The sequence below is a fragment of the Sphingomonas sp. SRI_018 genome, assembly GCF_057586275.1.
In genome coordinates this window covers 2,254,106-2,308,026 of sequence record NZ_JBYCZO010000001.1, presented here as the reverse complement: position 1 = coordinate 2,308,026, position 53,921 = coordinate 2,254,106, and the positions used below count along the sequence as shown (strand labels likewise).

Annotated in this window: 62 protein-coding genes (1 of these 62 cut by a window edge); 38 read left to right on the top strand and 24 right to left on the bottom strand. The window is 68.5% G+C overall.

The window, feature by feature from the left end; genetic code table 11:
* Positions 1-38: 38 nt before the first annotated feature.
* Positions 39-488 (top strand): winged helix-turn-helix transcriptional regulator, encoded by a 450-nt coding sequence (locus tag AC2YHA_RS10755; RefSeq protein WP_487401495.1) that lies wholly within the window; start codon positions 39-41, stop codon positions 486-488.
* Between the two features lie 90 nt (positions 489-578).
* On the opposite strand, the gene AC2YHA_RS10750 is transcribed toward AC2YHA_RS10755, so the two are convergent.
* Positions 579-980, bottom strand: coding sequence for an EVE domain-containing protein (locus AC2YHA_RS10750; protein WP_487401494.1), 402 nt, complete (start codon positions 978-980; stop codon positions 579-581).
* Between the two features lie 144 nt (positions 981-1,124).
* Between AC2YHA_RS10750 and AC2YHA_RS10745 the strand changes: the two genes are divergently transcribed.
* The gene (locus AC2YHA_RS10745; protein WP_233785402.1) at positions 1,125-1,493 is read left to right on the top strand and encodes a hypothetical protein; all 369 of its coding nucleotides are present in this window, start codon (positions 1,125-1,127) and stop codon (positions 1,491-1,493) included.
* Positions 1,494-1,584: 91 nt separating this feature from the next.
* On the top strand, positions 1,585-1,833 hold the full coding sequence (locus AC2YHA_RS10740; RefSeq protein WP_233785403.1) for a DUF3297 family protein: 249 nt from the start codon (positions 1,585-1,587) through the stop codon (positions 1,831-1,833).
* A gap of 74 nt (positions 1,834-1,907) precedes the next feature.
* On the opposite strand, the gene AC2YHA_RS10735 is transcribed toward AC2YHA_RS10740, so the two are convergent.
* From AC2YHA_RS10735 to AC2YHA_RS10715, 5 genes are read right to left on the bottom strand one after another with little or no spacing between them, the layout of a single operon-like run.
* Positions 1,908-3,074, bottom strand: a complete 1,167-nt coding sequence (locus tag AC2YHA_RS10735) for a Gfo/Idh/MocA family protein (protein ID WP_487401493.1) — start codon at positions 3,072-3,074, stop codon at positions 1,908-1,910.
* A gap of 36 nt (positions 3,075-3,110) precedes the next feature.
* Complete coding sequence (locus AC2YHA_RS10730; RefSeq protein WP_487401492.1) at positions 3,111-4,373, bottom strand: Gfo/Idh/MocA family protein; 1,263 nt, start codon at positions 4,371-4,373, stop codon at positions 3,111-3,113.
* A complete protein-coding gene (locus AC2YHA_RS10725) occupies positions 4,370-5,221 on the bottom strand; it encodes an FAD:protein FMN transferase (protein ID WP_487401491.1) in 852 nt (283 codons plus the stop codon). Before AC2YHA_RS10725 ends, AC2YHA_RS10730 begins: the two co-directional genes overlap by 4 nt.
* 19 nt (positions 5,222-5,240) lie before the next feature.
* Positions 5,241-6,554 carry a Gfo/Idh/MocA family protein gene (locus AC2YHA_RS10720; RefSeq protein ID WP_487401490.1) on the bottom strand — a complete coding sequence of 438 codons (1,314 nt, stop codon included), beginning with the start codon at positions 6,552-6,554 and terminating at the stop codon, positions 5,241-5,243.
* Positions 6,555-6,556: 2 nt separating this feature from the next.
* Positions 6,557-7,855, bottom strand: coding sequence for a 3-keto-disaccharide hydrolase (locus AC2YHA_RS10715; protein WP_487401489.1), 1,299 nt, complete (start codon positions 7,853-7,855; stop codon positions 6,557-6,559).
* 352 nt (positions 7,856-8,207) lie between these two features.
* Here AC2YHA_RS10715 and AC2YHA_RS10710 point away from each other — a divergent pair, with 352 nt between their 5' ends.
* The 5 genes from AC2YHA_RS10710 to AC2YHA_RS10690 all read left to right on the top strand — a co-directional run bounded on the left by AC2YHA_RS10710 (position 8,208) and on the right by AC2YHA_RS10690 (position 15,672).
* Positions 8,208-8,954 (top strand): FadR/GntR family transcriptional regulator, encoded by a 747-nt coding sequence (locus tag AC2YHA_RS10710; RefSeq protein ID WP_233785409.1) that lies wholly within the window; start codon positions 8,208-8,210, stop codon positions 8,952-8,954.
* 304 nt (positions 8,955-9,258) lie between these two features.
* Positions 9,259-12,246: a TonB-dependent receptor gene (locus tag AC2YHA_RS10705; protein ID WP_487401488.1), complete on the top strand. Its 2,988-nt coding sequence runs from the start codon at positions 9,259-9,261 to the stop codon at positions 12,244-12,246.
* Positions 12,247-12,428: 182 nt separating this feature from the next.
* Positions 12,429-13,613 (top strand): mannonate dehydratase, encoded by a 1,185-nt coding sequence (gene uxuA, locus AC2YHA_RS10700; protein WP_487401487.1) that lies wholly within the window; start codon positions 12,429-12,431, stop codon positions 13,611-13,613.
* A 2-nt stretch (positions 13,614-13,615) separates the two neighbouring features.
* Positions 13,616-14,926, top strand: coding sequence for an MFS transporter (locus AC2YHA_RS10695; RefSeq protein ID WP_487401486.1), 1,311 nt, complete (start codon positions 13,616-13,618; stop codon positions 14,924-14,926).
* A gap of 47 nt (positions 14,927-14,973) precedes the next feature.
* Positions 14,974-15,672, top strand: coding sequence for a phosphatase PAP2 family protein (locus AC2YHA_RS10690; RefSeq protein ID WP_487401485.1), 699 nt, complete (start codon positions 14,974-14,976; stop codon positions 15,670-15,672).
* Positions 15,673-15,888: 216 nt separating this feature from the next.
* Here AC2YHA_RS10690 and galE read toward each other — a convergent pair whose 3' ends face one another.
* Entirely contained in the window at positions 15,889-16,878 is a 990-nt protein-coding gene (gene galE / locus AC2YHA_RS10685; protein WP_233785414.1) for a UDP-glucose 4-epimerase GalE, read from the bottom strand.
* Between the two features lie 107 nt (positions 16,879-16,985).
* Here galE and AC2YHA_RS10680 point away from each other — a divergent pair, with 107 nt between their 5' ends.
* Positions 16,986-17,414 (top strand): GFA family protein, encoded by a 429-nt coding sequence (locus AC2YHA_RS10680; protein WP_233785415.1) that lies wholly within the window; start codon positions 16,986-16,988, stop codon positions 17,412-17,414.
* A 16-nt stretch (positions 17,415-17,430) separates the two neighbouring features.
* On the top strand, positions 17,431-17,976 hold the full coding sequence (gene msrA, locus AC2YHA_RS10675) for a peptide-methionine (S)-S-oxide reductase MsrA (RefSeq protein ID WP_487401484.1): 546 nt from the start codon (positions 17,431-17,433) through the stop codon (positions 17,974-17,976).
* Positions 17,977-18,070: 94 nt separating this feature from the next.
* Here the strand turns inward: msrA and aqpZ are convergent, their stop codons facing one another.
* Together aqpZ and AC2YHA_RS10665 are read right to left on the bottom strand one after the other, a co-directional pair.
* Positions 18,071-18,811, bottom strand: coding sequence for an aquaporin Z (gene aqpZ / locus AC2YHA_RS10670; RefSeq protein ID WP_487401483.1), 741 nt, complete (start codon positions 18,809-18,811; stop codon positions 18,071-18,073).
* 44 nt (positions 18,812-18,855) lie between these two features.
* Entirely contained in the window at positions 18,856-19,830 is a 975-nt protein-coding gene (locus AC2YHA_RS10665) for an L-threonylcarbamoyladenylate synthase (RefSeq protein WP_487401482.1), read from the bottom strand.
* A gap of 47 nt (positions 19,831-19,877) precedes the next feature.
* Here AC2YHA_RS10665 and AC2YHA_RS10660 point away from each other — a divergent pair, with 47 nt between their 5' ends.
* Positions 19,878-21,575 carry an acyl-CoA dehydrogenase family protein gene (locus AC2YHA_RS10660; protein ID WP_487401481.1) on the top strand — a complete coding sequence of 566 codons (1,698 nt, stop codon included), beginning with the start codon at positions 19,878-19,880 and terminating at the stop codon, positions 21,573-21,575.
* A gap of 175 nt (positions 21,576-21,750) precedes the next feature.
* On the opposite strand, the gene AC2YHA_RS10655 is transcribed toward AC2YHA_RS10660, so the two are convergent.
* The 7 genes from AC2YHA_RS10655 to AC2YHA_RS10625 all read right to left on the bottom strand — a co-directional run bounded on the left by AC2YHA_RS10655 (position 21,751) and on the right by AC2YHA_RS10625 (position 27,457).
* Positions 21,751-22,179: a VOC family protein gene (locus AC2YHA_RS10655; protein ID WP_487401480.1), complete on the bottom strand. Its 429-nt coding sequence runs from the start codon at positions 22,177-22,179 to the stop codon at positions 21,751-21,753.
* A gap of 24 nt (positions 22,180-22,203) precedes the next feature.
* Positions 22,204-23,235: an L-glyceraldehyde 3-phosphate reductase gene (gene mgrA, locus AC2YHA_RS10650; RefSeq protein WP_487401479.1), complete on the bottom strand. Its 1,032-nt coding sequence runs from the start codon at positions 23,233-23,235 to the stop codon at positions 22,204-22,206.
* Positions 23,235-23,924: a 2,3-diphosphoglycerate-dependent phosphoglycerate mutase gene (gene gpmA / locus AC2YHA_RS10645; RefSeq protein ID WP_487401478.1), complete on the bottom strand. Its 690-nt coding sequence runs from the start codon at positions 23,922-23,924 to the stop codon at positions 23,235-23,237. The genes mgrA and gpmA overlap by 1 nt, the downstream gene beginning before the upstream one ends.
* 151 nt (positions 23,925-24,075) lie before the next feature.
* Positions 24,076-25,197: a M14 family metallopeptidase gene (locus AC2YHA_RS10640; RefSeq protein WP_487401477.1), complete on the bottom strand. Its 1,122-nt coding sequence runs from the start codon at positions 25,195-25,197 to the stop codon at positions 24,076-24,078.
* Complete coding sequence (locus tag AC2YHA_RS10635; protein ID WP_487401476.1) at positions 25,194-25,799, bottom strand: DUF4136 domain-containing protein; 606 nt, start codon at positions 25,797-25,799, stop codon at positions 25,194-25,196. Before AC2YHA_RS10635 ends, AC2YHA_RS10640 begins: the two co-directional genes overlap by 4 nt.
* On the bottom strand, positions 25,796-26,350 hold the full coding sequence (locus AC2YHA_RS10630) for a DUF4136 domain-containing protein (RefSeq protein WP_487401475.1): 555 nt from the start codon (positions 26,348-26,350) through the stop codon (positions 25,796-25,798). Before AC2YHA_RS10630 ends, AC2YHA_RS10635 begins: the two co-directional genes overlap by 4 nt.
* Before the next feature lie 75 nt (positions 26,351-26,425).
* Positions 26,426-27,457 carry a D-cysteine desulfhydrase family protein gene (locus AC2YHA_RS10625; RefSeq protein ID WP_487401474.1) on the bottom strand — a complete coding sequence of 344 codons (1,032 nt, stop codon included), beginning with the start codon at positions 27,455-27,457 and terminating at the stop codon, positions 26,426-26,428.
* Between the two features lie 151 nt (positions 27,458-27,608).
* On the opposite strand from AC2YHA_RS10625, the gene ykgO reads away from it, so the two are divergent.
* From ykgO to AC2YHA_RS10605, 4 genes are read left to right on the top strand one after another with little or no spacing between them, the layout of a single operon-like run.
* On the top strand, positions 27,609-27,734 hold the full coding sequence (ykgO, locus tag AC2YHA_RS10620) for a type B 50S ribosomal protein L36 (protein WP_055755695.1): 126 nt from the start codon (positions 27,609-27,611) through the stop codon (positions 27,732-27,734).
* Between the two features lie 3 nt (positions 27,735-27,737).
* Entirely contained in the window at positions 27,738-28,355 is a 618-nt protein-coding gene (locus tag AC2YHA_RS10615; RefSeq protein ID WP_487401473.1) for an HAD family hydrolase, read from the top strand.
* Between the two features lie 40 nt (positions 28,356-28,395).
* A complete protein-coding gene (locus AC2YHA_RS10610) occupies positions 28,396-28,698 on the top strand; it encodes a type II toxin-antitoxin system Phd/YefM family antitoxin (protein WP_233785428.1) in 303 nt (100 codons plus the stop codon).
* A complete protein-coding gene (locus AC2YHA_RS10605; RefSeq protein WP_487401472.1) occupies positions 28,695-29,090 on the top strand; it encodes a type II toxin-antitoxin system VapC family toxin in 396 nt (131 codons plus the stop codon). Before AC2YHA_RS10610 ends, AC2YHA_RS10605 begins: the two co-directional genes overlap by 4 nt.
* Here the strand turns inward: AC2YHA_RS10605 and pyk are convergent.
* Complete coding sequence (pyk, locus tag AC2YHA_RS10600; RefSeq protein WP_487401471.1) at positions 29,066-30,535, bottom strand: pyruvate kinase; 1,470 nt, start codon at positions 30,533-30,535, stop codon at positions 29,066-29,068. The genes AC2YHA_RS10605 and pyk overlap by 25 nt on opposite strands.
* A gap of 69 nt (positions 30,536-30,604) precedes the next feature.
* On the opposite strand from pyk, the gene AC2YHA_RS10595 reads away from it, so the two are divergent.
* The 16 genes from AC2YHA_RS10595 (at position 30,605) to AC2YHA_RS10520 (ending at position 41,543) form a co-directional block, all read left to right on the top strand.
* On the top strand, positions 30,605-30,961 hold the full coding sequence (locus AC2YHA_RS10595) for a DUF1244 domain-containing protein (RefSeq protein ID WP_487401470.1): 357 nt from the start codon (positions 30,605-30,607) through the stop codon (positions 30,959-30,961).
* 53 nt (positions 30,962-31,014) lie between these two features.
* Positions 31,015-31,254, top strand: coding sequence for a DUF2312 domain-containing protein (locus AC2YHA_RS10590; protein WP_233785432.1), 240 nt, complete (start codon positions 31,015-31,017; stop codon positions 31,252-31,254).
* A 28-nt stretch (positions 31,255-31,282) separates the two neighbouring features.
* The gene (locus tag AC2YHA_RS10585) at positions 31,283-32,026 is read left to right on the top strand and encodes a YebC/PmpR family DNA-binding transcriptional regulator (RefSeq protein WP_436813010.1); all 744 of its coding nucleotides are present in this window, start codon (positions 31,283-31,285) and stop codon (positions 32,024-32,026) included.
* Between the two features lie 151 nt (positions 32,027-32,177).
* Positions 32,178-32,663, top strand: coding sequence for a crossover junction endodeoxyribonuclease RuvC (gene ruvC, locus AC2YHA_RS10580; protein ID WP_233785434.1), 486 nt, complete (start codon positions 32,178-32,180; stop codon positions 32,661-32,663).
* Positions 32,664-32,834: 171 nt separating this feature from the next.
* Positions 32,835-33,431 carry a Holliday junction branch migration protein RuvA gene (gene ruvA / locus AC2YHA_RS10575; protein WP_487401469.1) on the top strand — a complete coding sequence of 199 codons (597 nt, stop codon included), beginning with the start codon at positions 32,835-32,837 and terminating at the stop codon, positions 33,429-33,431.
* A gap of 74 nt (positions 33,432-33,505) precedes the next feature.
* Positions 33,506-34,066: an RcnB family protein gene (locus tag AC2YHA_RS10570; protein WP_233785436.1), complete on the top strand. Its 561-nt coding sequence runs from the start codon at positions 33,506-33,508 to the stop codon at positions 34,064-34,066.
* Positions 34,067-34,144: 78 nt separating this feature from the next.
* Positions 34,145-35,167 carry a Holliday junction branch migration DNA helicase RuvB gene (ruvB, locus tag AC2YHA_RS10565; RefSeq protein ID WP_487401468.1) on the top strand — a complete coding sequence of 341 codons (1,023 nt, stop codon included), beginning with the start codon at positions 34,145-34,147 and terminating at the stop codon, positions 35,165-35,167.
* Positions 35,168-35,218: 51 nt separating this feature from the next.
* Positions 35,219-35,677, top strand: a complete 459-nt coding sequence (gene ybgC, locus AC2YHA_RS10560; RefSeq protein WP_487401467.1) for a tol-pal system-associated acyl-CoA thioesterase — start codon at positions 35,219-35,221, stop codon at positions 35,675-35,677.
* Positions 35,678-35,681: 4 nt separating this feature from the next.
* Positions 35,682-36,374 (top strand): protein TolQ, encoded by a 693-nt coding sequence (gene tolQ / locus AC2YHA_RS10555; RefSeq protein WP_487401466.1) that lies wholly within the window; start codon positions 35,682-35,684, stop codon positions 36,372-36,374.
* Positions 36,375-36,528: 154 nt separating this feature from the next.
* Positions 36,529-36,966: a protein TolR gene (gene tolR / locus AC2YHA_RS10550; protein ID WP_487401465.1), complete on the top strand. Its 438-nt coding sequence runs from the start codon at positions 36,529-36,531 to the stop codon at positions 36,964-36,966.
* Between the two features lies 1 nt (position 36,967).
* Positions 36,968-37,834, top strand: coding sequence for a cell envelope biogenesis protein TolA (locus tag AC2YHA_RS10545; protein ID WP_487401464.1), 867 nt, complete (start codon positions 36,968-36,970; stop codon positions 37,832-37,834).
* Between the two features lie 160 nt (positions 37,835-37,994).
* Positions 37,995-39,284, top strand: coding sequence for a Tol-Pal system beta propeller repeat protein TolB (tolB, locus tag AC2YHA_RS10540; protein ID WP_487401463.1), 1,290 nt, complete (start codon positions 37,995-37,997; stop codon positions 39,282-39,284).
* A gap of 68 nt (positions 39,285-39,352) precedes the next feature.
* Positions 39,353-39,874, top strand: coding sequence for a peptidoglycan-associated lipoprotein Pal (gene pal, locus AC2YHA_RS10535; protein ID WP_233785442.1), 522 nt, complete (start codon positions 39,353-39,355; stop codon positions 39,872-39,874).
* A 202-nt stretch (positions 39,875-40,076) separates the two neighbouring features.
* Positions 40,077-40,973, top strand: a complete 897-nt coding sequence (locus AC2YHA_RS10530) for an SPFH domain-containing protein (RefSeq protein WP_487401462.1) — start codon at positions 40,077-40,079, stop codon at positions 40,971-40,973.
* 8 nt (positions 40,974-40,981) lie between these two features.
* Positions 40,982-41,194 (top strand): type II toxin-antitoxin system antitoxin, encoded by a 213-nt coding sequence (locus AC2YHA_RS10525; RefSeq protein ID WP_487401461.1) that lies wholly within the window; start codon positions 40,982-40,984, stop codon positions 41,192-41,194.
* Between the two features lie 85 nt (positions 41,195-41,279).
* Positions 41,280-41,543 (top strand): hypothetical protein, encoded by a 264-nt coding sequence (locus AC2YHA_RS10520; RefSeq protein ID WP_233785445.1) that lies wholly within the window; start codon positions 41,280-41,282, stop codon positions 41,541-41,543.
* 130 nt (positions 41,544-41,673) lie between these two features.
* Here AC2YHA_RS10520 and AC2YHA_RS10515 read toward each other — a convergent pair whose 3' ends face one another.
* The 3 genes from AC2YHA_RS10515 to AC2YHA_RS10505 are packed head-to-tail and all read right to left on the bottom strand — an operon-like array spanning position 41,674 to position 44,662.
* Positions 41,674-42,531: a S1/P1 nuclease gene (locus tag AC2YHA_RS10515; RefSeq protein ID WP_487401460.1), complete on the bottom strand. Its 858-nt coding sequence runs from the start codon at positions 42,529-42,531 to the stop codon at positions 41,674-41,676.
* A 39-nt stretch (positions 42,532-42,570) separates the two neighbouring features.
* A complete protein-coding gene (locus tag AC2YHA_RS10510; RefSeq protein ID WP_487401459.1) occupies positions 42,571-43,500 on the bottom strand; it encodes an isoaspartyl peptidase/L-asparaginase family protein in 930 nt (309 codons plus the stop codon).
* Positions 43,427-44,662, bottom strand: coding sequence for an acyltransferase family protein (locus AC2YHA_RS10505; RefSeq protein ID WP_487401458.1), 1,236 nt, complete (start codon positions 44,660-44,662; stop codon positions 43,427-43,429). The genes AC2YHA_RS10510 and AC2YHA_RS10505 overlap by 74 nt, the downstream gene beginning before the upstream one ends.
* Positions 44,663-44,753: 91 nt before the next feature.
* On the opposite strand from AC2YHA_RS10505, the gene AC2YHA_RS10500 reads away from it, so the two are divergent.
* Entirely contained in the window at positions 44,754-45,581 is an 828-nt protein-coding gene (locus AC2YHA_RS10500; RefSeq protein WP_487401457.1) for a LytTR family DNA-binding domain-containing protein, read from the top strand.
* On the opposite strand, the gene AC2YHA_RS10495 is transcribed toward AC2YHA_RS10500, so the two are convergent.
* The gene (locus tag AC2YHA_RS10495; RefSeq protein WP_487401456.1) at positions 45,531-46,727 is read right to left on the bottom strand and encodes an acyltransferase family protein; all 1,197 of its coding nucleotides are present in this window, start codon (positions 46,725-46,727) and stop codon (positions 45,531-45,533) included. The two genes, AC2YHA_RS10500 and AC2YHA_RS10495, sit on opposite strands and share 51 nt — an antisense overlap.
* Before the next feature lie 115 nt (positions 46,728-46,842).
* Here AC2YHA_RS10495 and AC2YHA_RS10490 point away from each other — a divergent pair, with 115 nt between their 5' ends.
* Together AC2YHA_RS10490 and ispG are read left to right on the top strand one after the other, a co-directional pair.
* Entirely contained in the window at positions 46,843-47,961 is a 1,119-nt protein-coding gene (locus tag AC2YHA_RS10490) for a DUF3089 domain-containing protein (RefSeq protein ID WP_487401455.1), read from the top strand.
* 174 nt (positions 47,962-48,135) lie between these two features.
* The gene (gene ispG / locus AC2YHA_RS10485) at positions 48,136-49,260 is read left to right on the top strand and encodes a flavodoxin-dependent (E)-4-hydroxy-3-methylbut-2-enyl-diphosphate synthase (RefSeq protein WP_487401454.1); all 1,125 of its coding nucleotides are present in this window, start codon (positions 48,136-48,138) and stop codon (positions 49,258-49,260) included.
* 306 nt (positions 49,261-49,566) lie between these two features.
* Here the strand turns inward: ispG and AC2YHA_RS10480 are convergent, their stop codons facing one another.
* Entirely contained in the window at positions 49,567-50,217 is a 651-nt protein-coding gene (locus tag AC2YHA_RS10480) for a DUF1345 domain-containing protein (protein ID WP_487401453.1), read from the bottom strand.
* A 55-nt stretch (positions 50,218-50,272) separates the two neighbouring features.
* Here AC2YHA_RS10480 and AC2YHA_RS10475 point away from each other — a divergent pair, with 55 nt between their 5' ends.
* From AC2YHA_RS10475 to AC2YHA_RS10460, 4 genes are read left to right on the top strand one after another with little or no spacing between them, the layout of a single operon-like run.
* Positions 50,273-51,163, top strand: a complete 891-nt coding sequence (locus AC2YHA_RS10475; protein ID WP_487401452.1) for a DMT family transporter — start codon at positions 50,273-50,275, stop codon at positions 51,161-51,163.
* Positions 51,160-51,633 carry a GNAT family N-acetyltransferase gene (locus tag AC2YHA_RS10470; RefSeq protein WP_233785455.1) on the top strand — a complete coding sequence of 158 codons (474 nt, stop codon included), beginning with the start codon at positions 51,160-51,162 and terminating at the stop codon, positions 51,631-51,633. The genes AC2YHA_RS10475 and AC2YHA_RS10470 overlap by 4 nt, the downstream gene beginning before the upstream one ends.
* The gene (locus AC2YHA_RS10465) at positions 51,633-51,950 is read left to right on the top strand and encodes a DMT family transporter (RefSeq protein WP_233785456.1); all 318 of its coding nucleotides are present in this window, start codon (positions 51,633-51,635) and stop codon (positions 51,948-51,950) included. Before AC2YHA_RS10470 ends, AC2YHA_RS10465 begins: the two co-directional genes overlap by 1 nt.
* A gap of 2 nt (positions 51,951-51,952) precedes the next feature.
* A complete protein-coding gene (locus AC2YHA_RS10460; protein ID WP_487401451.1) occupies positions 51,953-52,309 on the top strand; it encodes a TfoX/Sxy family protein in 357 nt (118 codons plus the stop codon).
* 147 nt (positions 52,310-52,456) lie between these two features.
* On the opposite strand, the gene ppa is transcribed toward AC2YHA_RS10460, so the two are convergent.
* Both ppa and AC2YHA_RS10450 read right to left on the bottom strand, forming a co-directional pair.
* Positions 52,457-52,996, bottom strand: a complete 540-nt coding sequence (gene ppa / locus AC2YHA_RS10455) for an inorganic diphosphatase (protein ID WP_487401450.1) — start codon at positions 52,994-52,996, stop codon at positions 52,457-52,459.
* 73 nt (positions 52,997-53,069) lie between these two features.
* Positions 53,070-53,921: the 3' portion of a M61 family metallopeptidase gene (locus tag AC2YHA_RS10450; protein ID WP_487401449.1), read on the bottom strand. 1,068 nt of this gene lie beyond the right edge of the window; only the last 852 of its 1,920 coding nucleotides appear in the window; the start codon falls outside the window, past its right edge; the stop codon is at positions 53,070-53,072.

The window sequence follows — 53,921 nt, the reverse complement described above, 5'->3', positions numbered from 1 at the left end:
CGCTTGCATTTTGATAGTTATGTCACTATCATTCTGCAATGGACATCGAGAAATTTTCCGCAGGCATCTGTCCCGTGGCGCGTGGGCTCACCCGTGCGGGGGATATGTGGAGCATGCTGATCCTGCGCGACGCGGGGCTGGGCCTCACGCGCTTCGACCAGTTCCAGAAGAGCCTGGGGATCGCGCCCAATATCCTGACGCGGCGGCTGGCGGCGCTGACCAAGGCGGGGCTGCTCGAGCGGCGCCAGTACAGCGCGCGGCCGCCGCGGCACGAATATGTGCTGACCGAATGCGGGCGCGATTACCTGCCGATCCTCCATGCGCTGGGCGCGTGGGGGGCGAGGCACTTCGGCGGCGGGCCGATGAGCGTGGTGGTCGAGGCGGAGAGCGGCCGGACGGTGGAGCCGGTGGTGGTCGATCGCGCGACCGGGACTCCGCTCGATGAGATGGGGCTGGAGCTGCGGCGGCCTGATGGGCTGCCCGGATAAGGTGAAATCGTGCTCCTGCGAAAGCAGGAGCCCTGAATCACAAGGCGTATCGCTTGCGGCCTGAGCTCCTGCTTTCGCAGGAGCACCGACTCAGCCGCCCGCCATCTCCAGCAGCACCGCCCATTCCTCCTCGCGCACCGGCGTCACCGACAGGCGGGAGAGGCGGAGCATCTCGAGCGCCTTGAGGCGGGGCTCGGCCTTCATCTCGGCGAGAGTGACGGGGCGGGGGAGCGCCTCCACCGCCTTCACCGCGACGCTGGCCCAGTTGCCGTCCTCGCCGTCGGGCCGCCAGGCGCGGGTGATTTCCATGATGCCGACCGCCGCCTTCTGCTTGCCCGAATGGTAGAAGAAGGCGCGGTCGCCTGGCTGCATCTCCTTGAGGAAGATGCGTGCGGTGGCGTTGCGGACGCCGTCCCACTCGGTCGAGCGGTCGCGGACGAGGTCGTCCCAGCCGTACGTCTCGGGTTCCGAACGCATGATCCAATACGCCATTGCAACAAAGCCCTCCCTGGCTGAACCTGTGGTAAACGGAGCATTCCGGGTGAGTTCAGATGACCCTTGCTAGGGCACGCAACAAGCTCGGTCGACCTGCGTTCGTTCGTCAAAGCGACCTGGCGTGTCATGAGGAGCATCGAGATGCGCAACCTGTTCAAGAAAGCGACGCTTGGCCTGGCGCTCGGCGCGACCGCGCTCGTCGCGACGGCGGCGCCGGCCGAGGCGCAGCGCTGGCGCGGCGGCTGGGGTCGCGGCTATTACCATCACCACCACGACCGGACGGGTCCGGCGATCGCCGCCGGCGTCCTGGGGCTGGCGGTCGGCGCGGCGATCGCGTCGGGCAGCCGCGACCGCTATTACGACCGTCCCTACTACTACGACCGCGGCTATTACCCGCGTCCCTATTACTATGAGGACGATTACTACTATCGCTATCGCCCGCGCTGCTACACCGAGTGGCGCTACGACCCTTATTGGGGCGATCGCGAGCGGATCCGCATCTGCCGTTGAGACGGCAGCCATATGACGAACGGCGGCGCGGGAGCCTCAGGGTTCCCGCGCCGCTTTTCTTTTGCGCGCGGCTGGGGCAGGAGGCGCGGTCATGAGCGACACTCCTCCCGACCGGCTTTCGACCAATCCGCGCAGCCCTCATTTCGACGGGGAACTGCTCCGCCGCGGCATCGGCATCCGCTTCAAGGGGCAGGAGCGCCGTGACGTCGAGGAATATTCGATCAGCGAAGGCTGGATCCGGGTCCAGCTCGGCAAGAAGGTCGACCGCCACGGCCAGCCGCTGACGATCAAGCTCACCGGTCCGGTCGAGGCCTGGTTCGAAAGCCCGGCCGAGGGCTAGGACGGTCTCCGGAAGTTTTATATCGGCCAGGGCCGCTTCCGGCGCATAAATGGCATGGGGGAACAGTCTTCAGGTCACGCGCTGGCGCTGTCCTTGGCCGGCGTCGCGCGGGCCTCGGCGGTCAGCACCAGCTCGGCGGCGAGCAGGGCGCCTTCCTGGTCCTGCGCGACCGACGTGCGCTCGACGATGTCGGTCACGAACTGCGGGCCGAAGGGCAGCGGCACCTTCGAACAGTCGAGATAGCGCGTGCCCTTGCGGTCGGCGATGAACAGGTGGTTGCCGCCGGGCCGTCCGGCGACGTCGACGTACTTCCTGAGCTCGATGTAGCCCTCGGTCCCCAGGATGAACAGGCGGCCGTCGCCCCAGGTAGGCAGGCCGTCCGGGGTGAACCAGTCGACCCGGACATAGCCGGTGCCGCCGTCGCCGTTCAGCACCATGTCGCCGAAATCCTCGAATTGAGGATGCTCGGGATGGTTGAAGTTGCCGGTCTGCGACGCGACGACATGCGCGCGTTTGCTGCCCGTCAGATAGACGAACTGGTCGGCCTGGTGGCTGCCGACGTCGGTGAGGATGCCGCCGTTGCGCTTCGTATCCCAGAACCAGTCCGGCCGGCTCGGCGCGGCCAGGCGGTGCGGGGCGAGGTTGACCGTCTGGATCACCCGGCCGATCGCGCCGTCGTGGACGAGCTGGCCGGCCATGACCGCGGCCGGCACCTCGAGGCGTTCCGAATACATGATCCCGTATTTGCGCCCGGTCTCCTTGATCGCCTGGCGGACATCGGCGAGCTGCTGCAGCGAGACGACGGCGGCCTTGTCGCTCAGATAGTCCTTGCCCGCGCGCATGACCTTGATGCCGAGCGGCGCGCGCAGGCTGGGGACCGCCGCGCTGCACACCAGCTTGATCGCGCGGTTCTCGATGATCTCGTCCTCCGATCGCGCCAGCGGGACGCCCGGATAGCGCTTCTGGAACATCGCGACCTGCTTGGGATCGGTGGCGAAGAAGCTCGTCAGCACGCCGCCGCCGCGGATCACCGCGTCGGTGATGCCGTAGATGTGGTTGTGGTCGAGCCCGATCACGGCGAAGGGCACGCGATACTTGGCTTCAGGGGCGGGCCGTGCCGGCGCGCCCTCGGTCGGCGCATCGCCACGGGTGGCGGACTGCGCGAGCGCGTCGGCGGCGAAGCCGACGGCGACACTCGCGGAGAGAAGGCCCAGAAGCTCGCGGCGGTTGGATTCGATCACAGCGGGTTCCTCTTGGTGATGCGCATCATTCGATCGTCAGACGGTGACGAGGTCGGTCGGCCAGGTCATGGCCTCGCCGCGGTCCATCGCCTGCTCGCCGAGCAGCGAGGCGACGCTCGCATGATAGGCCTGCGCCAGCAGTCCGGGAAGCGGCTTGCCCGATCGCACCGCCTCGCCGAACCCCTCGAACTGGAGCATCGTCTCGTCATATTCGCCCCAGCCCAGCGATTCCCCCGGCGTCGTGACGGGGAGCTCGGGGAACCAGGTGGCGCCGCCGATCGGAACGGTGCGCTTGTGACCGCGCTTGACGTCCTCCTGCATCCGCTGGAGCGCCAGCACCTTGGGCGGCACCTCCTGATAGATGCGGCCGAGCTCCGGCTCGATCGTCCCCTTGCTGCCTTGGATCTGCTCCTCGCACCCGTAGCGCGCGTTGTTCAGGAGCGAGGTGTAGACGAACTTCCGCCCGCCCGCATATTCATAGACCAGCGCGACATGGTCGTAGACGTCGCGCCCATCCTTCCAGAAGCAGATGCTGCCCGACCCGATCACGCGGGTCGGCACCGCGTCGAGGAACCAGTTGCCGACCTGGAGCTGGTGGGTCGCGAGCTCGGTCATCAGTCCCGCTGAAACGTCGCGATAGAGGCGCCAGTTGATCTGCCGGTCGGTACCGCCGGGCGGGATCGGACGTCGCCAGCTGGTGTTGCGGTGCCAGCTCGCCCGGATCTGCGTGACCGGACCGATCTCGCCTGCTTTCACCCGGCGCAGCGCGTTGAGATAGGTCGGGTGGAACATGCGCTGATGGCCGATCTGCAGCACCTTGCGGCTGTCTTGCGACTTTCTCACCATCGCGCTGCAGTCGGCGATGGTGCGCGCCATCGCCTTCTCGCACCAGACGTGCAGACCCGCGTCGAACGAATCCAGGACGTGGGTCGCATGGACGTTGAGTGGGGTCGCGATGACCACCGCGTCGAGGCCGCCGGCATCCAGCATCGCGCGATGATCGGCAAAGGCGGGCGTGGCCGGACTGACCAGCGCGCGTCCCTTGGACAGATGCGGCTCGAAATTGTCGCAGATCGCGGCGACGGTGCAGTTGCGGGTCTTGAGGATGTTCCGGATCAGCGTCCGGCCGCGATCGCCCGTGCCGATCACGCCCAGCCGCACGCGATTGCCTGCGGCCGGCTCGGCTCCCGCGGCGGAGACCGCCCATGGCGCGGCCGCCGCCATGCCGGCGGCCGCCGTCGCCTTCAGGACGCCGTCGATGAACGCGCGCCGCGTGAGGTCGAAATCCTTGTCGGTCATTGCAGAGCCATCTCACCTGGTTGAACGGGCATCGCCGCTTCACGGCTGAAATCGAACAGGAAGCGGCGCGCCTGCCCAGGGTCGAGCAGGCGTCCGGCCAGATCGTCATCGGCGACGAGCAGCGCCGTGCTCATCACCTCGGCCCGCGCGCCGCTGCGGTCGATGGCAACCGTGGTACGCGGCGCGGTGATGACGGAGGTGTCGGTCGGACGGATCATCGCGGCGCGTTCCGGCGCGGCCGTTCCCGCGCCCACGGTCGACGAGATCGAGAGCGCCTCGTCGCGGAGCTCGAATTCCGCGAGGACTCCCCCCGGCCGGATCGGACGGGGAACCGCGACCGGCCAGCCTCCCCCGAGCGGATGCTCGCCGACGACCGCGATCGAGCTCTCGCCCGCACACAGGAAGGCCGACGTGACTCCCGCCGCCCTCAGCACCCCGCACGCCCGATCGAGCGCGAAACCCTTGCCGAACCCGCCGAAGTCGAGGGCGACGGGCCGCGACGCCTCGATCCGGGCATGGTCCCTATCGAACGCGATCATGTTCCACCCCGTCCCGGGCCTCGACGCATCGGCGGCCGGATCGAACAGGCCATATGTCGCCGCATAGGCCGCCTCGATCTCGACCAGCGCGTCGAGCAGCACCGGATCATTGATACGGCAGTGCCGCCCCGCCATCAGGCACTCGTTGAGCGCTGTCGTCGCTGAGGGGCGGTGGATCGTCAGCGCATCGTCGACCGCCTCGATCGCGCGCCGCGCCGCGAGCAGCGCATCGCGATCGTCCGAGCCGAACAGATGCAGCTCGACCCGCGTCCCCATCGCGGCGAACCGCTCGGGCTGCATCGCAATCATGGGGGTGATCACGGGACGGTCAGGCCTTCACCTCCCAGCCCGGCTCATAGTCGACCGACCAGAGCTTCATCGCCTCGGGGCCGGAGGGCTTGCCCGTCGCGGTGTCGAGCGTGAGCGTCGACTTGGTGCGATAGGCGATGTTGCCGAGGTGGCAGAGCGTGGTGCTGATATGACCCTCGCGGATCGGCGAGGCGAGCGCGCTCGCCCGGCCGCGGATGACGTCGACGAGGTTGCCCGCGTGCAGGACGTCGAGCGCGCCTTCGCCGACCGTCCCGGTGGTCTCGGAGCTCGCCGCCGCAGCCACCTGCCGCACCTGCTTGCCGGCGAGATCATAGAGCTCGAATCCGTTGCGATCGACGACCGCCGAGCCCTTGGTACCAAGGAACAGCACGCCGCGGCCGCGGCCGTAGCGCAGCATCCCGTTGCAACTGTTCCCGTCCCACCGGATCGCGCGCCCGTCGGGATAGATCAGGTCGAGCGCGAGCGTGTCGTACATCTCCCAGTCGTCGCCGCGGTAGAATTGGCGCGAGCCGCGCGCCGTCACCGTCTCAGGAAAGGTGAGCCCCATAAGCCAGCGCGCCACGTCGAGCTCGTGCATCGCGTTGTTGCAGGTCTCGCCGGTCCCGTATTTCCAGAACCAGTGCCAATTATAGGGCACGAGATTGGACCGATAGGGCCCGCGCGGCCGCGGCCCCTGCCACATGTCCCAGTCGAGATGCGCCGGCGGTGCCATTTCGTGCCCGCGACCGATCGAGGTGCGGTTGTTGGCGTACCAGGTCTGCGCCTCGTACACGTCGCCGAGCTCGCCGGCCTTGATCAGCGCGGCGAGCTGTTGGGTCTCGACGCTCGAACGCTGCTGGTTGCCGACCTGCAGCTTGCGGCCGGTGCGCTGCTGCACCGCGATCATCGCCTCGCCCTCGGCCGGGGCGAGGCTGATCGGCTTCTCGCAATAGACGTCCCGGCCGGCATCCATCGCGTCGATCGCCACCTTGGCGTGCCAATGGTCCGGCGTCGCCACCGTCACGATATCGACAGCCTTGCTGTCGAGCAGCCTGCGGTAGTCGCGCTCGGTCCTGGGCGCGGGATTGCCCTTGGCGGCGAACTCGGCGGCGCGCTTCGCCAGGATCTGGGAGTCGACGTCGACGAAATGGGTGACCGCGACGTTCGGCAGCTTCGAGAAGGCACTCATATGCGCCTGCCCGCGCCCGTTGACCCCCACCACCGCGACGCGCAGCCGGTCGTTGGCACCCTTGATCTGCGCATAGCTGCGCGCGCTCATCGCGATCCCGAGCGTCGCGCCCGCGCCCTTGATCATCGTCCGGCGGTCGAGCATCGTCATTCCCCTTGCAACTGGCGCAGCTTGATCGAGCGGAAGTCGACGCGGTCGCCGTGATCCTGGAGCAGGATCGGGCTCTGCGCGCCTTCGCCGAAGTCCGCCCGTCCGGCGAACTTGCTCTCGGCGACGAGCGCGCGGAACTCGGGCGAGCCGCGCTCGTACTCGACGACCTTGAAGCCGTTCAGCCAATGCTCGACATGCCGGCCGCGCACGACGATCACCGCGCGGTTCCATTCGCCCGGCGGGTTGATCCGCTTGCCCGGACTGTCGGGGTCCGACAGGTTGCGCGCGGGGATCAGGTCGTAGAGCGAACCGAGCGTGCGGTTGCCGTCGCGGCCCATCTTGGCATCCGGATGACGGGCATCGTCGAGCAGTTGGTACTCGAGGCCGACCTGCGTCTTCGGATCGATGCGGTACTTGATCCCGCTGTTGGCGCTGGGCGTCAGCCGGAAATCGACCGACAGCTCGAAGTTGCGATAGTCGCGTGCGGTGACGATGTCGCCGCCGCCCCCTTCGACGGACAGGATGCCGTCGCGGATCGACCAGCCCTTGCTCGGAAAACCGGCGGCCTTGGTGCTGCGCCAGCCCTTCGCGGTGCTGCCGTCCCACAGCAGCGTCCAGCCCGCGCGCCGCTCTCCGTCGGACAGGCGGTTGCTCAGCCAGCCCTGCTGCTCCAGCGTCGTTGCCGGCGAGGCGAAACGAGCTGCGTTCTCGCTGATGATCCGGACGTTGCGGAACCGCACCTCGGGCTTCCGGCTCGCCAGCGCGTCGGGGATGGCGTGCACCTGGAATGCGATGAACCCCTGCGCGTCGGTGTCGTCGACGATATCGGCGGCGGGCACGCCATTCACCCAGGTGCGCAGGCGGTTGCCGATCGCCTCGACGCGATAGTGGTTCCAATCGCCCGAGCGGAAGACCCGCCGCGCCGCCTCGTTGCGGCCGAGCGTGTAGAGCCATTGCCGGCGCTGCTCGTCGTAGATGCCGCCGCTCCAGGCGCGCTTCGACGGGTCGATCTCGGCCTGATATCCGAAGACGACGCCGTTGCGGTAATCGGGCCGACTCTGGCCGCGGATCATGACGCCGGAGTTGAGCACCGGATCGGTCTTGGCGTCATACTCCAGGATGAAGTCGCCATATTGCCGGTCGGACACCAGCCAGCTGTTCGCCGATCCCGCCGCAGCGCGTCCGATGAGCTCGCCGCCGGTCACCTCGTACGGCGCCTGCCCGCCCGCGGTGTGCCAGCCGGCCAAGCCGGCGCGAGGCGTGATGTCGACCCATGGCGCCTGCTTCTGCGCCATCGCCGGGGCTATCGCGATGCCTGGCAGAGCTAACAGGCTTAGAGCGGCGATCCCTCGGACTATTGCGCCGGCACCGATCCTGTTTCCGCGAGGGCGAGTCGAGCACCCAAGTCCTGACGATCCCATAGCATTCCCCGCCTTATGTTGCCGCGGTGCCGGCTCCTGCCGATGCGGTCTCTCTTCTCTCGCATCGTTAATCTGTGGTCGGACCACATTGCAATAGCTGTCAGACATTTCTTGCAAAGAAATATGGCTGCCTGCCTGCCAGGTCTTGACGATGGGTCGCCGTGGGCGAAGTAAGACAATTATACGAAGACCGGGCTCGCGTCCGGCTGATCGAACGAGGAACGATATGTCGGCGGAAGAACGGGGTGGCAAACTCTACCGGAAGATCGTCCAGGCGATCGTCGCCGACATCGCCGACGGGGTGTTCCCGGTGGGCACGCGCCTGCCCGCGGAGCGCGACCTGACCGAGCGGTTCCAGGTCAGCCGCCCGACGATCCGCGAGGCGATGATCGCGCTCGAGATGCAGGGCCTGGTCGAGGCGCGCAAGGGATCGGGCGTGTTCGTGCTCGCCTCCTCGACCGCCAATGCCGACCGCGAGCTCGACATCGGCGCGTTCGAGATCACGGAAGCCCGCCGGCTGCTCGAGGGCGAGGTCGCCGCGGTCGCTGCGACCGAGATCGACGAGGCGCAGCTTGCCGAGCTGCGCGAGCTGCTGGCCCAGATGGCGCAGGAGGATACCGAGGCGGCCGAAGCCGCCGACCGGCGCTTCCACATCGCCATCGCCGAGGCGACCGGCAATGCCGTGATCATCTCGGCCGTCACCGATTTCTGGGACATGCGCTTCCGCTCGCCGCTCGCGCGCGAGGTGCTCGCGAAGGCGGGTAGTCTGGGCACCGAAAACCGCATGGCCGAGCATGGCCGCATCCTGAAGGCGCTCGAGGCGCGCTCCCCGGTCGATGCGCGCAACGCGATGCGCGATCATCTCACCCGGCTCATCGACCATCTTCTGCACGTCACCGAAACCGAAGCGGTCGAACGTGCTCGTGCGGAGAGCGATCAGCGCCGGCGCGCCCTGGCCCGCCGCACGGTCTGACACCGGGCCCGATCGGGTCCGCTACCCTCGCATTTCTTCCGAGTTCGCATTCCGGGCATGGGACATGGTGCCCTTGTGGCGCGGCGACTCGTCACGCCTGAAATCGCCCCTCTCGTCAGACGCTATTGTCATAGTTGCCTGACAATGATAGCTGACGACTAACAATAAGATACAAACCCGATTGTCAGGAATCATATGCCGAGCGGCCAAAGCGGCTGCCGGCCAATCAGGGAGAGGGGAAATGAACCGCGATAGCCGCAGCAAGCGTCAGCTATTGATCTCGGCGAGTTTGGTGAGTCTCTGTATGGCGTTGCCGGCGTTCGGCCAGGCGACCCCGCAAGCTTCCGCAGAGCAAGCCGGCCAGACAGGTGGGCAACCAGCCGCCGATTCTCCCCAGACCGATTCGCAGCCGGACATCGTCGTCACCGGCTTCCGCGCTTCGCTGAACAGCGCGCTGAACCTGAAGCGGGAGGAAACCGCGGCGATCGACAGCATCGTCGCCGAGGACATCGGCAAATTCCCCGATTCGAACCTCGCCGAGTCGATGCAGCGCATTCCCGGTGTCGCCCTGTCGCGCGGCGACGGCGGCGAGGGGCGCAACATCTCGGTCCGCGGCCTCGGCGCCCAGTTCACCCGCGTGCGCATCAACGGGATGGAGGGCGTGTCGCAGGTCAGCGGCAGCGACATCCGCGGCGGTGTCGCCACCGGGCGCTCATTCGACTTCGTGACCTTCCCGACCGAGATCTTCTCGAGCCTCTCGGTACGCAAGACCCTGTCGGCCGACGTAGAGGAAGGCTCGCTCGGCGCGACCGTCGACCTGCGCGCGCCCAAGCCGTTCGATCAGAAGAAGGACTTCGTCTTCTCGGGTACTGCCCGCGGCATCTACAACGATATCGCCAAGGAGGTCGATCCGCGGCTGTCCGCGCTGGTTTCCAAGAAGTTCGGCGACACCTTCGGGGTGCTCGGCAGCATCGCCTATTCGAAGCGCCATATCGACGAATATGCCTATTCGGCGGTCGACATCTTGCCGTCCTACGTCGCCGGGCGCGAACTGCCCGATCCGAGCGCGCCGCCGCCCGCGCCCGGCCAGAAACCCGCCACCGTTATCTTCCCCTACTGCACCCCCGTCGGCTATACTTATAAGGGCTTTCCGGTGAACAGCCCGGAGCCGAGCTACGCCAACGGCGGCGCATCGGTAGGTGCCGATGCAAACAATTGCTCGGCCGGCAACCCCCGCACCAGCACGCAAGCCGCATATGACTATATCATGAGCCGCACCGGCGTGTCGGGCCGTCCGGGCGGCGGCGTGTTCCTGCCGCGCCTGCCGCGCCCGGTGAAGGGCAGCCAGGACCAGGAGCGCCTGGCCGGATCGCTGACGCTGCAATGGAAGCCGACCGACAATACCGACATCTCGCTCGACGGCCTGTATTCGCGCTTCAAGGTCAATCGCCTCGACACGATGATCGACGCGCGCTCGATGGGCCGGACCGCCGCGAACAACGGCCAGCCGATGATGTCGATCCGCGATATAGAGGTCGACGACAACGGGTCGCTGATCCATGGCCTGTGGGACGGCGTGGACCTGCGCTCGGAGATGCAGGACGAGCGTTTCACCTCGACCTTCCGCCAGGTGAACCTCAACTTTGACCATCGCTTCTCCGACACGTTCCGCGTCTTCGGCATGGCCGGCGTCAATGATTCGCAACTGAAGGTGAACCGTCTGCAGGTCGCGATCGATTCGAACGACACCGACGATTTCTCGATCGACTTCCGCGACAATCCGCATGTCCCGAAGATCGGCTACGGCATCGACCTGACCGACCCGGCCAACTTCCTCTATGGCCCGCCGCTGCCCGACGGCACGCAGCGCGGGCAGATTTCGAACTTCATCCGCAAGAATACCATCGTCAGCAAGACGTTCGAGCTCAACGGCGAATGGGAAGCGGCGCCGAACTTCACCGTTCAGGTCGGCGGCCAGTATCGCACCAACAAATATACCGCGCGCGAGCGCCAGCTGATCCCTGCCCAGTCGCTGCCGCAGTTGCTGCCGGCGGGCGTGTCGCTCGCCGACATCACCTTCGTGACGAAGGGGATCGGCAAGAATCTCGACGGCCAGATGCAGGATTTCGTCGCGATCGATCCGGACAAGTTCCGCGACGCGGTGAACTTCAGCAGCTACCAATATTGCAGCGTGGAGTGCGCCAAGGGCACCTACGGCGGCGTCGACGAGAAATACAAGTCCGGCTACGTCATGGTGAAGTTCGACACCAAGGACGTCCTGCCGTTCGCGCTGCGCGGCGATGCGGGCGTTCGCTACGTCCACACCGACCTCGACACCTACGGCCCGATCCCCACCCAGGCGCCGGCCGGATCGCCCTATCCTTCACAGTACGTGATCTCGCAGGTGAAGCGTTCGTACGAGGACTGGCTGCCGTCGATGAACCTCGCGCTCGACGTTACGCCCGACCTCATTGCGCGCTTCTCAGCGGCGCGGGTGATGTCGCGTCCGTCCTACGGCCAGCTGATCCCCAGCGGCAGCGCGAACATCGTGATCCGCACCGCTTCGATCACCAATCCCTATCTCGATCCGATCCGCGCCAACACCTTCGACGCCTCGCTCGAATGGTATTTCGCGCCCGGCTCGCTGCTGTCGGTCGCCTATTTCTACAAGAATATCGAAACCTATATCCAGAACACCAACCAGCTGGTGCCGTTCCGCGAGCTCGGACTCCCGCTGTCGTTGCTGGAGGGCACGGGCACCGGCGTCACCGCGGACGAACTGTTCAGCGTCACGCGCAGCAACAACACCGACGGCGGGCCGCTGCGCGGGTTCGAGGTGAACCTCCAGCTGCCGTTCCGTTTCCTGCCCGGGGCGTTCAGCAACTTCGGCCTGCTCGCCAACTTCACGCGCGTGCGCTCGAGCATCAACTACATCATCTCGCCGACGATCACGCGCAGGGCGCCGCTCGTCGGCCTCTCGCCGGAGACCGCCAGCGGCACGCTCTACTATGAGGATGACAAGTTCAGCATCCGCTCGACGATCAACTATCGCGCGGCGTTCCTCACCGGCGTCCCCGGCCCGACCGACAGCGACGCCAACGTCAACGCCAGCTCGATCTTCGTCGACGCATCGGCGTCATACAACATCAGCGACAACATCAAGCTGATCGCCGAGGTGTCGAACATCACCAACGAGACCAACCGCCTCTACACCGACACCATGCGGAAGGACCCGCTGTACACCGCCTATTTCGGTCGCACCTACGCCCTGGCGGTCAACTTCCAATTCTAGCCCTCCTCCCCTGTCGCCGTGAGCCTCTCCCGGCTCACGGCGAGCTTCGTTCGCTATATCCAAATTTGCCTTACCAATTCTTTGTATCTGGCCTGCTAAATTCAGACCTGCTAACCGTCCACTTGGCGAGAGAGGCCGGGGTGGCCTCGGTGGGTGGCAAAGGAGGCAAGTAACCGGTGTTGATGACTGAAACGATGCGCTGGTTCGGCCCATCCGACCCCGTGACACTGAAGGATATCCGACAGGCCGGCGCCAGCGAGGTCGTCACCGCGCTCCACGAGGTTGCCAACGGCGCGATCTGGCCGCGCGAGGCGATCGCCGCGCGCAGGCAGGAGATCGAGGCGTCGGGCCTGGGCTGGACGGTCGTCGAGAGCCTGCCGGTGCACGAGGGGATCAAGACCCGCGCGAAGGACTGGCACGAGCTGGTCGAGCGCTATCGCGAGAGCCTGGTCAACCTCGCCGCATGCGGCATCACCACCGTCACCTACAATTTCATGCCGGTTATCGACTGGACCCGGACCGACCTTGCCTGGGAGATGCCGGACGGCGCGCTGGCGCTGCGGTTCGAGATCGAGGCGGCGGCGGCCTATGACCTGCACATCCTGCGCCGCGCGGGCGCCGAGCGCGACTATCCGCCCGCCCTGATCGAGCGCGCGGCGCGGCGGTTCCACGCGATGACCGACGAGGACCGCGATCGGCTCGAACGCACGATCATCGCCGGGCTGCCGGGCAGCGAGGAGACCTTCACCGCCGATCGGTTTCGCGACGCGCTTGCACAATATGACGATGTCGACGCCGACGCGCTGCGCGCCAATCACGTCGCCTTCCTCGAGGCGGTGTGCCCGCTGGCGGACGAGCTCGGGATCCGTCTCGTCGTCCACCCGGACGACCCGCCGTTCCCGCTGTTCGGCCTGCCGCGCGTGGTGAGCACCGAGGACGATGTCGCGACGCTGTTCCGGCGCGTGCCCAACCGGTCGAACGGCCTGTGCTTCTGCGCGGGGTCGTTCGGCGTGCGCCCCGACAACGACCTGCCGGGCATGATCGATCGGCTGGGCGACCGGATCGGCTTCCTCCACCTCCGCTCGGTCCAGCGCGAGGGCGAGGGCACCTTCCACGAGGCGGCCCATCTCGAGGGGGACGCCGACATGGTCCGGCTCGTCGCGGCCATCCACGCGCTGCAGCAGCGCGAGGGTCGCTCGATCCCAATGCGGCCTGACCATGGGCACCAGATGCTCGACGATCTCACGAAGACGACGCTGCCCGGCTACTCGCTGCTCGGCCGCATGCGCGGCCTGGCCGAGCTACGCGGAGTCGAGCGCGGCATCGCATACGCGACCGCCGCTGCCGAGCGCCTGGTCACCGCATGACGATGAGCGCGACAGATCCGAACGAGGCGACACGCCCGGCCCCGGCCTCCGCGGGCGGCAACGTCCGCTGGATCATCTGCGCGCTGCTCTTCTTCGCGACGACGATCAACTACATCGACCGGCAGGTGATCGGTATCCTCAAGCCGACGCTCCAGGCGGAGCTCGGCTGGTCCGAGATCGACTATGGCATGATCGTGTTCTGGTTCCAGGCGGCCTATGCGATCGGTCTGCTCGCCTGCGGGCCGCTGATCGACCGGATCGGCTCGAAGCTCGGCTATGCCGCGGCGATCGGCCTGTGGAGCCTGGCCGCGCTCGCCCATGCGCTGGCGCGCAGCCCGGGCGGCTTCTCGCTGGCGCGGTTCGCGCTCGGGCTGGGCGAGGCTGCCAACTTCCCCGCGGCGATCAAGTCGGTCGCCGAATGGTTTCCGAAGAAGGAGCGGGCGCTCGCCGCCGGCATCCTCAACGCCGGCGCCAATGTCGGCGCGATCGCGACGCCGATTATCGTGCCGTTCATCGCCATCCGTTACGGCTGGCAGGGCGCGTTCATCGTGACGGGGCTGCTCGGCTTCGTGTGGCTGGTCGCGTGGCTCGCCTTCTATCGCGCGCCGGCCCGGCATCCCCGCGTGTCGTCCCAGGAGCTCGCCTATATCAACGCCGACGACGCCACCGACGCCGCACCCGCCCCGATCCCGTGGCCCGCGCTGTTCCGCCACCGCGGCACCTGGGCGTTCGCCACAGCCAAGTTCCTGACCGACCCGGTGTGGTATCTGTTCCTGTTCTGGTTGCCCGACTTCTTCGCCAAGCGGCACGGGCTCGACCTGACCAGCTTCGGCCCGCCGCTGATCGCCGTCTATCTGCTGGCCGACGTCGGCAGCATCGGCGGCGGCTGGCTGTCCTCATGGCTCATCAAGCGCGGCTACAGCGTCAACGCCGGACGCAAGCTGGCGCTACTCGCCTGCGCGCTGGCGGTATTGCCGGTCTTCTTCGCGAGCGTGGTCTCCAGCCTTCTCGCCGCAGTCGCGATCCTCGGCGTCGCTGCCGCCGCGCATCAGGGATGGTCGTCGAACCTCTACACGATGGTGTCGGACACTTTCCCGCGCGGTTCGGTCGCGTCGGTGATGGGGATCGGCGGCGCGGCGGGCGCGGTCGGCGGGATGATCATGGCCCGCTACGTGGGGCAGGTGCTCGAGACGGTCGGCAGCTATCTCCCGGTGTTCCTCTGGGCGGGCACGGCCTATCTGGTCGCGCTTCTCCTGGTCCAGCTCCTCGTGCCGCAGCTGGATCGAGCGGCACCGGCGGCTGGTGAGGTTTAGCTCCGATCACGATAGCGTCGCGGGATCGAAGGCTATAATCCGCCGCAATGACCGAACCGCTCGTGCCGACCGTTCCACCTGTGCGAGCGACGCGCCGGCCGCCCTGGCTGCTGATCGCCGGGGCGCTGGTCGCCGGCGCCCTCTGGCTTCTGTTCCGGCTCGGATCGGAGGTGCGTGCCGGCGAAGCGATGGCGCTCGACCGCAGCCTCATGCTCGCGATGCGCGTGCCCGGTCATCCGGAGCTCCCGGCCGGCCCGGCATGGCTCGCGGGCGCGATGGGCGACGTGACCGCGCTGGGCGGCGCGACGGTGCTGACCGGCGTGGTCGTGCTGACGATCGTCTTCCTAGCGCTCAAGCGGCTGTGGCGGCCGGCGCTGCTCGTGCTGATGGCGTCGCTGTCGGGCAGCTGGGCCGTGTCCGCGCTCAAGGCCGGCTTCGCGCGGCCGCGGCCGACGCTGATCGATCATCTGGTGGAGGTGAGCAACGCGAGCTTCCCCAGCGGTCATGCCGCCAACAGCGCGATCATCTACCTGACGCTCGCCTCGCTGCTGTTTCCGGTGGTCCGCGAGGCGCGGATGCGCGTGTTCGTGCTTGCCGTCGCATTGCTGCTGACCGGCGCGATCGGGATCAGCCGCGTCTACCTTGGCGTGCATTGGCCGAGCGATGTGCTCGCCGGCTGGCTGTTCGGTGCGCTGTGGGCGCTGATGTGGTGGTGGATCGAGGCGCGGCTGCTGCGGCGGTCGTGAAGAGAGGAAGACTTGTTCACGCGGAGACGCGGAGGACGCAAAGATGTCTCGCCTGTAGCTCCGTCTCGCGTCAGCGAGACCTTTCAACCTGTAGCAAGTGACAAGTCTGAAGGCCGCTGGTGCGGCTGAGCGTGCGGCAGGCGACGTGATCTCTGCGTCCTCCGCGTCTCCGCGTGAACAAGTCTTCTTCTTCTCGCCACGCCCCCGCGAAGACCGTTAACCCCGCTCCGCCAGCTTGCGCTCCCACGCCAGCGCATCTTTGACGATGCCGTCGAGGTCGGCGTGCTGCGGCCGCCAGGGCAGGGTGGCGAGGATCGCGCTGTTGTCGGCGACCAGCGCGTCGGGATCGCCGGGGCGGCGGCCTTCGAGGCGGCGCTCGATCCTGAGGTTGGTGACGCGGTCGACCGCATCGAGCACCTCCAGCACCGAAAAGCCGCGGCCATAGCCGGCGTTGAGCGTGTGGCTTTTCCCCGGCTCGGCGATCAGCAGCTCCAGCGCATGGACATGGGCGGCGGCAAGATCGGTGACGTGAATATAGTCGCGCACGCCGGTGCCATCCGGCGTCGCGAAATCGGTGCCGAACACGCTCACCCCGTCGCGCTTGCCGATCGCCGCCTCGACTGCGACCTTGATGAGGTGCGTCGCCCCCGCGGTCGACTGGCCCGAGCGGCCCTTGGGATCGGCGCCGGCGACGTTGAAGTAGCGTAGCGCCGCGTAGTTGATCGGATGCGCCGCCGCGACGTCGCGCAGCATCGCCTCGGTCATCAGCTTGGACATGCCGTAGGGGTTGATCGGCACGGTCGGGTCGCCCTCGGCGACCGGCACCTTCTCCGGGATGCCGTAGGTCGCGGCGGTCGACGAGAAGATGAAATGCCGTACCCCGCTCGCCACCGCGCTCTCGATCAGCGACCGGCTCGCCGCGGTGTTGTTGCGATAGTATTTGAGCGGATCGCTGACCGATTCCGGCACCACCACCGATCCAGCGAAATGCATGACGGCGCGCACGTCGTGCTCGCGCATCACGTCGCGGACGGCGGGGTCCTCCACCGCCATCCGGACGAAGGTGGCGCGCGGGTCGACCGCCCAGTCGAAGCCGGTGACGAGATTGTCGATCACGACAACGCGGTAGCCCGCGTCGGCCAGCGCCAGCACCGCATGGCTGCCGATATACCCCGCACCGCCCGTCACCAGCACCGCGCCGTCCATCGTCGCCCTTTCACGTTTGCGTTGCGCCCGGCCATCCGGGCAATCATTGCCCGAGCGCCATGGCACCCCTATCTCGCCCGTCAAGCCGCCCAGCCGAGGAGCCAGCGATGCCCGAGCCGTCCAGATATGCAGGACGTTGCCTTTGCGGGGCAGTCCGTTTCGAAGCCGAGATCGCCGAGCCGGAGATGGGCGCCTGCCATTGCGGCATGTGCCGCCGCTGGTCGGGCGGCGTGTTCCTGGCGGTCGAGGCCAAGGCGGTCGATGTCGCGGACCCCGGCGCGCTGAGCTGCTATGTCTCCTCGGAATGGGCCGAACGCTGCTTCTGCACGACCTGCGGCAGCACGATGTTCTGGCGGTCGAAGGATGGGGAGCACATCGCCGTCTCGGTGCAGGCGTTCGACAACCCTGGCGATTTCGCCTTCACCTCCCAGATATTCATCGACGAGAAGCCGTCGACCTACAGCTTTGCCGAACGGACCCGGAACCAGACCGGCGCGGAGGTCTTCGCCGCGTTCGGGGCCGGCGACGGCGCGTAACGAAAGGAACCATGTCATGACCACGGAAACCGCAACGCTCGCCGGCGGCTGCTTCTGGTGCACCGAGGCGGTGTACAAGGACGTGATCGGCGTCGAGAGCGTCGAGAGCGGCTATATCGGCGGCCATGTCGACCATCCGACCTACAAGCAGGTGTGCGGCGGCGACACCGGCCATGCCGAGGCGATCCGGGTGACGTTCGATCCGGCTGAGGTGAGCTACGACGACCTGCTCGACATCTTCTTCGCGACGCACGACCCGACGACGCTCAACCGCCAGGGCAACGACGTCGGCACGCAGTATCGATCGGCGATCTTCCCGCATTCGCCGGAGCAGGAGGCGGCGGCGCGCGCCGCGATCGAACGCAACCAGGCGAACTGGCCCGACCCGATCGTCACCGCGATCGAGCCGCTCGGCACCTGGTGGCCCGCCGAGGACTATCACCAGCAATATTGGGAAGGCGAGGGCCAGCGGAATCCCTATTGCCTGGCGGTGATCCCGCCCAAGCTCCAGAAGCTCCGCAAGAGCTTCGCCGCGCGGTCGAAGGCGCTGACGAACGCCTGATCCATTCTTCCGTTCGCCCTGAGCCTGTCGAAGGGCCGTTCTTCTTCCGAAAGAAAGGACGGGGCTTCGACAAGCTCAGCACGAACGGGAAGGACTATTCGGCCGGAAGCGCCTCGCCCTCGACCGGCGGGCGCGTCGCGGCTTCGGCGCCGAGCGCCTTGTAGACGATCCCGCCCAGCACGCCGCCGACGATCGGCGCCACCCAGAACAGCCACAGCTGGCCGAGCGCCCAGCCGCCGACCACCAGCGCCGGCCCGGTGCTGCGCGCCGGGTTGACCGAGGTGTTGGTGACGGGGATCGAGATGAGGTGGATCAGCGTCAGGCACAGCCCGATCGCGATCGGCGCGAAGCCGGCCGGCGCGCGGCCGTCGGTCGCGCCCAGGATCACCAGCAGGAAGATGAAGGTCAGCACCACCTCGATGGTGAAGCCCGCGGCCAGCGAGAAATGCCCCGGCGAATGCTCGGCGAAGCCGTTGGCGGCGAGGCCCTTGGCCGCGAGGTCCCAGCCCGGCTGACCCTGCGCGATCAGAAGCAGCAGATAGGCCGCGATCGCCGCGCCGATCACCTGCGCGACCACGTAGAGCGGGATGTCCTTCGCCGGAAACCTCCCGCCGGCCCACAGGCCCACGGTGACCGCCGGATTGAGGTGGCATCCCGAGATATGGCCGATCGCATAGGCCATGGTCAGCACGGTGAGCCCGAAGGCCAGCGATACGCCCAACAGGCCGATGCCCACGTCCGGAAAGGCCGCGGCCAGCACCGCGCTGCCGCATCCGCCGAACACCAGCCAGAATGTCCCGATCAGTTCCGCAAGTCCACGCTGCACATTGGTCATGGCATTCCTCCTGCGTTCCCCCGACTCACGCGGGTGGGCGCAGTCTATGCGTCGTTGCGGACGTGTAAAGAATCGCGCGGATGTGCCGCGCGGCGCAGGCGATCGTTGATCGCGACGCCGATTCCCGCGGCAGGAATCGGCGCGACGGCGATGGCAGGCGAGGGGCTCGCATCGGCGCGGTGGAGCTCGTCGAATAGCCGGGCGGCCGCCTCGACCGGATCGCCCGAGGCGGAGAGGGTGGCGTCCCCCACGACCGGGCCGAAGCCGATCAGCCATTCACCGTTGCGCCGTTCGGTCGCGTCGAGACGAAGGGGCTTGGACGGTGCGTAGTGACTTTCGAGTTGGCCAGGAGCTGCAACGTGCCCCGGCGAAGGAGCATCGGGCTGCGTCGCGACTGGGCCCCGGCCTTCGCTGGGGAACAGTTCCTCTTCGGCGATCGGTCCGGGGCGGAGCACTCTCCTCTCCATCACGATCGTCGATTCGATCCCCGCCTCGGTCGGCCCGTCGTCGATCACCAGCGGGATGCGCCCGCCGAGGCTCGCGACCACATGCTCCGCCCGCGTGGGGCTGATGCTGCCGCTGGCGTTGGCCGAGGGTGCCGCGAGCGGCTTGCCTGAGGCCCGCAGCACCCCCTGCATCGCCCGATGGCGCGGCACCCGCACCGCCACCGTCGCCAGGCCCGCGGTGACCAGGCTCGCGACCGCCCCCTCGCGCACCGGCAGCACCAATGTCAGCGGTCCGGGCCAGAACCGCTCGGCCAGCGCCCGCGCCTCGCCGTCGAACACCGCGATCGCCTCCGCCGCTGCGAGGTCCGGCACATGCACGATCAGCGGGTTGAAGCTCGGCCGTCCCTTGGCCGCATAGATGCCGGCGACCGCCCGCGAATCGGTGGCGTCGGCGGCAAGGCCGTAGACCGTCTCGGTCGGCACCGCGACGCATCCGCCCGCGCGAATCACCGCCGCGGCCTCGGCGATGGCCGCCTCGCCGTAGGGTAAGGTCCGCGTGTTTGGCGCGCTCATGCGCCTGCGGCTATAGCCTCGGCGGACAAGCAGCAAGCGAGAGGATCATGCCCTTCACCCCCGCCGTCGCCGAGCAGCGCTTCGTGCTCGACCATATCGCCCGCATCGGCGAGCTCGGCGTCGACCACGACATCCTCGACGCGGTGCTGGAAGGGGCGGGCCAGTTCGCCGCGGGCGAATGGGCGCCGCTCGACACCATTGGCGACACCATTGGTGCGAAATGGACCGAGCGGGGCGTGGTGATGCCGGAGGGCTATGCGGCCGCCTATAAGGCCTATGTCGAGGGCGGCTGGGGCACGATCGGCTCGCCGGAGGCGTTCGGCGGCCAGGGCCTGCCCTTCTGCCTCGCCGCCGCCGTGCTGGAGACGCTGGGCAGCGCCAACATGGCATTCGCGCTCGCCCCGACGCTGACCGTGGGCGCGATCGAGGCGCTCACCCACCACGGCACGCCCGAGCAGCAGGCGCGCTACCTGCCGAAGCTCGCGACCGGGGAATGGACCGGCACGATGAACCTCACCGAGCCGCAGGCCGGCAGCGACGTCGGCGCGCTCCGCACCCGCGCCACCCCGCGCGGCGACGGGACGTTCAGCATCCAGGGCACCAAGATCTTCATCTCGTTCGGCGACCACGACATGGCGGACAACATCGTCCACCTCGTCCTCGCCCGCACGCCCGACGCGCCGGCCGGCACCAGGGGCCTGTCGCTGTTCCTCGTCCCCAAATACCGCCTCGACGCCGCCGGCAATCCCGGCGAGCCCAACGACGTGCGCACCGTCTCGATCGAGCACAAGATGGGCCTCCACGCCTCGCCGACCTGCGTGCTGAGCTTCGGCGACAACGGCGACTGCGTCGGCGAGCTGATCGGCGGCGAACTGGGCGGCATCCGCGCGATGTTCACGATGATGAACAACGCCCGCCTCAACGTCGGCCTCCAGGGCGTGCAGGTCGCCGAGCGCGCGACGCAGAAGGCGGTCGAGTACGCCCGCGAGCGCATCCAGTCCGCGCGCGCCTCGGCGCCGGGGGCGGGGCCGGTCGCGATCGTCGAGCACCCCGACGTCCGCCGGATGCTGATGCGGATGAAGGCACAGACCCAGGCCGCCCGCGCGCTGGTCTATCTCGCCGCCGCCGAGGTCGACCGTGCTGCGGGCGGCGACGCCGAGGCCAAGGCGCGCCTCGACCTGCTCACCCCGCTCGCCAAGGCGCACGGCACCGATCTCGGCAACGAGGTCGCGAGCCTCGGCATCCAGGTTCACGGCGGCATGGGCTATATCGAGGAGACCGGCGCGGCGAAGTACTTCCGCGACGCCCGCATCACCCCGATCTACGAGGGCACCAACGGCATCCAGGCGGCGGACCTCGTCGGCCGCAAGCTCGGGCTCGACAACGGCGGCGTGCTGGCCCGGCTGGTGGCGGACATGCGCGCCGAGGCGGAGGCGCCGGCTCTGCGCGAGCTGATCGATGCATGCGAGCAGGTCGCCCGCTCGCTACTGGCGGCCGAGATCGACGACCGGCTGGCGGCGAGCTACCCGTTCCTGACGATGCTCTCGGTCGCCGTGTGCGGCTGGCTGGTGGAGCGGCAGGGCCGTGTTGCCGCGGGCAGCGAGGAGCCGTTCCTGCGGATGAAGACCGCGACGGCGCGCTTCTACGTCGAGCAGATCGTGCCCGAGGCGCTCGGCCTCAAGGCCGCGGCGACGGCGAAGGCGGATGCGCTGTATGCGGTCGACGCGGAGACGTTCGCCGCTTAGCTCGATTGCGGACAACACTAAATTTCGTCACCCCGGACTTGTTCCGGGGTCCACCGGGCAACCAGCGCGGGTTTCGAGAATCGGGCTGGAGCCTCGACACCTATGCTTGTGGAGGAGTGGATGCCGGAACAAGTCCGGCATGACGCTTAAGGTGCGGTTCCTTCGCTCCTCTGGATCACGGCCCAGCGAATCGCACGTTACCCTCCGCATCGATCGGCCAGCTCGGATTCCACGCGATCTCCCACGCATGGCCGTCGGGATCGGCGACATAACCGCGCACGCCGCCATGCGGCGGCGCCTCGGCCGGCCGCAGCAGCCGCCCGCCGGCCGCGACCAACCGGTCGATCAGCGGCGCGACCGCGTCCTCGCTGCCGACATTATGGGCGAGCGCGAAGGCGCCGGGGCCGGGCCCCGCCTGCTCCTGCCGATCCTCGTCGAGCGCGGTGCCTCGCCATATGCCGAGCACGATCCCGTTGAGCTGATAGAAGGCGATCTCGTCGTTCTCGAACACCGGCTGCCAGCCGAAGCCTTCGGCATAGAAGCGGCGCGAGCGGGCGCCGTCTGCGGTGCCGAGCGTGATGACTGAAACATAGGGCTGAACCATCGGCCTCTCCTCCGTCGCCCCATCTCAGTAGCTCGCCGACTCCCGCCAGTAGTCGGTGCCGCCATCGACGGCATGACGGTCGATCTCCGCCAGCTCCTCGCCGGTGAAGTCCAGCCGCGCCGCCGCATCCAGCGAGTTGTCGAGCTGCTCGACCGTGCGCGCGCCGATCAGCGCCGAGGTGACGCGCGGATCGCGCAGCGCCCAGGCGATCGCCATCTGGGCGAGCGTCTGGCCGCGCCGCTCGGCGATGGCGTTCAACGCGCGGATGCGCGCGAGGTTCGCCTCGGTCAGCACGTCCTTGCCGAACGATCCGCCGCGCGCGGCGCGCGTGTCCTCCGGGATGCCGTTCAGGTATCGCGAGGTGAGCAGCCCCTGCGCGAGCGGGGAGAAGGCGATGCAGCCGGCACCGAGCTCCTCAAGCGTGTCGAGCAGCCCATTCTCGATCCAGCGGTTGAACATCGAGTAATTGGGCTGATGGATGAACAGCGGCACGCGCTCCTCGGCGAGGATGCGTGCGGCCTGCCGGGTCAGCTCGGGCGAATAGCTGGAGATGCCGACATAGAGCGCCTTGCCCTGCCGGTGGAGATGCGCGAGCGCGCCCATCGTCTCCTCGAGCGGGGTCTTGGGATCGACGCGGTGCGAATAGAAGATGTCGACATAATCGAGCCCCATCCGCCTCAGCGACTGGTCGAGGCTGGCGATCAGGTACTTCCGGCTGCCGCCGATGCCGCCATAGGGCCCCGGCCACATGTCCCAGCCCGCCTTGGTCGAGACGATCAGCTCGTCGCGATGGGCCGCGAAGTCGCCGGCCATCATCCGGCCGAACATCTCCTCGGCCGATCCGTAGGGCGGGCCATAGTTGTTGGCGAGGTCGAAATGGGTGACGCCACGGTCGAAGGCGCGGCGCAGGATCGCGCGGCCGGTCTCGAACACGTCGACCCCGCCGAAATTCTGCCACAGCCCTAGCGAGATCGCCGGCAGGTCGATGCCGCTGCGGCCGCAGCGGCGATAGGGCATCGCGCCGTCATAGCGATCGGAGGCGGGGACGTAGGTCATCAGGCGCGCTCGGACAGATAATAGCGGTCGGTTGGCCTGAGATCCGTGTCGAGCTCATAGACCATCGGCTGCCCGGTCGGGATCTCCAGCCCGGTGATCTCCGCGTCCGAGATGCCCGACAGATGCTTGACCAGCGCGCGCAGCGAGTTGCCATGCGCGGAGATCAGCACGCGCTTGCCCGCCCGCAGCTCCGGCGCGATCCGCTCCTCCCAATAGGGGAGGACCCGCGCGATGGTGTCCTTGAGGCTCTCGGTCTGCGGGATCGGCACCCCCTTGTAGCGCTCGTCCTTGGCGAGGTCCCACGGCGAACCTTCCTCCGGCAGCGGCGGCGGCACGTCGAAGCTGCGGCGCCACAGCTTGACCTGCTCGTCGCCGTGCTTCGCCGCGGTCTCCGCCTTGTTGAGGCCGGTCAGCCCGCCATAGTGGCGTTCGTTGAGCTTCCAGCTCTTCTCCGTCGGCAGCCACAGCCGGCCCATCGCCTCCAGCGCCAGGTTGAGCGTCTTGATCGCACGCGTCTGGAAGCTGGTGAAGGTGAGGTCGAAATCGAGCCCCGCCGCCTTCATCGCCTCGCCCGCGTCCCAGGCCTCCTTCTCTCCCAGCTCGGTCAGGCCGACGTCCCACCAGCCGGTGAAGCGGTTCTCCAGGTTCCAGGCCGACTGGCCATGGCGGATGAGCACGAGCTTGGGCATGTGAACTCCTTGAGAGTGGGGCCTACCCCAACCCCGTTCGGGCTGAGCTTGTCGAAGCCCCGTACTTCTTCTTTCCCGGCGCGCCGATAGTAAGAAAGACGGCCCTTCGACAAGCTCAGGGCGAATGGAAAGGGTGGTTCGAACCGGGGCCCTAAACCTCGTCGATGAACCCCGCGAGCGTATCCAGGCACGCATGTCCCAGCCGCTTCGACCGCTCCGGCGACCAGCCGAACTCGGCGTCCGGATTCGGATCATGGTCCTTGAACGGCATCTCCAGCGTCATCGCCACCGCGCCGTAGCGTTCGGCGAGCTGGTTGGTCGACATGCTGAGATTGGCCTTGCCCGGCGCGGCCTTCTCATAGCCCTTCTCGGTCTGGAAGTCGGGCGTCGCCGCCGCCAGCCGCCGGCCATATTCGTAGAATTTGTCGCCGAGCGCATCGGTCCAGCCGGGGATGCCTTCGAAGCCGGCGAGGAAATTGGCCGGGATCGCCTCGTCGCCGTGCACGTCCATCGCGAAGTCGACGCCGGTCTCGTCCATCGCATTGCGTACGCACAGCACTTCGGGGCTCCGCTCCAGGCTCGGCGTATGCCATTCGCGGTTGAGGTTCACGCCCGCGGCGTTGGTGCGCAGGTGCCCGCGGAAGCTGCCGTCCGGGTTCATGTTGGGCACGACGTGCAGCGTCGCCTTCTCGCGTAGCGCCCGCGCGGTCGGATCGCTGAGGTCGACCAGCTTCTCGAGCGCGCCTTCCATCCACCATTCCGCCATCGATTCGCCGGGATGCTGGCGGGCGTAGAGCCACACCTGCTTGGGGCCCTCGCCCAAGCGCAGATAGTCGATCGCGCGCCCGTCGAGGCTCTGCCCGAGCTCGCGATGGGTGACGCCGGGCTGCAGCGCGATGCGCGCGACCAGATCGTCGTGCCGCTCCATCGAATAGGGCGCGAAATAGGCGAACCAGGCGAGCTCGGTGTCGAAGCGGTGCGTCCAGGTGAGGACGCCGTCCACGTAGTTGGTGTCGGGCGCCATCCGCCACGCGATGCGGTCGGTCGACACGCGCGCCTTGTACCCCGGCCAGCCGAACGGGTAGGCCGATCCGGCGCAGTTGACGATGCGGAAGGTCAGCGTCCGTCCGCGCGCGCCGGCAACGCGGAAGTGGAACCACTGGTAGAAATCGGAGAGATGGTCGCGGACGATCTCGAGGTCGACGCGGTCGCCCTCCTGCCCGACCACGCGAATGTTGCCGCTGTCGAACGCGGCCGAGATCTGGATGGTCATGGCACGCTGATAGTGATGCCCGACTCTCCAGGGAACCCCTTGAACAGCGCGCCGGCCAGAATGTCGGCGGTCGAATCGGGCTGGCCGGCGCGTTCGATGCCCTGCCGCTGCGCGCGCCCTTCCCAGATCGTCGTCCCGTCGCTGCGCCGGCGCAGCTGCACCGCCAGCTCGGTCGCGAGGATCGCGCGCCGCTTGCCGCGGCCGATGCCGGTGGCGGTGCTGATCCCGCCGCCGACCCCGGTGCGGCGCCCGAAGCTGGCGCCGCCGATGCCGAGGCCGATGGAGAAGGGCGGCGGGCTCTCGACATAGCCGGCGTCGGTCCGGCGAAAGGCGACCGCGGCGATATATTGCGAGGTCGATCCCTGCGGCGCTGGCTGGAAGCCGAGCTTGGCGAGCTCGCCCGCCACCGCGTCGGCATAGAGCTGGTATTCGGGACTGACCGTCTGGTTGGTCGACAAGGGCTCCACCGTCACCGTACCCGCTGCGATCGGCTGGCCGAGGTGGTAGCGGGTGACCTCGCTGGGGCCGCTTCGGCCGCCGCCGGTGGTCGCGCAGCCGGCCAGCGCCGCCGCCAGGATCAGGATCGCCGCACGCTTCATCATGGCACGCTCACCGATTGGTTGGTTTCACCAGGAAAATTCCGGAACAGCGCCTGCGCCAGCTTCGGCGCGACGGTCGCGGGGGCGTCATTGCGCGTTCCCGCCACCTGCGCCGTGACCGCGCGGCCTTCCCACGCCGGCTGGTCCTCGCCGCGCCGGAGGATGCGGACCTGCAGCTCGGTCGCCATGAGGTTGCCGACGCGCGACTTGTCGGAGGGCAGGGCGACGCCCAGCGTGGCGCCGACGCCTCGGCCCGTCGTGCCGGGGCTCGCGCTCGTGCGATCGACCGGCACGTCGGAGGTCACGGCGCCCCGGGCGGTACGCGTCACCGTCACGCTCGCCACGTAGCGGCCGTGGCCGGCGCCGGGCAGCGCGGTAAAGCCCTTGTCGATCAACACCTGCTCGACCGCGTCGGCGAACACCCGGTCGGCGGTGGAGGGCTTTTCCGCCGACAACTCGATGGAGACGGTGCCGGGCGTCACCTGCGCGGCTTCCGCCGCCTGGGCCGGCGCCAGCGCCGCGCTCGCCGCAGCCAACATGGTCAGCAAACCCATAACGCTCCTGCCTCCATGGGCGCGGGCGCGCCTGGGGATCAACCGTTACGCCTGCGTCCCCGTTCCCTCAAGTGCCTACGCGGCAGGACGAAAAGTGCTCCGATAGGCGAACAGTCCCGGCGTGCCGCCGGTCATCACGAACAGCACATGCGATCCGGGCGCGAAGGCGCCGTCGCGCACGGCCGCCAGCAGGCCGGCGAAGGCCTTGCCGGAATAAACCGGATCGAGCAGCAGCCCCTCGGCCCGCGCCATCAGCCGCACTGCCTCGACCATGGCATAGGTCGGAATGCCGTAGCCCGGCCCACGCTCGTCGCCGATCACGTCGATGGCCTCTTCGTCGATGACGGCGCCGGCATCGATCAGCGCCAGCGTCGCCCGCGCCTTGTCGATCGTCGTGCGGCGGCTCGCCTCCTCGTCGGCGAGCACGGCATAGGAGGTCACTACCGCCGGCGATCGCCCGAGCGCGGCATAGCCGGCGGCGAGGCCGGCATGGGTGCCGGCGCTGCCGTTCGCGACGATCACGCGGTCGAACTCGACGCCCAGCTTCTCGGATTGCCGAACGATCTCGTCGGCGCAGGCGGCATAGCCCAGGCATCCGACCGGCGACGATCCGCCGGACGGCGCGACATGCACCTTGCGCCCCTCGCGCCGGAGCGTCGCGGCCCGCTCCTCGGCATAGGCGAGCGAATCGGCCGAGCCTGGCAGGTCGTGGATGGTGGCCCCGAACAGCTCGTCGAGCAGGACGTTGCCATTCTCGGTATAATCCGCCTCCTCGCGCGGCACGCTGCGTGTCAGCACCAGTTCCGCGGCAAGCCCGACCCGCGCCGCTGCCGCGGCGCTGAGTCGCGCATGGTTCGACTGGCGCGCGCCGACGGTGATGAAGGTGTCGGCGCCGTCCGCGATCGCGGCGCCGAGCAGGAACTCGAGCTTGCGCAGCTTGTTGCCGCCGCCGCCGATCGGCGTCAGGTCGTCGCGCTTGGCGTAGAGGGCGACGCCCTTCGCCGCCTCGCCCAGCGCCTCCTCGATCCGGTGCAGCCGCTGGATCGGCGTTGGCCCATCGATCAGCCGGGTGCGGGGGCGGTCGAGAAGGGCGGTCTCCAGGTCCATGCGCAATCCTCGTACTGGCGTTTCGCCGCAGATGCGCCTTGCATGGGCGTTGCACAACCGTCCCGCCCCGCCTTGACTTGTCGGGGTCGCGCCGCTAGGCGGGCGCCTCATTTTTCCAGCGAACATCGCCAGGCACGAAACGGGATCGGTCATGAAGATCGTGAATTCACTGAAGTCGCTCAAGGATCGGCATCGCGACAATCGCGTGATCCGCCGCCGCGGGCGCATCTACGTCATCAACAAGACCAACCGCCGCTTCAAGGCCCGCCAGGGCTGAGTCGTGGGGGACAGGGTCCGCGCCGTCATCTTCGATGTCGGCAACGTCCTGTTCCACTGGCATCCGCGGTTCCTCTACGAGCGCCTGATCGCGGACGATCGGGCGCTCGACGCGTTTCTGCGCGACGTCGTCACCCATGAGTGGCACTTCCAGCACGACGCCGGCCGCCCCTTCGCCGAGACCTCGGCCGAGCTCGTCGCGCGCTTCCCTGAGCATGAGCCGCTGATCGCCGCCTGGGGTGAGCGCTTCACCGATTCGATGGACCGCCCGGTCGCCGGGATGCTCGAGCTGGTGCAGGAGCTGGACGAGGCCGGCGTCCCGCTGTTCGCGATCACCAATTTCTCGGGCGAGTTCTTCCCCCAAGCCCGCCGGCGCTGGCCGGAGACCTTCGACCGCTTCCGCGACATCGTCGTCTCGGGCGACGAGAAGCTGCTGAAGCCCGATCCCGCCATCTACCGCCTCGCGCTCGCCCGCTTCGGCCTGGAGCCGGGCGAGGCGCTGTTCGTCGACGACAATCCCGCCAACGTCGAAAGCGCGAGGGCGGTCGGCATCCACGCCGTGCTGTTCACCGACGAGCTGGCGTTCCGGGCGGAACTCGGCCGGGTGGGGTTGCTTGTCTGAACGGCTTTCCGTGTGTACATTGTGTGCACGGAGATGAATCATGGAAATGTCGGTTCGCGAAGCCCGCGCCCAATTCGCCGCCGCCCTTGCGGCTGCGGAGCGTGGTGAGCGCGTGACCATCACCAAGAACGGACGCCCGGTCGCGGAGCTGGGGCCGCCCTCCGCGGCGCAGCCGAAGCGCAAGGGTGGGATCGATTGGGAACGGGTTGAGCGCGTCCGCAAGGAAATGGGCTTGGACAAGCTGCCTCCATTACCCGACGGATGGCAGGAGGAGTTCGACGACCCCGCGTTCAGTCGCGAAGTTCTGGGGCTCGATGACGATTGGGAGCCTTATCGGCCTTGAGCGTCCTGCTCGATACCCATTTCGTGATCTGGCTCGCCAAGGACGGCGCGGAGCTGACGCCGCGCGAACGAGCATTTCTCGACGCGCAGGAGGAGCGCGCCTGGATCTCGGCGATCTCGATCTGGGAGCTGAGGATAAAATGGTCGAAGGTGAGCCGAAACGGCGAGCGCAAGGGCGCGCTGGCGCCCGAAGCCGCGATGCTTTTCGCCGACCGGGCGGGCATTGAGGTCGTGCCGATCACCGGAGTTGACTGCACGATGCCGCTCCGCACGCCGCTCTCGCACAAGGACCCCTTCGACGAGATGCTGCTGGTCCACGCCCAGCAACGCGGTGCGCGGCTGCTCACCCGCGACAGCGACCTGCAGGGTCACCCGTTGGTCGTGTCGCTGTAGCGCTTCAGCTCGTCGCCGATCACGCGCACCACGTGGAGCACGTTGGTGCTCCCCGGCGTCCCGAACGGCACGCCCGCGCAGACGACCACACGGTCGCCCGCCGCGGCGATGCGATGACGCAGCGCCATGCGCTTGGCCTTGGCGACCATCTCCTCGAAATTGCCGACGTCGCGGGTATGGACCGCATGCACGCCCCACAGCAGCCCCAGCCGCCGCGCGGTCTCGATCTTGGGCGTCAGCACCAGGATCGGCACCGACGGGCGCTCGCGCGCGATGCGGCGCGCGGTCGAGCCCGACATGGTGAAGCAGATGATCGCGCTCGCCGACACGATGCCGGCGATGCTCTTCGCCGCCTCGGCGAGCGCGTCGGCGGTGGTCGGATCGGGCTTGGTGATGGTGAAGTGCACGCGGTCGCCGTGCGCGGGGTCGCGCTCCACCGAATCGGCGATCGAGTTCATCATCGCGACCGATTCGACCGGCCAGGCGCCCGCCGCGCTCTCGGCCGACAGCATGATCGCGTCGGCGCCGTCATAGACCGCGGTCGCGACGTCGGACACCTCGGCGCGGGTCGGCGTCGGCGCGGTGATCATCGATTCGAGCATCTGCGTCGCCACCACCACCGGCCGGCCCATCCGCCGCGCAGTCTCGACGATGCGCTTCTGGAGCGGCGGCACCGCCTCGGGCGGCAGCTCGACGCCCAGGTCGCCGCGCGCCACCATCACCCCGTCGCAGCCCTCGACGATCTCCTCGAGCCGCGACACCGCGGAGGGCTTCTCGATCTTGGCTAGCAGCGCCGCGCGCCCCTCGATCAGCCGCCGCCCTTCGGCGAGGTCCTCCGGCCGCTGCACGAAGCTCATCGCGATCCAGTCGACCCCCTGGTCGAGCGCGAACGCCATGTCGCTGCGGTCCTTGGGCGTCAGCGCCGCCAGCGGCAGCACCACGTCGGGAACGTTGAGCCCCTTGGAGTTGGACAGCGGCCCGCCGACCACCACCTCGGTGATGATCTGCTCCTGGTCGTGCTCCAGCACCTTCAGCACCAGCTTGCCGTCGTCGAGCAGCAACCGCGCGCCGGGCTCGATCGCCGCGAAGATCTCCTTGTGCGGCAGCTCGACGCGGGACGAATCGCCGGGTTCGGTCGAGCGGTCGAGCAGGAAGCGCTGCCCGGTCTCCAGCGTCACCCGCCCCTCGGCGAACCTGCCGACGCGCAGCTTCGGCCCCTGCAGGTCGGCGAGGATGGTGGTCGGCCGGCCATAGGTCTTCTCGAGCGCGCGGATCGCCTCGATCACCGGCGCCTTCGACGCCTGGTCGCCATGACTCATGTTGACGCGGAAGGCGTCCGCGCCGGCCACGAACAGCTTCTCGATCATCTCGGGCGTGTTGCTCGCGGGGCCGAGCGTGGCCAGCACCCGGACCTTTCGGGAGCGCGGGTGGATCGTGCGGGTCATGCTGGGCTCCTGTCGCTTGCGTGGGCGCGTCTAGCGTCTATTGCGAACGGATCAACCGGAGAACGGGCAATGGACGAACTGGACGCCTTGGACGACCGCGTGGCCGCCACCGCCTTCCGCCGGCTGGTCCGGCACCTGCGCCGTCGCAGCGACGCGCAGAACGTCGACCTGATGGGCCAGGCCGGCTTCTGCCGCAACTGCCTGGCCGACTGGATCGGCGAGGCGGGGCATCTCGACAAGGCGCGCGCCCGCGAGATCGTCTACGGCATGCCATTCGAGGAGTGGAAGGCGAAGCACCAGGGCGAGGCGACGCCGGAGCAGCTCAAGCGCATGGAGGAGAGCATCGCCCGGAACGCCGCGCTCGACGAGGCGCTGGAGGAGAGCTTTCCGGCGAGCGATCCGCCGTCGATGACGGAGCCCCGTTGAGCCCGCGGGCAGCTTCGCCTACAGGCGCCGCTCAACCCGATGGAGATACATGAATGAGCGAGGTTATCGCCGCCGATCAGCTGCGCCTTTTGATCGAGCGCATCGAGCGGCTTGAGGAAGAGAAGCGCGGCATCGCCGACGACATCAAGGACGTCTATGCCGAGGCCAAGTCGACCGGCTTCGACGTGAAGACGATCCGGACGATCATCAAGCTGCGCAAGATGGAGAAGCATCACCGCGACGAGGCGGAGGCGCTGCTCGAAACCTACAAGGCCGCGCTCGGGCTGGCCTGAGCCACTTTTCCTGGTCTAGAGACGAGCCATGGCAGGCCATTCCAAATTCAAGAACATCATGCACCGCAAGGGCGCGCAGGATAAGAAGCGCTCGGGCATGTTCTCCAAATTGAGCCGCGAGATCACCGTCGCGGCCAAGATGGGTCTCCCCGACCCGGACATGAACCCGCGCCTGCGCGCCGCGGTCAACGCCGCCAAGGCGGCGTCGATGCCCAAGGACAACATCCAGCGCTCGATCGACAAGGCGAGCCGCGGCGATGCCGAGAATTACGAGGAGGTCCGCTACGAGGGCTTCGGCCCCGGCGGCGTCTCACTGATCATCGAGGCGCTGACCGACAACCGCAACCGTACTGCCACCAACGTGCGCACCGCGGTCAGCAAGAACGGCGGCAACCTCGGCGCCTCGGGTTCGGTCAGCCACGGTTTCGACCGCATGGGCCTGATCACCTATCCGGCGAGCGCGGGCGACGCCGAGAAGGTGTTCGAGGCCGCGCTGGAGGCGGGCGCAGAGGACGTCAGCTCGAGCGAGGACGGCCACGAGATCTGGACCGCCCAGGCCGACCTGCACGAAGTCGCCAAGGCGCTCGAGCCGGTGCTGGGCGAGGCCGAGGCGGCCAAGCTCGCCTGGCGTCCCCAGACGATGGTCGAGGTGGGCGAGGGCGACGCCGCGACGCTGTTCAAGCTGATCGACGCGCTGGACGACGACGACGACGTCCAGACCGTGTGGGGCAATTACGAGGTTCCCGACGAGGTGATGGAGAAGCTGGGTTGACCCAAATCCTCCCCGAGCTCGCTCGGGGAGGGGGACCGCCGACCGCAGGTCGGTGGTGGAGGGGCGGCGCGCCAGCGCCGGCTTTCGCCGTCGCCCCCTCCACCATGCTGCGCATGGTCCCCCTCCCCGAGACAAGCTCGGGGAGGAACGGGTGCTGATCCTCGGCCTCGATCCCGGCCTCGGCACCACCGGCTGGGGCCTGATCCGCGCCGAGGGCAATCGTCTCAGCCACATCGCCAACGGCCGCCTCGTCACCGACACCGCGGCCCCGCTGCCGCGCCGGTTGGCGCACCTCGACACGATGCTCGCCGCCCTGATCGCCGATCGCGCTCCCGATGCCGCCGCGGTCGAGGAAGTCTTCGTCAACGCCAACCCGCAATCGACCCTCAAGCTCGGCCAGGCCCGCGGCGTCGTGCTCTGCGCCGCGGCGCGCGTCGGGATCGACGTCGGCGAATATGCTGCGCGGCTGGTCAAAAAGGCGGTGGTCGGCGTCGGCAATGCTGAGAAGGCGCAGGTCCACGCCATGGTCACGCGGCTGCTGCCCGGCGCAAAGATCGACGGCCCCGATGCGGCCGACGCCCTCGCCGTGGCGATCTGCCACGCCCATCACGCGGCGACGGCACGGCGGATCGGGTGAAGCCGGGACCGGCATTTCCCGCTTTCCTACATCATATCGTTCCTGTTACGTACCGAACATGACCGGCTCGCCGACCGCACCCTGGACCGTCCTCTTTCCCGGCGCGTGCCCTGCGGAAGCCGACGCTTATGTCGTTTTCCCGGAACTTTTGGAACCTTCGGGGCGGCCGGCGTGATCGCGCACCTCAAGGGCATTTTGACCGCCACCGCCTCCGACCACGCCGTGATCGACGTCGGCGGCGTCGGCTATCTGGTCGGCGCATCGGCGCGTACGCTGTCGGCGCTCGGTGCAGTCGGGGATGGCGTCACCGTGCATACCGAGATGCTGGTCGGGGAGGACTTCATCCGCCTGGTCGGCTTCGCCACCGCCGAGGAGCGCGACTGGTTCCGCCTGCTCACCGGCGTGCAGGGGGTGGGCGCGCGGGTCGCGCTGGCGATCCTCTCCGCATTGGCGCCGGAAGAGCTTTCCCGCGCGGTGTCTGCGCAGGACAAGGCGATGGTCGCCCGCGCCAACGGCGTCGGCCCCAAGCTCGCCGAGCGCATCGTCCGCGAATTGAAGGACAAGGTCGGCGGTATCGCGATCGGCGGCGGCGCGGCGTCCGCGGCTGCCGCCGGCAGCGCCGCGGCCGATGCGCTGTCCGCGCTCGCCAACCTCGGCTTCCGCCCGGCCGAGGCGTCGAGTGCGGTCGCGGCAGCGGAGGAGGAACTGGGCCCCGGCGCCGGCCTCGACGCGCTGGTGCGGCTCGCGCTCAGGAAAGCCGCGAAATAATCGGAACTTGTTGCGACTTGCCAACAACCGTTCCGAGGCATAGCCTCCGCCGCGACCAAGTCAGGAGGGCGTGTATGAAGCGGCTTCTTCTTGTGACGACCAGCGCATTGCTGGTGTTTCCCGACATCGCGATGGCGCAGGCGACGACCCGGCCCGCTCCCGGCCAGGAACGGCCGGTCGGCCGGCCTCAGGTCCAGCCGCCGCGGCCCAATCCCGGTCAAGGCGTGAGGCCGCCGCAGCCGCCGCGGCCCAATCCGGGCGGACCCTCCATCCAGCCGCCGCGCCCCAATCCCGGCGGACCGGCGATCCAGCCGCCGCGGCCGGGTCCGGGCCATGGCGTCCGCCCGCCGCGGCCGCGTCCGCCGCATCGGCCGGGCTATCGTCCGCCGAACTTCCGACCGCTTCCGGCGCCGGTATTCCGCTATCCGCGCGGCTATCGCTACCGGCGCTGGTCGATCGGCCTGCTGCTGCCGAGCCTGTTCCTGTCGTCGGCCTATTATTACAACAACTACGGAAACTTCGGCTTCGGCCCGCCGCCGCGCGGCCATCGCTGGGTCCGCTACGGCCCTGACCTCCTGCTGGTCAACGTCCGCACGCGGCGCATCGTCGACGTGATCTACGGCGCGTTCCGATGAGGTGACGGTCGGCGCCGGACGCGTTCACGCCCGCGCTCGACAAGGCCGGGTGCGAACGGGTAGGGAACATTCCTGCCGATGACCGACGCCGACCGCATCCTCACTGCCTCCCGCCGCGCCGAGGATGTCGACGCGGCGCTCCGGCCCAAGACGCTCGACGAGTTCGTCGGGCAGAAGGCGGCGCGCGAGAACCTGCGCGTGTTCATCGACGCCGCGAAGGCGCGGGGCGACGCGCTCGACCACGTCCTGTTCTTCGGCCCGCCCGGTCTCGGCAAGACCACGCTCGCCCAGATCATCGCCCGGGAGATGGGCGTAGGCTTCCGCGCCACCTCCGGCCCGGTGATCGCCAAGTCGGGCGACCTCGCCGCGCTGCTCACCAATCTCGAGGACGGCGACGTCCTGTTCATCGACGAGATCCACCGCCTCAACCCCGCGGTCGAGGAAGTGCTCTACCCGGCGATGGAGGACCGCGCGCTCGACCTGATGATCGGCGAGGGGCCGTCGGCACGTTCGGTCCGCATCGACCTGCCGCGCTTCACCCTGGTCGGCGCCACCACGCGTCAGGGCCTGCTGACCACGCCGCTCCGCGACCGGTTCGGCATCCCCGTGCGGCTCAATTTCTACACGGTGGACGAGCTGCTCCGCGTCGTCACCCGCGCCGCCAGCCTGCTCGACCTCCACGTCGCCGAGGACGGCGCCCGCGAGATCGCCAGGCGCTCCCGCGGCACCCCCCGCATCGCCGGCCGGCTGCTGCGCCGGGTGCGCGATTTCGCCAACGTCGCCGGCACCGAGACCGTCGACGCCGCCACCGCCGACCGCGCGCTCAACCGGCTGGAGGTCGACGCGCTCGGCCTCGACGCGATGGACCGGCGCTACCTCACCATGATCGCCGACGTGTACCGCGGCGGCCCGGTCGGCGTGGAGACGCTCGCCGCCGGCCTGTCGGAACCGCGCGACACGATCGAGGAGGTGATCGAGCCCTATCTCATCCAGATCGGCATGATCGCTCGCACCGCCCGCGGCCGCTGCCTCAACGCCGCCGGATGGAAGCACCTCGGCCTCGATCCGCCGACGACCGCACAGGACGGCTTGTTCGATTGAGGCGCCAAACGGGGTTCCCGCGGCGAATCGCCTCGGCTAGGCGTTGACGCCATGACTGCCGAGGCGACCGACCTGCCGCTCGAAGGGCGCTTCGAGGGGATCGAGCACCGATTCCCGGTCCGCGTCTATTTCGAGGACACCGATCTCTCCGGCATCGTCTATCACGCCAACTACCTCCGCTTCATGGAGCGCGCCCGCTCGGCGATGCTGCGCGCCGCCGGCATCGACCAGCGCGCCGCGCACGAGGCGGGCGAGGGCGCCTATGCCGTGCGCGACCTCCACATCCGCTACCTCGCCCCGGCGAAGCTCGACGACACGCTGTCGGTGGCCACGCGGCTGGAACGAATCCGCGCCGCTTCGGTAGTCATTCATCAACGAGTCATGCTCGGCGGGCTTTTGCTGGCCGAAGCGCGCGTCGAGGCGGCCTTCGTCGCACCGAACGGCCGCGCCCGTCGCCAGCCGGCCGAGTGGGTGAGGAGGTTCGAAGCCCTCGTGGATAAGGGGAATTGATCAGGTGGAATTGCTAGCCAACCCGAACGCCGCGACGCTGTCGCCGGTCGCGCTCTTCCTCCAGGCCGACTGGGTGGTGAAGGGGGTGATGATCGGCCTCATCCTCGCCAGCATCTGGACCTGGGCGATCATCATCAGCTTCCGGTTCAGGATCGGCGGCCTCCGCCGCAACTCCGACCGGTTCGAGGCCGAGTATCGCAAGGCGGCCGACATCGACGCCTTCCACCGCATCAACGGCGACAGCCCGCTGCCGATCGCCAAGGTGTTCGCGGCCGGCGTCGCCGAATGGCGCCGCTCGACCGGCGGCAAGCGCATCGACCGGGAGGGCACGCGCCAGCGGCTCGCGACCGCAATGGGATCGGCCGCCGCGGCCGAGGTCGACCGCCTGTCCGACCGGCTCAACGTCCTGGCGACGATCGGGGCGGTGGCGCCGTTCGTCGGGCTGTTCGGCACCGTCTGGGGCATCATGCGCAGCTTCACCGCGATCGCGGGCGAGCAGAACTCGTCGCTGGCGGTGGTGGCGCCCGGCATAGCCGAGGCGCTGTTCGCGACCGCGATCGGCCTGTTCGCGGCGATCCCGGCGGTGATCGCCTACAACCGCTTCAGCCACGCCATCAACCGCATCGAGGCGCGCCTCCACCGCTTCGCCGACGGCTTCCACGCGACGCTGAGCCGGCAATTGGATTCGGGCGAATGACCGAGGTGGCTCAAATCCTCCCCGGTACGGGGAGGGGGACCATGCGAAGCATGGTGGAGGGGGCCCTCCGCCAGCGAGTCGCTTGGGGCTGGGCCCCCTCCACCACGCCACTGCGCGTCGCGGTCCCCCTCCCCGTGCCGGGGAGGAGCTAGTCATGGCGATGAACCTCCCCTCCCAGCACGGTCGCGGCCGGCGCATGCCGATGGCCGACATCAACGTCACGCCACTGGTCGACGTGATGCTGGTGCTGCTGATCATCTTCATGGTGACCGCGCCGCTGCTCACCGCCGGCGTGCCGGTGAACCTGCCCGACAGCCGCGCCAAGGCGCTCGAGCAGGACCAGAAGCCGGTCGACATGGCGATCGACAACCAGGGCCGCATCTTCATCGACAAGACCGACGTCACCGCGACGCTCCCCGACGCGCTCGCCAACCTCGCGGCGCAGGGCAGCCCGGACAAGCCCCGCCAGGTGTTCCTGCGCGCCGACACCGGCCTCGACTACGGCCGGGTGATGCACGTGATGGGCGAGCTCAACCGCGCCGGCCTCAACCGCGTCGCGCTGGTCACCAACGCCGCGAGCGAGGAGCGGTAGGGTGGAACGCGGCGAGAAGATCGGCTTGGGGTTGGCCGCGGCGGGGCATGTCCTGCTGTTCGGCCTGCTCTCGGTCGGCTTTCTCTCCACCCCCAACCCGCTGAAGCTCGAAAGCAAGCCGATCGACATCTCGCTGGTCGACGCGGTCAGCCTCAAATCGGCCGCCCCCGCCGCGACCGAGCCGCCTGCCTCCAGCCAGGCGCCCGACACCGGCCCGCCAGAGGAAGCGCCGCCGCCCGCCGAAGCGGTCGCCGAGCCCCAGCCCGCGCCGCCCGTGGCCCAGCCCGCGCCGGCGCCGCCGCCAAGGCCCGCGCCGGTGGCCAAGCCGGAGCCGCCCAAGCCTGCCCCCGCCAAGCCGTCGCCGGCCAAGCCCGCGCCCGCCAAATCCGCCACCAAGGCCGCGCCGGCACCGACAAAGGCGGCCGGCACCAATCCCGCCGCGACCAAGCCCAAGCCGCGCGGCAGCCTGCTCGGCGACGATTTCCGCAAGAGCCTTGCCGTCTCCGCGGAGAAGGGGCGGGGCCAGGCGCCGCGCGCGCAGGCGGTGTCGGCGCAGGCGGTCGCGGGGCTCGCCGACGCGATCGCGCGGCAGGTCCAGCCCTGCGCCAATCGCGTGCCCATTCCGGGCCCGGGTGCCAACCAGATCCGTTCGCGCCTGCGCCTGCAGATGACGCGCGACGGCACCCTTGCCGCGCGCCCGGCGCTGATGGGTCAGACCGGCGTCAACGGCGAGAACCAGCGCTATGCCCAGCGCGTCGCCGAGCTCGCCACCGCGGCGATCATGCAATGCGCCCCCTATACCCTGCCCGCCGAGCTCTACGAGAACGGCTGGAAGGACATCATCATCAACTACAAGCTGCCGGGGTGAGGGCAGCGAGGAGAGCATCATGCCGCAGTCGACCGTCCCCAATCGTCATGCCGGACTTGTTCCGGCATCCACCGAGCCGCGAGCGCAGGACGCGCAGCTCCGTGGACCCCGGCACAAGGCCGGGGTGACAAAGTATGTGTGGCGAGGGCTGGCGCTTGCCATGGGCCTCGGGATCGCCGTCCCCGCCGCGGCGCAGGTCGAGGTCGACGTCGTCGGCGGCATCTCCGCGCCGATGCCGATCGCGATCCCGCCGATGCCGACCCCGGCCGCACAGGGCACGCCCGCCGGCAGCACCGACGCGCTCGGCCGCCAGGTGGCGGAGGTGGTCACCAACGACCTCAGGAACTCCGGCCTGTTCAAGCCGCTGGGACCGGAACAGCTCCGCGCCGTCAGCATGGACCAGGTCACCGCACCCGATTTCCCCTACTGGGGCAGCACCGGCGCGCAGGCGCTGGTCGAGGGCTTCGTCCGCGCCAACGGCGACGGCACGCTGACGGTCGGCTGCTACCTCTACGACGTCTTCGCCAAGACCGAGCTCGCCCGGCAGGGCTTCGTCGTCTCGCCGGCCGACTGGCGCCGCGGCGCGCACAAATGCGCCGACACCGTCTACACCCGCCTCACCGGCGAGGGCCCCTATTTCGACAGCCGCATCATCTACGTGTCCGAGACCGGGCCCAAGAAGAAGCGCATCAAGCGCCTCGCCATCATGGACCAGGACGGCGCCAACCACCGCTTCCTCACCAACGGCCAGTCGATCGTGCTGACGCCGCGCTTCGCGCCCAACCAGCAGCAGATCGTCTACATGAGCTACGTCAACGACAAGCCGACGATCTATGTCTACAACCTCGGCTCCGGCACGCAGCGCCGGCTGGTGACGACCAACAACCTGACCTTCGCCCCGCACGTCTCGCCGGACGGCCGCTGGGTATTGTTCTCGATGGCGGTGGCGGGGAACACCGACATCTACCGCATCTCGATCAACGGCGGCTCGCCGGAGCGGCTGACGAACAGCCCCGGCATCAACACCGGCGGCAGCTATTCGCCCGACGGCTCCAAGATCGTGTTCGAGAGCGATCGCTCGGGCACGCAGCAGCTCTATGTGATGAACGCCGACGGATCGAACCAGCAGCGGATCAGCTTCGGCGGCGGCCGCTATGCGACCCCGGTGTGGAGCCCGCGCGGCGACCTCATCGCCTTCACCAAGATGACCGGGTCGTTCCGCATCGGCGTCATGTCGGCCTCGGGCGGCAACGAGAAGATCCTGACCGAGGCGTGGGGCGACGAGGGACCGAGCTGGTCGCCCAACGGCCGCGTGCTGGTGTTCTTCCGCACCGCCCAGGGCTCCGGCAAGGCCGACCTGTGGTCGGTCGACCTGACCGGCGTCAACGAGCGCCGTATCCCCACCCCGCTCGACGGATCCGATCCGAGCTGGGGACCGTTACGCCCCTGAAAGAGTTTCTAAGGATCAGAGTTCCACCATTCCCGTCGCTGACGGGGCAAATCTAGGGAGATGCCGACATGGCCAGGACCACAACCAGACTGATCGTCGCCGCGGCGCTGATCGCCACCGCCGGCTGCGCCAAGAAGACCCCGCCGGTGCTGCCGCCGGAGCCGGTCGGCGCCCAGCCGGGCACCGGCCAGACTGAGCCGAGCGGCCCGGTGACCGACACGGTGGTGCCGGGCAGCCAGCAGGACTTCCTGCGCTCGGTGCAGAGCGATACCGTCCACTTCGCGCTCGACGCCTATGACATCGATCCGGAAGCGCGCACGATCCTCGACAGCCAGTCGACCTGGCTGCAGCGCTACCCCAACGTGCGCATCACCATCGAGGGCCACTGCGACGAACGCGGCACCCGCGAATACAACCTCGCGCTCGGCGACCGCCGCGCCAATGCCGCCAAGAACTACCTCGTCGCGCGTGGCATCGACGCGAGCCGCATCAGCACGATCAGCTACGGCAAGGAACGCCCGGTCGCGATGGGCTCCGACGAGGCGAGCTGGGCCCAGAACCGCCGCGCGGTGACGGTGACGCTGCAGTAAAATCTCCCTCTCCCTTTGGGAGAGGGAAGGGGCCCGCTCGCGCAGCGAGTGGGAAGGGTGAGGGCGACGTAGCTCTCACCCCGTCACCCTCACCCTTCCGCCGCCTTCGGCGGCTCCCTCCCTCTCCCAATGGGAGAGGGATTTTTGTTGCGACTCACATCACAACGATATAAATATGATATCACTTTAACAGGAGGAAGTGATGTCGGACCTCAATCGGTCGAGCCTACAGCGGAGCCAGGAGCGCCCCGCGGCGTCGATGAGCGGCTACGTCATGCTGCTGATCGCGCTGGTGGCGCTGGCAGGCATGGTCTGGGGCGGCAGCCTGATCGACGCCAATCCGGAGCTGGGCGTGCCGGTGCTGATCGTCGCGGTGCTGGTGTTCGTGCTGATCGTCCCCGGCTTCTACATGCTCCAGCCCAACCAGGCGGCGGCGATCACCTTGTTCGGCAGCTACAAGGGCTCCGACCGCACCACGGGCCTGCGCTGGGTGCTGCCCTGGTACGCGCGCCGCAAGGTCTCGGCGCGCGCCAACAACATCATCTCGGAACGCATCAAGGTGAACGACCTGCGCGGCAATCCGATCGAGATGGCGGCGCAGGTGGTGTGGCGCGTGACCGACACCGCACAGGCGCTGTTCGACGTCGACGACTATAAGGCGTTCGTGAACGTCCAGATCGAGGCGGCGGTGCGCACGATCGGCTCGCGTTACCCCTATGACGACTTCGAGCATCAGGAAGTGACGCTGCGCGGCAACCACGACCAGATCGGCGCGGAGTTGCGCGAGGAATTGATCGCGCGGCTGCTGGTGGCGGGGATCACCGTCGACGAATGCGGCTTCACCCATCTCGCCTATGCGCCGGAGATCGCCCAGGCGATGCTGCGCCGCCAGCAAGCGCAGGCAGTGGTCGCCGCACGCCAGACCTTGGTCGCGGGTGCCGTCGGCATGGTCGAGATGGCGCTCGAGCAACTGAGCGCGAAGAATGTGGTCGAGCTCGACGACGAGCGCCGCGCGGCGATGGTCTCGAACCTGATGGTGGTGCTGTGCGGCGAGCGTGACACCCAGCCGGTCGTCAATACGGGCACGCTCTACCAGTAGGCTCGACGATGGCGGCTCCCCCCAAGAAGGCGTTCCCGGCGCGCCTCGATCCCGCGCTCTACGCGGCGATCGAGCGCGCGGCGGCGAGCGATCTCCGGAGCGTCAACGCCGAGGTCGAATGCCTGCTGCGCGAAGCGCTCGCGCGCCGCGGGGTCAAGCTGGCCGACCCGGTCCCGGTCCGGCGCGGGCGCCCGAAGAAGGACGAAGGAGACAGTCAATGATCGGAGTATTCACGCGCAATCCCCGCCCGCTCGCGGCGCTGTTCGGCGCGTTGGCGATCGCCGGCTTGATCGTGGCGTTCGTCCGGTGAGCGCGAACGGCCGGCGCGACGACGAAGCCTGGTTCGCGCCGAAGCGCTTCGGCATCGGCGCGGGCCTGCCGATCGCGTGGCAGGGCTGGGTGACGCTGGCGGTCTATTCCGCCGTCGTCATCCTCGTCGGAGGAGCGCTCGTCCCGCGCCATCCGTTCGTCGCGGTCGTCATCATCCTCGCCGCGACCGCCGCCTTCCTCGCCATCTGCGCCCAACATACGCGCGGCGGCTGGCGGTGGCGCTGGGGGAAGGAGGATTAAGCAGGTCGAACGTCTATGAGCCCCTCCCCTTCAGGGGAGGGGTTGGGGGTGGGGCAGTGCGGCAGACGATACGCTCGAGGACAGGCCGCACCCCAACCCCTCCCCTGAAGGGGAGGGGCTAGTAATCCACCTAACCCAACGCCTCATCCAGCAACCGCGCCAATCGCAAGCCGCCCTTCACCACCTGCTCGCGCGCTGGCTCGACCAGTCTGGCGATAGTCGCATCGTCGAGCCTCGCCCGCGCCGGCTGCGGTCCGCAGGGATCGCCGAATGCGCTCGCATAGACCACGTCGCGCGCGACCTTCCACGAATCGCGGCTCCAGTCCTCGACGCTGCCGGCGGCGATCCGCCGGCGCTCGGCGAGCGGATAGCGGCGCACCAGCGACGGCGGCGTGCCGATCGCCCGCTCGGCCAGCCAGCCGTCCCAGATCGCGTGCAGATTGAGCCGCTCGGGGCCGTAGATGCCATAGTCCGCCGGTACCTTGTTCCCGCCCTGGTCGTGCCGCTCGCCGGCATGGAGCGGCTGGGAGAGGTCGCCGACGAAGTGGATCAGGAACACCAGCGCCTGCACCCGGTCGTGCGGCGAGGTGCGGCGATCCTTGAGCAGCGCGACGTCGCGCTCGATCTGCGCCGACACGCAATTGCCGTCCTTGCACGCCGGCTTGAGATCGAACGGCGCGCAGACGTCGACGTCCTGGAAATGCCAGGTGTAGGCGAAGTCGAACGGCCGCTTGCCGTTCGCGTCCTTGATCTTCTTGATGCAGTCCGCCCAGGTGCTGGCGCCCTCGACCGTGTTCGCCGGGCATTCTGGCGTGCCGAGCAGCCGCGATCGCGCGAGCAGCCGCCGCACCGCCGTTCGCGTCGACGGCTTCACATTGGCCATCGCGATCCGCGCGACGGTCTCGTGACCATATTCCCAATAGGCGAAGGCCGGCGTCGGAAGGCAGGCAGCGGCGAGCGCGAGCAGCGCGAGAACTCGGCGGAACATGCGGCGGCGATTAGCCCCTGACATCCGCCGAGACCAGAGTCACCCTTCGTCCCCGTACATCGCGACCAGCCGCTCCCCGCCTGCCGAGGCGCGAGCGCGATGCATGCCGGATGTGGTGAAGTCCCAGACCATGGTCCCGTCCGCTCCGGCGACGATCACGCCGCCGGTGCCGCCGAGCGCCTTCACCTCGGCCAGCACCGCGGCGGTCGCCTCCGCGATGCCGGCGCCGGCGAGCCGCACCCGCGCCTCGATCTCGTGCGCCGTGCCCACCCGCAGGAAGAACTCACCCGCTCCCGTGCAGGAGACGGCACAGCTGCGGTCGTCGGCCCAGGTGCCGGCGCCGACCACCGGCGAATCGCCGATCCGGCCCCAACGCTTGCCGGTGACGCCGCCGGTCGATGTCGCCGCGGCGAGCCGTCCCGAGCGGTCCCGCGCCACCGCGCCGACGGTGCCGTATTTCATGTCGACGTCGAAGGCGTCGGCGCCGCGGGCCAGCAGCTCCGCGAGCTGACGGCGGCGCTCCTCGATCACGAACCAGCCGTTGTCGACTTGCTCCGCGCCGATCTCGCGCGAGAAGGCGTCGGCGCCGATGCCGGCCAGGAAGACGTGCGGGCTCTGCTCCATCACCGCGCGGGCGAGCGCGACAGGGCTGCGCGTGAAGCTGACCCGCGCGACCGCGCCGGCGCGGCGGGTGGCGCCGTCCATGATCGCGGCGTCGAGCTCGGCGGTGCCCTCGCGGGTCAGCGCCGAGCCGCGGCCGGCGTTGAAATGCGGGTCGTCCTCCAGCACGCGCACCGCCGCCTCGACCGCATCGAGCGCGGCGCCGCCTGCGGAAAGTACGTCCGCGCCGGCATCGAGCGCACGGCCCAATGCGGCGCGGACGGCGGCCTCGGTCTCAGGCGAGGTCCGGCTGCGCTCGATCGCTCCGGCCCCACCGTGGATCATCAGCGTCCAGTCGGGATTCGTCATGACCGGGAGCCCTAGCAGAAGCACGGACCTGCGCCACCCGCGGCCTGAGCCCGATCAGCGGCCTGAGCCAGCCGACCTCGCGCCCGATCAGGTAGAAGCCCCAGCACGCCGCCACCGTCGCCGGCACCAGCACCGCGAACTCGCCGAGCGCGCCGATGCCGAGCGGCTTCACCCAATATTCGACCAGCACGATCGCGGTTTGGTGGATGATGTAGAAGGGGAAGACCGCCTCGGTCAGCATCGGCCGCCATTTGTGGTCGCGGTTCCAGAAGCGGCTGGCGATGCCGATAAGCGCCGCGATCGCCGCCCAGGTCTCGATGTCGCGGGCGAGGCGGAAGACGGTGACGATGTCGTAGCTGGGGAAGCTGAAGTCGGGCCAGGCGACGAGCAGCGCCGCGATCACCGCATAGGCCGCGACCGCCAGCGCCGCCGATCCCTTCCAGTGCGCGACCAGCGCCGCCGTCACCGGCCGCGATCCGGCGAGCGCGAAGCCGAACAGGAAGGCGGGGACGTAGCGGACGTGCGCGCCGAGATCGCGGATCAGGTCGTGCGTGTCCTCGTTCCGGTGGAACAGCACCGTCTGGATCAGCACGACATAGAGGATCGGCAGCCACACCACCCGCGCGCCGCCGCCGAACAGCCGGTCGAACGCCGCCTGTGCGCGCGTGCCGTCCGCCACCAGCGCTAGCATTGCGCCGAGCCCCAGCGTGTAGACCCAGAGGTAGAGCACGAACCACAGGTGGTTCCAGGTCGGCATGACGATGCCGAACAGCGTGCCGAAGCGGAAATAGTCGGTCAGCCAGAAATGGAGGAAGCCGGCCCGGTAGCCATGCTGCACGACCACCTCGACCCAGCTCTGCGGCGGCACCACCACGGCCATACCGAACAGCAGCGGGATCAGCAGCCGGCTCGTACGGCTCCGGAGGAACGCGCCGATCCCCGGCGACTTCATCAGCAGCGCCCGGCTGGCATAGCCCGACACCACGAACAGCAGCGACAGCCGCCAGGGATTGGTCAGGAACATCGGGATCTCGATCCAGGCCATCGGCTGGGCGGTCTTGATGTGGAACCCCCAGGGCACGAACACCATGCCGATGTGATAGAGGATCAGCAGCGCGAACGCGCCGACCCGCAGCCAGTCCATTCCATAATGCCGTTCCATGGCGCACCTCCTTGCATGCGATGCATGATCGCTATGCGGACGGCCGCGGGGCGGGTATCGCAGAGGGCCGGATGGCGGCTTCACCGGGACGATGGACGAGACGCGGGGGATGAGCGGCGGGTGGCGCGGGATGAACGGGACGCAGCGCCGGATCATGCTCGGCGCGCTCGGCCTGTTCCTGCTGATCGTCGTCGTCATCATGATCGCCAACGCCGAATCGACGCTGAGCGACCTCGCGGCCAACGGCGTTCATATCCGCCCCGACCTGGTGTGGTCGTGGGAATGGACCAGCATGATCGGCTGGCTCAGCCTCTATCCGCTGCTGTGGATCGCGGTGGCGCGGATCCGGCCGCCGCGCGTGCCGTGGCCATGGGTGGCCGCCCTGCTGGTGCTCGGCAGCGTCGTCGCCTCGGGCTGGCACATCGGCGTGATGGTGGCGCTGCGCCACGTCTATTACGACGCGGTGGGCTCCGGTCCCTATCGTTTCTTCGGTGTGATCCAGGAGCGGCTGCTCTACGAATACCGCAAGGACGTCGCGACCTATCTCCAGTTCGTCGCACTGGCGGCGATCGTGCAATGGCTGGTCGCGCGCGCCGCCACCTCGCCCGCTCCGCCGCCGCGCGCGCTCGCCGTCGCCGACGGAGCGGTCACCCACCATGTCCCGATCGACGAGATCGAATGGATCGCCTCCGCCGGCAACTATGTCGAGATCGGCTGGAAAGCGCGCACGCTGCTCCATCGCGCGACTCTGTCGGCGACCGAGGAGGCGCTCGGCCCCGAGTTCGTCCGCATCCACCGCGGCAGGCTGGTGCGCCGCGCCGCCATCCGCCGCGTCGAGAGCGAGCGCAGCGGCGACTTCACCGTCACGCTAGAGAGCGGGGCGGAGCTGCGCGGCAGCCGTCGCTACCGGCTTTCGTGACAGCCCGATCAGCGGCCGCAGCCACCCGATCCGCCGGCCGACCAGATAGACGGCGGCCGAGGCGCCGATGCTCGCTGCCGCCAGCAGCGCGAACTCGATCCAGGGGCTGATCCTCAGGTCGAGCGTCCACCAGGCCACGATCACGATCGTCGTATGGTGGATGAGATAGGCGGGGAACACCGCCTCGGCGAGCGGCCTGCGCCAGCGATGATCGCGGTTGAGGTAGGTATCGGCGAGATGGAACAGCGCCAGCACCATCCACCACGCCATCGCCACCCGCGCCGCCCGGTCGAGCGCCGCGATCGCGTGCGGGGGCAGGGTGTCGGCGGGATAGGCGACCTCGATGGCGATCACGACAGCGCCCGCCGCCACCGCCGCCGCCAGCGCCGGCCGCCAGATGCGCGCGATCATCGGCCAGGCGGCAGCATTGCCCGCGACGACGAAACCGAAGGCGAAGATCGGCCAATATTCGACATGGGCGCTCCAGTCGGTGAACAGCCCCTGCTGCTCGGGCACGACGAACATCAGCGACAGCTTGGCGACGGTCAGTGCTGCGGGCGGCGCCCACAGCAGCCGCCGCCGCTCGCCCAGCCAGCCGAGCAGCCGGTCGCCCCAGCCCGTGCCTGCCCGCGCCACCACTGCGCCGAGCACCATGGTGTAGCCCCAGAGATAGGCGACGAACCACAGATGCTCCCAATTGGGGAAGCTCACGCCCCAGAACCGGCCCCAGCGCCAGTAATCGAGTGCCCAGAAATGGAGATAGCCGCTCGGATAGTCATGCTCGCGCACGCGCACCCACATCTCGATCGGTGCCAGCACCGCCATGCCGAACGCGAGCGGGATCAGCAGCCGCGCATGACGTGACTTGAGGAATGCAGCCAGGGTCTCGCTGCGGGCAAGCAGCTTGCGCGAGGCATAGCCGGACACCGCGAACAGCAGTGCCAGCCGCCACGGTGTCAGCGCCGCCATCGGCGGGATCAGTGCCGGATAGGTGACCGGCCACTTCACCACCCAGCTCCATGGCGCGAACACCATCGCGGCATGATAGAGGATCAGCAGCGCGAACGCGGCGATGCGCAGCCAGTCCATCCCGAAATGGCGCTGGCTGATGGTCGTTGCGAATTGTGCCGCCGGGGGCTGGTGCAAGGGCCTGATCCACTGGCGCCTGGGCTGGCGCATCGCGCGCGAGCATAGTGTCGACATGTAAGCGAAATGTTATGGCAACAATCGGCATCGCCCGTGATCTGAGGGAGGAGGGGACATGCGCAGCTTCGCCATCCGCCTGGCACTGGCCGCGGCGGCGCTCGCGGTGACGGGCCCGGCGTCGGGGCAATTGCTCCAGGCGCTCAAGATCATGCGCAACAACCGGCCGCCCGCGGCGCCGTTCGCGCAGCTGAAGCCCCCGCCGCCGCCCGATTATGCGCGGCCCTCGGAATGGGCGGCGCTGCCGACCACCCGCGACGAGGCGGATGCGACCCCGCCCGGCATCCGCGCGGTCGACCAGACCCAGGCGGAGGTCGACGTCTTCTTCATCTATCCGACCGTGCTGATGAGCCGCGACGTATGGAACGCCGACACCCGCGATCCCGAGCTCAACCGCCGCATCGAGACCACCACCATCCGCAGCCAGGCCACCGTATTCAACGGCTGCTGCGCGATCTACGCGCCGCGCTACCGCCAGATGACGCTGGGCGGCTACATGAAATGGTCGGATAACAGCGTGAAGGCGACCGAGCTCGCCTATTCGGACGTCGCGCGCGCCTTCCGCGTCTTCCTCGACCGCTACAACCGCGGCCGGCCCTTCATTCTCGCCGGTCACAGCCAGGGCTCACGCCTCGCCCGGCTGCTGATCGAGCGCGAGATCGACGGCAGGCCGGTCGCCAATCGCCTGGTCGCTGCCTACCTCCTCGGTCACTGGATCGAAGCCGACTGGTTCAGCCACCTGCGCAGCGTGCGCGCCTGCACCCGCGCCTTCGACACCGGCTGCGTCGTCACCTGGTCGACCTTCGCCGAGGGGCGCGACGGCTCGGCCCAGCGTCGCACGCTCGGCGCCCAGTCCAGATACAAGCCCGAGCAGCTGAAGCGCCCCTACGTCGGCATCAACCCGCTCACCTGGACCACCGATGGCACGGTGGCGCCGAAGTCGCTCAACAAGGGATCGTGGCTGCCCGGCCCCGGCCCGGCGCTGCGCTCGCTCGATGTCGGCCTGGTGTCCGCGCGCTACCGTGACGGCGCCGTCTACATCTCGCCGCCGGGGATCAAGTCCTATACCGACTATGTCATCCCGTTCGGCAACTACCATAATCTCGACTATGCGATGTTCTGGATGAACCTGCGCGAGAATGCGCAGACCCGCGTCAACGCCTTCTGGAAGCACTGAGTCCCGTCTCCTTCGTCATTCCCGCGAAAGCGGGAATCTATTCTGGCTGGCGGCGGTGAGATTCACTGGCTTCGGCGACAATGGATTCCCGCCTTCGCGGGAATGACGAAGGCGCTTGTGGTTCCGCTGAGGCCTCATCGACGCTATATGGCTGCCGTTCCACGAGGAAATCGAATGTCAGTCCGTCCCTGGCGCGACATCGCGCGCCGCAAGAGCCGCCAGATCATGGTCGGCAACGTCCCCGTCGGCGGCGATGCACCGGTCACCGTCCAGACGATGACCAACACGCCGACCGCCGACGCGCGCGCGACGATCGACCAGATCCGCCGCTGCGAGGATGCGGGCGTCGACATCATCCGCGTGAGCTGCCCCGACACCGACTCGACCGCGGCGCTCCGCCAGATCGTCCGCGCCGCGCGCGTGCCGATCGTCGCCGACATCCACTTCCATTACAAGCGCGCGCTGGAGGCTGCCGATGCCGGCGCCGCGTGCCTGCGCATCAACCCCGGCAACATCGGCTCGTCCGAGCGCGTGGAAGAGGTGGTCCGCGCCGCCAAGGCCAACGGCTGCGCGATCCGCATCGGCGTCAACGCCGGCAGCCTCGAGAAGGACCTGCTCGAGAAATATGGCGAGCCCTGTCCTGAGGCGCTGGTCGAGAGCGCGCTCGACCATATCAGGCTGCTCCAGGACCATGATTTTCACGACTACAAGGTCGCGGTGAAGGCGTCGGACGTGTTCCTCGCCGTCGCCGCCTATCAGCAGCTCGCGGAGGCGGTCGACTGCCCGCTCCACCTCGGCATCACCGAGGCGGGGGGTTTCGTCGGCGGCACGGTCAAGTCGGCGATCGGCATCGGATCGCTCCTGTGGTTCGGCATCGGCGACACCATCCGCGTCTCGCTGTCCGCCGAGCCGGAGGAGGAGGTCCGCGTCGGCTTCGAGATCCTCAAGAGCCTCGGCATCCGCAACCGCGGCGTGCGCGTGGTCTCGTGCCCGAGCTGCGCGCGCCAGGGCTTCGACGTGATCCGCACCGTGCAGGTGCTGGAGGAACGGCTCCAGCACATCCGCACGCCGATGTCGCTGTCGGTGCTCGGCTGCGTCGTCAACGGCCCCGGCGAGGCGCGCGAGACCGACATCGGCATCACCGGCGGCGGCAACGGCAAGCACATGGTCTATCTGTCGGGCGTCACCGACCACCATGTCGGCGACGCCGACATGGTCGACCACATCGTCAGGCTGGTCGAGGCCAAGGCGGCCGAGATCGAGGCCGCGGAGGACGCGCGGGCGGTGGCGGCGGAGTGAAGGCCCGAGTTGTTGCTCTGCCGATGCTTCTTGCGCTCAGCGCATGCGCGGCGGGACGACATCAACCGCTCTCCGTCACGATGCATCGAGTTGGTGACGGGCGCTGTGACGTAGCCGTCGGTTCGGATCGCTTCAGCCTGGAGGATTCAGCCGCCCTCAATCGCTTTGTTGCGGCTCATCCGCCTCCGCGGACGGATCTTCATATCAACATGGCTACCGACGTGCCCTATCGCTGCCTGGGTGGCCTGATCTACCAACTTCAGACGAAGGGATATGGCCGCATCAGCTTCGCCGCGGAACCACCTCCTAGCCACCCCCCAGCACATTGATCGTGAACGCCAGCACGCCGAGGTTGAAGACGAACGCGATCATCGAATGCCCCGTCACCACCCGCCGCATCCGTGTCGAGGTGATCGCGGTGTCGCTGGTCTGGAAGGTCATGCCGAGCGTGAAAGCGAAATAGACGAAGTCCCAATATTCGGGCTCGTCCGCGCCGGGGAAATCGAGCCCGCCAGTATCCTTGCCGCCGCCGGCGGTAAGGTAGAAGAGATGGGCATAGTGCAGCGCGAACACCGTGTTGCCGAAGGTCCAGGCGATCAGCAGCGTCGCCACCACCAGCGCCAGCGTGATCGGCGGCGGCTTTCCCGTGGTCCCCAGCTCGGCCGCCACCGCCGCCAGCACCGCGATCGTGGTCGCCGCGGTCACCACCAGCATCATCGCGCGATTGGCGTCGTTGCGGCGTGAGGTCTCGCGCATCACCTCGGCATCGGTCTGCCGCAGCAGCGGCGCTACCGCGGCCAGGAACACCAGCGCCGCGACGTCGAACCCGATCATCACGCCCTGCGCCCAGTCGCTGAGCGCGATCGCGATCGGGACCGCCACCGCCGCGATCACGCAAAAGGCGAGGAATCGCGGCGGCGCGATCCGGTTGCCGATGCTCTGCTGGCCTCCCGCCATTGCGCTGGTATAGCGCAGCCGTCACGCCGTGCCAGCAGAAGGGGAGGGGGAAGCCATGGCCGCACGCACGCTTTCTCCCGCCACCGCATTCGGCGTCGGCGCGCTGGGCATCGCGGTCTTCTCCGCCATGGACGCGGTGATGAAGGGGCTGAGCCTCGACATCGGCGCCTACAACGCGCTGCTCTGGCGCAGCTTCGCCGCCATCGTGATCGCCGCCGTGCCTTATCTCATCGGCCGCCCCGCAATGCCCGAGCGCACCGCGATGCGGCTCCACCTGATCCGCGGCGTGGTCAGCGCGGTGATGGCGATCCTGTTCTTCTGGGGCCTCGCGCGCGTGCCGATGGCGCAGGCGATCGCACTCGCCTTCATCGCGCCGCTGATCGCGCTGTTCCTCGCCGCCGTCATCCTCAAGGAGCGGATCGGCCGCGCCTCGATCGTCGCCAGCGCCATCGCCTTCGCCGGCGTCCTCGCCATCCTCGCCGGGCAGGCGCGTGCCGAGCTCGGCCATGAGGCGTTCCTCGGCGCGATCGCGGTGCTGGGATCGGCGGTCTGCTATGCCTTCAACATCATCCTGATGCGCGCGCAGAGCCTGGTCGCGGGACCGGTCGAGGTCGCCTTCTGGCAGAACGTGACCGTCGCCGTGTGCCTCGCGCTGCCCGCGCCGTGGTTCGCCGCGGTGCCGGCGCTGCATCACGCGCCGATGCTGGTGCTGGCCGCAGCGCTCGCCACCGCCTCGCTGCTGCTCCTGTCCTGGGCCTATGCCCATGGCCCGGCGAGCTATCTCGCGCCGACCGAATATACCGCCTTCATCTGGGCGTCGCTGTTCGGCTGGACCGTGTTCGGCGAGACGCTGTCGCCATGGACGGTCGCCGGCGCCGCGCTGATCGTCACCGGCTGCGTCATCGCCGCGCGCAGCCGCCCGCAAATCGAGGAGACCATTGCATGATCCGTCCCGCCGTGCCCGCGGACGTCCCCACCATCCTCCGCCTCGTCCGCGAGCTCGCCGAATATGAGCGCGAGCCCGACGCCGTGGTCGCGACCGAGGCGATGCTGGCCGAGGCGCTGTTCGGCAATCGTCCCGCTGCGGAGGCGGTGATCGCGGAGGTCGACGGCGCCGCCGCCGGCTTCGCGCTGTTCTTCCACAATTTCTCGACCTGGACCGGCCGGCGCGGCATCTATCTCGAGGATCTCTACGTCACGCCCGAGGCGCGCGGGCTGGGGATCGGCAAGGCGCTGCTCCGCCACATCGCCGCCCTGGCGGTCGAGCGCGGCTGCGGCCGGTTCGAATGGGCGGTGCTCGACTGGAACGAGCCTGCGATCCGCTTCTACGACGCCTGCGGAGCGGAGAGCATGGACGAATGGACGGTGCGCCGCGTCTCGGGCGATGCGCTGCTCGCTCTGGCAGGGAGGGACTGATGGCCTGGGTCTGGCTGATCGTCGGCGGCTTCTTCGAGGTCGGCTTCACCACCTGCCTGCGCTACGTCGACGGCTTCCGCAACGTGCCGTGGACGATCGGCTTCCTCGTCTCGGTGGGCCTGTCGATGGGCCTGCTCGAGGTCGCCTCGCGTTCGATCCCGATGGGGACGGCCTATGCGGTATGGGGCGGCATCGGCGCGCTCGGCACGGTGATCGTCGGCATCGTCTGGTTCGGCGAGCCCGCGCACCTTGCCCGCATCGCGCTGATCGTCGCGCTGGTGGCGTGCATCGGCGGCCTCAAGCTGACCGCGCATTGAGAATGGCGGTCGATGAGGGCCTCGCCGATTGGGTCGCCGAAGCGGTCGAGCCGCTCGGCCGCGTCACGCGCAAGCGGCTGTTCGGCGCCGCGGCGCTCTATTGCGACGGCATCGCCTTCGCGATCCTGGCGTTCGATGCGCTGTGGCTGAAGGCGGATGCCGAGACCGACGCCGAATGGGATGCGGTCGGCGCGCCGCGCTTCACGGTCGAGCGCGACGGCGGCAAGGTCCAGTCGATGAACTACCGCCGCGCGCCGGACGAAACTTATGACGACGCCGACGAGCTCCGCCGCTGGGCGCGGCTGGCGATCGAAGCCGGGCGGCGCGCGGCGATGAAGCCGAAGCGGAGGCGCCGCTAGCTCCTCCCCGCTTGCGGGGAGGGGGACCGCCGCCGAAGGCGGTGGTGGAGGGGGTAGGCCTCACACGATCTCGCTGGTGGAGGGCCCCCTCCACCAAGCCGCTGCGCGTCTTGGTCCCCCTCCCCGTGCCGGGGAGGAGCTAAGATATTAAGCCGCCTTCGCCGCCTTGGCCCGCTCGATCGCCTCGATCACGATCTGCCGTGCCTGCTCGGCGTCGCCCCACTGGCCGACCCGGACCCACTTCTCGGCCTCGAGGTCCTTGTAGTGGGTGAAGAAGTGCTCGATCTGCTGGAACACGATCGAGGGCAGGTCGCCGCGCTCGCCGACGTCCGAATAATAGGGGAAGGTGGTGTCGACCGGCACGCACACCAGCTTCTCGTCGCCGCCATGCTCGTCCTCGAGGTTGAGCACCGCGATCGGCCGCGCGCGCACCACGCAGCCGGGGATGAACGGCGAGCGCGCGATCACCAGCGCGTCGAGCGGATCGCCGTCCGGCGACAGCGTATGCGGCACGAAGCCGTAGTTCGCCGGATAGCGCATCGGCGTGTGGAGGATACGGTCTACGAACAAGGCGCCCGAGGCCTTGTCGAACTCGTATTTCACCGGCTCGCCGCCCGACGGTACTTCGATGATGACGTTGAGGCTGTGCGGCGGGTTGTCGCCCACCGGCACCATGTCGATACGCATGGACTGGTCCTTGTTCGCGAGTGGCCGCCCGGCCCTCGGATTGCTCCGGAGACCGGACGGGTTCGCGCGCGCCTTAACGGGCGGTCAGCAGCCGGTCGAGCCCGTTCGTGCCCGTGCCGGTCTTTTCAAGGCGCGGATAGCGCAGTCCGTCGCGATAATCGATCTCGGCGGTGCGATAGCGGCTGCCGTTCTTGACCAGCAGCTTGATCGGCGCCTTGCCGGTCTTGGCGGCGGTGATCGCGGCCTTGAGCTTGTCCTCGGTATAGGCGTCGCCGTCGACCGCGACGATGGTGGTGGCGACGTCGAAGCCGGCGTTGAACGCGGGCGAATCCCACACGACGCCGGTGATCTGCCCGTCCTTGCCGACGGTCATGCCGAGCGAGAAGGTGAGGTTGAGCTGCTTGCGGTCCTTCTCCGCTGCCTTCCACATGTCGGTCGGCTGGTCGGTGTAGACCAGGCGATAGCCGTTGTCGGTGAAGCCGGCGAGCGGTGCGCGCTCGTTGATCTTGTTGACGCGCTGGTCGAGGAAGCCCGCCCAGTCATAGGGCTGGATGTCGTTCAGCGTCTTGGCGACGTCGTCGAAAGTGTAGGTCAGCTCGCCCCAGTCGCCGTCGTTCATGCCGAAGAAGGCGCGGGCGAAATCGTCCATCGACTTCTTGCCTCCCGACAGCTTGCGCAGCAGCGCGTCGGTCTCCAGCCAGATCAGCAGGCCCTCGTTGTAATAATCCTCGCTGCGCTGCCAGTTGGTCCAGCCCTTGGGCCGGCGCGCGGAGATGATCGGGTCGTTGGTGGTGTCGATCAGCGGGCGCCATTTGCGGCCCTGCATATTGTCATAGTTGGCGGCGATGATCGCGAGCTGGTCGAGCGTGTCCTGCTTGCCCACCAGCCCCGATCGCGCCTGCAGGACATAACCCCAGAACTGCGT

Coding starts and splice junctions, on each gene's coding strand:
- AC2YHA_RS10750 (WP_487401494.1), bottom strand. CDS start 980: ATGGCGTATTGGATCATGCGTTCGGAACCCGAGACGTACGGCTGGGAC.
- AC2YHA_RS10610 (WP_233785428.1), top strand. CDS start 28,396: ATGGAAATGTCGGTTCGCGAAGCCCGCGCCCAATTCGCCGCCGCCCTT.
- AC2YHA_RS10745 (WP_233785402.1), top strand. CDS start 1,125: ATGCGCAACCTGTTCAAGAAAGCGACGCTTGGCCTGGCGCTCGGCGCG.
- uxuA (WP_487401487.1), top strand. CDS start 12,429: ATGACTGAAACGATGCGCTGGTTCGGCCCATCCGACCCCGTGACACTG.
- AC2YHA_RS10740 (WP_233785403.1), top strand. CDS start 1,585: ATGAGCGACACTCCTCCCGACCGGCTTTCGACCAATCCGCGCAGCCCT.
- AC2YHA_RS10625 (WP_487401474.1), bottom strand. CDS start 27,457: ATGGACCTGGAGACCGCCCTTCTCGACCGCCCCCGCACCCGGCTGATC.
- tolB (WP_487401463.1), top strand. CDS start 37,995: ATGGGCCTCGGGATCGCCGTCCCCGCCGCGGCGCAGGTCGAGGTCGAC.
- AC2YHA_RS10595 (WP_487401470.1), top strand. CDS start 30,605: ATGGACGAACTGGACGCCTTGGACGACCGCGTGGCCGCCACCGCCTTC.
- AC2YHA_RS10470 (WP_233785455.1), top strand. CDS start 51,160: ATGATCCGTCCCGCCGTGCCCGCGGACGTCCCCACCATCCTCCGCCTC.
- AC2YHA_RS10480 (WP_487401453.1), bottom strand. CDS start 50,217: ATGGCGGGAGGCCAGCAGAGCATCGGCAACCGGATCGCGCCGCCGCGA.
- AC2YHA_RS10660 (WP_487401481.1), top strand. CDS start 19,878: ATGCCCTTCACCCCCGCCGTCGCCGAGCAGCGCTTCGTGCTCGACCAT.
- gpmA (WP_487401478.1), bottom strand. CDS start 23,924: ATGCCCAAGCTCGTGCTCATCCGCCATGGCCAGTCGGCCTGGAACCTG.
- pal (WP_233785442.1), top strand. CDS start 39,353: ATGGCCAGGACCACAACCAGACTGATCGTCGCCGCGGCGCTGATCGCC.
- AC2YHA_RS10665 (WP_487401482.1), bottom strand. CDS start 19,830: ATGAGCGCGCCAAACACGCGGACCTTACCCTACGGCGAGGCGGCCATC.
- tolR (WP_487401465.1), top strand. CDS start 36,529: ATGGCGATGAACCTCCCCTCCCAGCACGGTCGCGGCCGGCGCATGCCG.
- AC2YHA_RS10730 (WP_487401492.1), bottom strand. CDS start 4,373: ATGACCGACAAGGATTTCGACCTCACGCGGCGCGCGTTCATCGACGGC.
- ppa (WP_487401450.1), bottom strand. CDS start 52,996: ATGCGTATCGACATGGTGCCGGTGGGCGACAACCCGCCGCACAGCCTC.
- AC2YHA_RS10585 (WP_436813010.1), top strand. CDS start 31,283: ATGGCAGGCCATTCCAAATTCAAGAACATCATGCACCGCAAGGGCGCG.
- AC2YHA_RS10525 (WP_487401461.1), top strand. CDS start 40,982: ATGGCGGCTCCCCCCAAGAAGGCGTTCCCGGCGCGCCTCGATCCCGCG.
- AC2YHA_RS10640 (WP_487401477.1), bottom strand. CDS start 25,197: ATGACCATCCAGATCTCGGCCGCGTTCGACAGCGGCAACATTCGCGTG.
- AC2YHA_RS10725 (WP_487401491.1), bottom strand. CDS start 5,221: ATGATTGCGATGCAGCCCGAGCGGTTCGCCGCGATGGGGACGCGGGTC.
- AC2YHA_RS10705 (WP_487401488.1), top strand. CDS start 9,259: ATGGCGTTGCCGGCGTTCGGCCAGGCGACCCCGCAAGCTTCCGCAGAG.
- AC2YHA_RS10720 (WP_487401490.1), bottom strand. CDS start 6,554: ATGCTCGACCGCCGGACGATGATCAAGGGCGCGGGCGCGACGCTCGGG.
- AC2YHA_RS10755 (WP_487401495.1), top strand. CDS start 39: ATGGACATCGAGAAATTTTCCGCAGGCATCTGTCCCGTGGCGCGTGGG.
- AC2YHA_RS10590 (WP_233785432.1), top strand. CDS start 31,015: ATGAGCGAGGTTATCGCCGCCGATCAGCTGCGCCTTTTGATCGAGCGC.
- AC2YHA_RS10475 (WP_487401452.1), top strand. CDS start 50,273: ATGGCCGCACGCACGCTTTCTCCCGCCACCGCATTCGGCGTCGGCGCG.
- AC2YHA_RS10515 (WP_487401460.1), bottom strand. CDS start 42,531: ATGTTCCGCCGAGTTCTCGCGCTGCTCGCGCTCGCCGCTGCCTGCCTT.
- AC2YHA_RS10500 (WP_487401457.1), top strand. CDS start 44,754: ATGGACGAGACGCGGGGGATGAGCGGCGGGTGGCGCGGGATGAACGGG.
- AC2YHA_RS10505 (WP_487401458.1), bottom strand. CDS start 44,662: ATGGAACGGCATTATGGAATGGACTGGCTGCGGGTCGGCGCGTTCGCG.
- AC2YHA_RS10695 (WP_487401486.1), top strand. CDS start 13,616: ATGAGCGCGACAGATCCGAACGAGGCGACACGCCCGGCCCCGGCCTCC.
- AC2YHA_RS10710 (WP_233785409.1), top strand. CDS start 8,208: ATGTCGGCGGAAGAACGGGGTGGCAAACTCTACCGGAAGATCGTCCAG.
- ybgC (WP_487401467.1), top strand. CDS start 35,219: ATGACTGCCGAGGCGACCGACCTGCCGCTCGAAGGGCGCTTCGAGGGG.
- ykgO (WP_055755695.1), top strand. CDS start 27,609: ATGAAGATCGTGAATTCACTGAAGTCGCTCAAGGATCGGCATCGCGAC.
- AC2YHA_RS10570 (WP_233785436.1), top strand. CDS start 33,506: ATGAAGCGGCTTCTTCTTGTGACGACCAGCGCATTGCTGGTGTTTCCC.
- AC2YHA_RS10655 (WP_487401480.1), bottom strand. CDS start 22,179: ATGGTTCAGCCCTATGTTTCAGTCATCACGCTCGGCACCGCAGACGGC.
- AC2YHA_RS10715 (WP_487401489.1), bottom strand. CDS start 7,855: ATGGCGCAGAAGCAGGCGCCATGGGTCGACATCACGCCTCGCGCCGGC.
- pyk (WP_487401471.1), bottom strand. CDS start 30,535: ATGACCCGCACGATCCACCCGCGCTCCCGAAAGGTCCGGGTGCTGGCC.
- AC2YHA_RS10690 (WP_487401485.1), top strand. CDS start 14,974: ATGACCGAACCGCTCGTGCCGACCGTTCCACCTGTGCGAGCGACGCGC.
- ruvB (WP_487401468.1), top strand. CDS start 34,145: ATGACCGACGCCGACCGCATCCTCACTGCCTCCCGCCGCGCCGAGGAT.
- AC2YHA_RS10680 (WP_233785415.1), top strand. CDS start 16,986: ATGCCCGAGCCGTCCAGATATGCAGGACGTTGCCTTTGCGGGGCAGTC.
- AC2YHA_RS10530 (WP_487401462.1), top strand. CDS start 40,077: ATGTCGGACCTCAATCGGTCGAGCCTACAGCGGAGCCAGGAGCGCCCC.
- aqpZ (WP_487401483.1), bottom strand. CDS start 18,811: ATGACCAATGTGCAGCGTGGACTTGCGGAACTGATCGGGACATTCTGG.
- AC2YHA_RS10635 (WP_487401476.1), bottom strand. CDS start 25,799: ATGATGAAGCGTGCGGCGATCCTGATCCTGGCGGCGGCGCTGGCCGGC.
- AC2YHA_RS10630 (WP_487401475.1), bottom strand. CDS start 26,350: ATGGGTTTGCTGACCATGTTGGCTGCGGCGAGCGCGGCGCTGGCGCCG.
- AC2YHA_RS10460 (WP_487401451.1), top strand. CDS start 51,953: ATGGCGGTCGATGAGGGCCTCGCCGATTGGGTCGCCGAAGCGGTCGAG.
- mgrA (WP_487401479.1), bottom strand. CDS start 23,235: ATGACCTACGTCCCCGCCTCCGATCGCTATGACGGCGCGATGCCCTAT.
- galE (WP_233785414.1), bottom strand. CDS start 16,878: ATGGACGGCGCGGTGCTGGTGACGGGCGGTGCGGGGTATATCGGCAGC.
- ispG (WP_487401454.1), top strand. CDS start 48,136: ATGTCAGTCCGTCCCTGGCGCGACATCGCGCGCCGCAAGAGCCGCCAG.
- AC2YHA_RS10465 (WP_233785456.1), top strand. CDS start 51,633: ATGGCCTGGGTCTGGCTGATCGTCGGCGGCTTCTTCGAGGTCGGCTTC.
- AC2YHA_RS10490 (WP_487401455.1), top strand. CDS start 46,843: ATGCGCAGCTTCGCCATCCGCCTGGCACTGGCCGCGGCGGCGCTCGCG.
- AC2YHA_RS10510 (WP_487401459.1), bottom strand. CDS start 43,500: ATGACGAATCCCGACTGGACGCTGATGATCCACGGTGGGGCCGGAGCG.
- msrA (WP_487401484.1), top strand. CDS start 17,431: ATGACCACGGAAACCGCAACGCTCGCCGGCGGCTGCTTCTGGTGCACC.